At 66.8% G+C, this 56,248-nt stretch carries 52 protein-coding genes (2 of these 52 running past the window's edge); 26 read left to right on the top strand and 26 right to left on the bottom strand.

Annotated elements, in window-relative coordinates:
• The 4 genes from glpX to ACZLZQ_RS13875 all read right to left on the bottom strand — a co-directional run.
• Positions 1 to 844, bottom strand: the 5' portion of a protein-coding gene (gene glpX, locus ACZLZQ_RS13890; protein ID WP_472935068.1) for a class II fructose-bisphosphatase. The gene continues 146 nt to the left of window position 1, outside the view; only the first 844 of its 990 coding nucleotides appear in the window; the start codon lies at positions 842 to 844; its stop codon lies off the left edge, out of view.
• 139 nt (positions 845 to 983) lie between these two features.
• A complete protein-coding gene (locus ACZLZQ_RS13885; protein ID WP_472949846.1) occupies positions 984 to 2,288 on the bottom strand; it encodes a homoserine dehydrogenase in 1,305 nt (434 codons plus the stop codon).
• Between the two features lie 114 nt (positions 2,289 to 2,402).
• Positions 2,403 to 3,623, bottom strand: coding sequence for an LL-diaminopimelate aminotransferase (locus tag ACZLZQ_RS13880; protein ID WP_472949845.1), 1,221 nt, complete (start codon positions 3,621 to 3,623; stop codon positions 2,403 to 2,405).
• A 188-nt stretch (positions 3,624 to 3,811) separates the two neighbouring features.
• Positions 3,812 to 4,267: a hypothetical protein gene (locus ACZLZQ_RS13875; protein ID WP_472935065.1), complete on the bottom strand. Its 456-nt coding sequence runs from the start codon at positions 4,265 to 4,267 to the stop codon at positions 3,812 to 3,814.
• A 145-nt stretch (positions 4,268 to 4,412) separates the two neighbouring features.
• Here ACZLZQ_RS13875 and phaC point away from each other — a divergent pair, with 145 nt between their 5' ends.
• From phaC to radC, 3 genes are all read left to right on the top strand, one after another.
• Positions 4,413 to 6,245 (top strand): class I poly(R)-hydroxyalkanoic acid synthase, encoded by a 1,833-nt coding sequence (gene phaC / locus ACZLZQ_RS13870; RefSeq protein WP_472949844.1) that lies wholly within the window; start codon positions 4,413 to 4,415, stop codon positions 6,243 to 6,245.
• A 177-nt stretch (positions 6,246 to 6,422) separates the two neighbouring features.
• Complete coding sequence (gene map, locus ACZLZQ_RS13865) at positions 6,423 to 7,274, top strand: type I methionyl aminopeptidase (protein ID WP_472949843.1); 852 nt, start codon at positions 6,423 to 6,425, stop codon at positions 7,272 to 7,274.
• 4 nt (positions 7,275 to 7,278) lie between these two features.
• Positions 7,279 to 8,058 carry a RadC family protein gene (gene radC / locus ACZLZQ_RS13860; protein WP_472949842.1) on the top strand — a complete coding sequence of 260 codons (780 nt, stop codon included), beginning with the start codon at positions 7,279 to 7,281 and terminating at the stop codon, positions 8,056 to 8,058.
• 56 nt (positions 8,059 to 8,114) lie between these two features.
• Here radC and ACZLZQ_RS13855 read toward each other — a convergent pair whose 3' ends face one another.
• The 5 genes from ACZLZQ_RS13855 to ACZLZQ_RS13835 all read right to left on the bottom strand — a co-directional run bounded on the left by ACZLZQ_RS13855 (position 8,115) and on the right by ACZLZQ_RS13835 (position 12,127).
• On the bottom strand, positions 8,115 to 8,396 hold the full coding sequence (locus ACZLZQ_RS13855; protein WP_472935061.1) for an usg protein: 282 nt from the start codon (positions 8,394 to 8,396) through the stop codon (positions 8,115 to 8,117).
• A 137-nt stretch (positions 8,397 to 8,533) separates the two neighbouring features.
• A complete protein-coding gene (locus ACZLZQ_RS13850; RefSeq protein ID WP_472949841.1) occupies positions 8,534 to 9,331 on the bottom strand; it encodes an SDR family NAD(P)-dependent oxidoreductase in 798 nt (265 codons plus the stop codon).
• A 116-nt stretch (positions 9,332 to 9,447) separates the two neighbouring features.
• The gene (locus tag ACZLZQ_RS13845; RefSeq protein ID WP_472949840.1) at positions 9,448 to 11,100 is read right to left on the bottom strand and encodes an NTP transferase domain-containing protein; all 1,653 of its coding nucleotides are present in this window, start codon (positions 11,098 to 11,100) and stop codon (positions 9,448 to 9,450) included.
• Positions 11,097 to 11,792 (bottom strand): XdhC family protein, encoded by a 696-nt coding sequence (locus ACZLZQ_RS13840; RefSeq protein WP_472949839.1) that lies wholly within the window; start codon positions 11,790 to 11,792, stop codon positions 11,097 to 11,099. Before ACZLZQ_RS13840 ends, ACZLZQ_RS13845 begins: the two co-directional genes overlap by 4 nt.
• Positions 11,792 to 12,127, bottom strand: coding sequence for an XdhC family protein (locus ACZLZQ_RS13835; RefSeq protein WP_472949838.1), 336 nt, complete (start codon positions 12,125 to 12,127; stop codon positions 11,792 to 11,794). Before ACZLZQ_RS13835 ends, ACZLZQ_RS13840 begins: the two co-directional genes overlap by 1 nt.
• A gap of 380 nt (positions 12,128 to 12,507) precedes the next feature.
• Between ACZLZQ_RS13835 and ACZLZQ_RS13830 the strand changes: the two genes are divergently transcribed.
• The 3 genes from ACZLZQ_RS13830 to purB all read left to right on the top strand — a co-directional run bounded on the left by ACZLZQ_RS13830 (position 12,508) and on the right by purB (position 16,053).
• On the top strand, positions 12,508 to 13,569 hold the full coding sequence (locus ACZLZQ_RS13830; protein ID WP_472949837.1) for an ABC transporter substrate-binding protein: 1,062 nt from the start codon (positions 12,508 to 12,510) through the stop codon (positions 13,567 to 13,569).
• Positions 13,570 to 13,573: 4 nt separating this feature from the next.
• Positions 13,574 to 14,590, top strand: a complete 1,017-nt coding sequence (locus tag ACZLZQ_RS13825) for a P1 family peptidase (protein ID WP_472949836.1) — start codon at positions 13,574 to 13,576, stop codon at positions 14,588 to 14,590.
• 158 nt (positions 14,591 to 14,748) lie between these two features.
• Positions 14,749 to 16,053: an adenylosuccinate lyase gene (purB, locus tag ACZLZQ_RS13820; protein WP_472949835.1), complete on the top strand. Its 1,305-nt coding sequence runs from the start codon at positions 14,749 to 14,751 to the stop codon at positions 16,051 to 16,053.
• 170 nt (positions 16,054 to 16,223) lie between these two features.
• Here purB and ACZLZQ_RS13815 read toward each other — a convergent pair whose 3' ends face one another.
• Entirely contained in the window at positions 16,224 to 17,000 is a 777-nt protein-coding gene (locus tag ACZLZQ_RS13815) for an endonuclease/exonuclease/phosphatase family protein (protein ID WP_472949834.1), read from the bottom strand.
• Between the two features lie 319 nt (positions 17,001 to 17,319).
• Between ACZLZQ_RS13815 and cls the strand changes: the two genes are divergently transcribed.
• Both cls and ACZLZQ_RS13805 read left to right on the top strand, forming a co-directional pair.
• On the top strand, positions 17,320 to 18,762 hold the full coding sequence (gene cls, locus ACZLZQ_RS13810; protein WP_472935052.1) for a cardiolipin synthase: 1,443 nt from the start codon (positions 17,320 to 17,322) through the stop codon (positions 18,760 to 18,762).
• A 57-nt stretch (positions 18,763 to 18,819) separates the two neighbouring features.
• Positions 18,820 to 19,410: an RBBP9/YdeN family alpha/beta hydrolase gene (locus ACZLZQ_RS13805; protein ID WP_472949833.1), complete on the top strand. Its 591-nt coding sequence runs from the start codon at positions 18,820 to 18,822 to the stop codon at positions 19,408 to 19,410.
• A gap of 4 nt (positions 19,411 to 19,414) precedes the next feature.
• On the opposite strand, the gene ACZLZQ_RS13800 is transcribed toward ACZLZQ_RS13805, so the two are convergent.
• Together ACZLZQ_RS13800 and ACZLZQ_RS13795 are read right to left on the bottom strand one after the other, a co-directional pair.
• Entirely contained in the window at positions 19,415 to 20,203 is a 789-nt protein-coding gene (locus ACZLZQ_RS13800; RefSeq protein ID WP_472949832.1) for an HpcH/HpaI aldolase family protein, read from the bottom strand.
• 78 nt (positions 20,204 to 20,281) lie between these two features.
• Positions 20,282 to 20,599: a DUF1476 domain-containing protein gene (locus ACZLZQ_RS13795; protein WP_472949831.1), complete on the bottom strand. Its 318-nt coding sequence runs from the start codon at positions 20,597 to 20,599 to the stop codon at positions 20,282 to 20,284.
• 274 nt (positions 20,600 to 20,873) lie between these two features.
• On the opposite strand from ACZLZQ_RS13795, the gene purC reads away from it, so the two are divergent.
• The 11 genes from purC (at position 20,874) to ACZLZQ_RS13740 (ending at position 28,768) form a co-directional block, all read left to right on the top strand.
• Positions 20,874 to 21,638, top strand: coding sequence for a phosphoribosylaminoimidazolesuccinocarboxamide synthase (gene purC / locus ACZLZQ_RS13790; protein WP_472935048.1), 765 nt, complete (start codon positions 20,874 to 20,876; stop codon positions 21,636 to 21,638).
• A 140-nt stretch (positions 21,639 to 21,778) separates the two neighbouring features.
• Positions 21,779 to 22,021, top strand: a complete 243-nt coding sequence (purS, locus tag ACZLZQ_RS13785) for a phosphoribosylformylglycinamidine synthase subunit PurS (protein ID WP_472935047.1) — start codon at positions 21,779 to 21,781, stop codon at positions 22,019 to 22,021.
• 20 nt (positions 22,022 to 22,041) lie between these two features.
• A complete protein-coding gene (locus ACZLZQ_RS13780; protein WP_472949830.1) occupies positions 22,042 to 22,299 on the top strand; it encodes a hypothetical protein in 258 nt (85 codons plus the stop codon).
• A 145-nt stretch (positions 22,300 to 22,444) separates the two neighbouring features.
• Entirely contained in the window at positions 22,445 to 23,125 is a 681-nt protein-coding gene (gene purQ, locus ACZLZQ_RS13775; protein WP_472949829.1) for a phosphoribosylformylglycinamidine synthase subunit PurQ, read from the top strand.
• Positions 23,122 to 23,544 carry a hypothetical protein gene (locus ACZLZQ_RS13770; protein ID WP_472935044.1) on the top strand — a complete coding sequence of 141 codons (423 nt, stop codon included), beginning with the start codon at positions 23,122 to 23,124 and terminating at the stop codon, positions 23,542 to 23,544. Before purQ ends, ACZLZQ_RS13770 begins: the two co-directional genes overlap by 4 nt.
• Positions 23,537 to 23,956 carry a hypothetical protein gene (locus tag ACZLZQ_RS13765; protein ID WP_472949828.1) on the top strand — a complete coding sequence of 140 codons (420 nt, stop codon included), beginning with the start codon at positions 23,537 to 23,539 and terminating at the stop codon, positions 23,954 to 23,956. Before ACZLZQ_RS13770 ends, ACZLZQ_RS13765 begins: the two co-directional genes overlap by 8 nt.
• An 82-nt stretch (positions 23,957 to 24,038) precedes the next feature.
• Entirely contained in the window at positions 24,039 to 26,261 is a 2,223-nt protein-coding gene (purL, locus tag ACZLZQ_RS13760) for a phosphoribosylformylglycinamidine synthase subunit PurL (protein ID WP_472949827.1), read from the top strand.
• 101 nt (positions 26,262 to 26,362) lie between these two features.
• Positions 26,363 to 26,596 (top strand): BolA/IbaG family iron-sulfur metabolism protein, encoded by a 234-nt coding sequence (locus ACZLZQ_RS13755; RefSeq protein ID WP_056501737.1) that lies wholly within the window; start codon positions 26,363 to 26,365, stop codon positions 26,594 to 26,596.
• Between the two features lie 12 nt (positions 26,597 to 26,608).
• On the top strand, positions 26,609 to 26,923 hold the full coding sequence (locus ACZLZQ_RS13750) for a hypothetical protein (RefSeq protein WP_472949826.1): 315 nt from the start codon (positions 26,609 to 26,611) through the stop codon (positions 26,921 to 26,923).
• 12 nt (positions 26,924 to 26,935) lie between these two features.
• Positions 26,936 to 27,283, top strand: a complete 348-nt coding sequence (gene grxD, locus ACZLZQ_RS13745; RefSeq protein ID WP_472935040.1) for a Grx4 family monothiol glutaredoxin — start codon at positions 26,936 to 26,938, stop codon at positions 27,281 to 27,283.
• 204 nt (positions 27,284 to 27,487) lie between these two features.
• Positions 27,488 to 28,768 (top strand): multidrug effflux MFS transporter, encoded by a 1,281-nt coding sequence (locus ACZLZQ_RS13740; RefSeq protein ID WP_472949824.1) that lies wholly within the window; start codon positions 27,488 to 27,490, stop codon positions 28,766 to 28,768.
• Between the two features lies 1 nt (position 28,769).
• On the opposite strand, the gene ACZLZQ_RS13735 is transcribed toward ACZLZQ_RS13740, so the two are convergent.
• From ACZLZQ_RS13735 to ACZLZQ_RS13705, 7 genes are all read right to left on the bottom strand, one after another.
• Entirely contained in the window at positions 28,770 to 29,603 is an 834-nt protein-coding gene (locus ACZLZQ_RS13735) for an inositol monophosphatase family protein (protein ID WP_472949823.1), read from the bottom strand.
• A gap of 82 nt (positions 29,604 to 29,685) precedes the next feature.
• On the bottom strand, positions 29,686 to 30,573 hold the full coding sequence (ttcA, locus tag ACZLZQ_RS13730; RefSeq protein ID WP_472949822.1) for a tRNA 2-thiocytidine(32) synthetase TtcA: 888 nt from the start codon (positions 30,571 to 30,573) through the stop codon (positions 29,686 to 29,688).
• A 138-nt stretch (positions 30,574 to 30,711) separates the two neighbouring features.
• Positions 30,712 to 31,329: a 30S ribosomal protein S4 gene (gene rpsD, locus ACZLZQ_RS13725; protein ID WP_472935036.1), complete on the bottom strand. Its 618-nt coding sequence runs from the start codon at positions 31,327 to 31,329 to the stop codon at positions 30,712 to 30,714.
• A gap of 212 nt (positions 31,330 to 31,541) precedes the next feature.
• A complete protein-coding gene (locus tag ACZLZQ_RS13720; RefSeq protein ID WP_472935035.1) occupies positions 31,542 to 31,700 on the bottom strand; it encodes a YqaE/Pmp3 family membrane protein in 159 nt (52 codons plus the stop codon).
• 122 nt (positions 31,701 to 31,822) lie between these two features.
• The gene (gene murI / locus ACZLZQ_RS13715; RefSeq protein WP_472949821.1) at positions 31,823 to 32,644 is read right to left on the bottom strand and encodes a glutamate racemase; all 822 of its coding nucleotides are present in this window, start codon (positions 32,642 to 32,644) and stop codon (positions 31,823 to 31,825) included.
• Positions 32,641 to 33,447: an RNA methyltransferase gene (locus tag ACZLZQ_RS13710; RefSeq protein ID WP_472949819.1), complete on the bottom strand. Its 807-nt coding sequence runs from the start codon at positions 33,445 to 33,447 to the stop codon at positions 32,641 to 32,643. Before ACZLZQ_RS13710 ends, murI begins: the two co-directional genes overlap by 4 nt.
• A gap of 108 nt (positions 33,448 to 33,555) precedes the next feature.
• Positions 33,556 to 35,028, bottom strand: a complete 1,473-nt coding sequence (locus tag ACZLZQ_RS13705) for a carboxylesterase/lipase family protein (RefSeq protein ID WP_472949818.1) — start codon at positions 35,026 to 35,028, stop codon at positions 33,556 to 33,558.
• Between the two features lie 203 nt (positions 35,029 to 35,231).
• On the opposite strand from ACZLZQ_RS13705, the gene ACZLZQ_RS13700 reads away from it, so the two are divergent.
• Positions 35,232 to 36,443: an NADP-dependent isocitrate dehydrogenase gene (locus tag ACZLZQ_RS13700; RefSeq protein ID WP_472949817.1), complete on the top strand. Its 1,212-nt coding sequence runs from the start codon at positions 35,232 to 35,234 to the stop codon at positions 36,441 to 36,443.
• Between the two features lie 163 nt (positions 36,444 to 36,606).
• On the opposite strand, the gene ACZLZQ_RS13695 is transcribed toward ACZLZQ_RS13700, so the two are convergent.
• From ACZLZQ_RS13695 to cckA, 4 genes are all read right to left on the bottom strand, one after another.
• Complete coding sequence (locus ACZLZQ_RS13695; protein WP_472949815.1) at positions 36,607 to 39,468, bottom strand: hypothetical protein; 2,862 nt, start codon at positions 39,466 to 39,468, stop codon at positions 36,607 to 36,609.
• Between the two features lie 341 nt (positions 39,469 to 39,809).
• A complete protein-coding gene (gene alaS / locus ACZLZQ_RS13690; protein ID WP_472949814.1) occupies positions 39,810 to 42,476 on the bottom strand; it encodes an alanine--tRNA ligase in 2,667 nt (888 codons plus the stop codon).
• A 346-nt stretch (positions 42,477 to 42,822) separates the two neighbouring features.
• Complete coding sequence (recA, locus tag ACZLZQ_RS13685) at positions 42,823 to 43,890, bottom strand: recombinase RecA (RefSeq protein WP_472935028.1); 1,068 nt, start codon at positions 43,888 to 43,890, stop codon at positions 42,823 to 42,825.
• Positions 43,891 to 44,211: 321 nt separating this feature from the next.
• Positions 44,212 to 46,713: a cell cycle histidine kinase CckA gene (gene cckA, locus ACZLZQ_RS13680; RefSeq protein WP_472949813.1), complete on the bottom strand. Its 2,502-nt coding sequence runs from the start codon at positions 46,711 to 46,713 to the stop codon at positions 44,212 to 44,214.
• Positions 46,714 to 47,122: 409 nt separating this feature from the next.
• On the opposite strand from cckA, the gene ACZLZQ_RS13675 reads away from it, so the two are divergent.
• Positions 47,123 to 49,417: a hypothetical protein gene (locus ACZLZQ_RS13675; RefSeq protein ID WP_472949812.1), complete on the top strand. Its 2,295-nt coding sequence runs from the start codon at positions 47,123 to 47,125 to the stop codon at positions 49,415 to 49,417.
• A 134-nt stretch (positions 49,418 to 49,551) separates the two neighbouring features.
• Here the strand turns inward: ACZLZQ_RS13675 and dksA are convergent, their stop codons facing one another.
• Positions 49,552 to 49,968, bottom strand: a complete 417-nt coding sequence (dksA, locus tag ACZLZQ_RS13670) for an RNA polymerase-binding protein DksA (RefSeq protein ID WP_472935025.1) — start codon at positions 49,966 to 49,968, stop codon at positions 49,552 to 49,554.
• A 327-nt stretch (positions 49,969 to 50,295) separates the two neighbouring features.
• Here dksA and ACZLZQ_RS13665 point away from each other — a divergent pair, with 327 nt between their 5' ends.
• From ACZLZQ_RS13665 to ACZLZQ_RS13650, 4 genes are all read left to right on the top strand, one after another.
• Complete coding sequence (locus ACZLZQ_RS13665) at positions 50,296 to 50,823, top strand: SixA phosphatase family protein (RefSeq protein WP_472949811.1); 528 nt, start codon at positions 50,296 to 50,298, stop codon at positions 50,821 to 50,823.
• A 93-nt stretch (positions 50,824 to 50,916) separates the two neighbouring features.
• Positions 50,917 to 52,371, top strand: coding sequence for a YcjX family GTP-binding protein (locus ACZLZQ_RS13660; protein ID WP_472949810.1), 1,455 nt, complete (start codon positions 50,917 to 50,919; stop codon positions 52,369 to 52,371).
• Positions 52,368 to 53,453 carry a YcjF family protein gene (locus ACZLZQ_RS13655; protein WP_472949809.1) on the top strand — a complete coding sequence of 362 codons (1,086 nt, stop codon included), beginning with the start codon at positions 52,368 to 52,370 and terminating at the stop codon, positions 53,451 to 53,453. The genes ACZLZQ_RS13660 and ACZLZQ_RS13655 overlap by 4 nt, the downstream gene beginning before the upstream one ends.
• An 88-nt stretch (positions 53,454 to 53,541) precedes the next feature.
• On the top strand, positions 53,542 to 54,087 hold the full coding sequence (locus ACZLZQ_RS13650; protein ID WP_472949808.1) for a hypothetical protein: 546 nt from the start codon (positions 53,542 to 53,544) through the stop codon (positions 54,085 to 54,087).
• Positions 54,088 to 54,111: 24 nt separating this feature from the next.
• On the opposite strand, the gene folK is transcribed toward ACZLZQ_RS13650, so the two are convergent.
• Positions 54,112 to 54,663 (bottom strand): 2-amino-4-hydroxy-6-hydroxymethyldihydropteridine diphosphokinase, encoded by a 552-nt coding sequence (gene folK / locus ACZLZQ_RS13645; RefSeq protein ID WP_472949807.1) that lies wholly within the window; start codon positions 54,661 to 54,663, stop codon positions 54,112 to 54,114.
• 26 nt (positions 54,664 to 54,689) lie between these two features.
• A complete protein-coding gene (gene folP / locus ACZLZQ_RS13640) occupies positions 54,690 to 55,550 on the bottom strand; it encodes a dihydropteroate synthase (RefSeq protein WP_472949806.1) in 861 nt (286 codons plus the stop codon).
• 123 nt (positions 55,551 to 55,673) lie between these two features.
• Here folP and ACZLZQ_RS13635 point away from each other — a divergent pair, with 123 nt between their 5' ends.
• On the top strand, positions 55,674 to 56,248 hold the 5' portion of the coding sequence (locus ACZLZQ_RS13635) for a DUF922 domain-containing Zn-dependent protease (RefSeq protein WP_472935018.1). It continues 28 nt past the right edge of the window; only the first 575 of its 603 coding nucleotides appear in the window; the start codon lies at positions 55,674 to 55,676; its stop codon lies beyond the right edge, outside the window.

Here is a 56,248-nt window from a genome sequence, read left to right as displayed (position 1 = left end):
TCGCCGAGAAGATCACGTCGCCCGACGCCATGTCGCCGAGGGTGTAGATGCGATAGGGGTCGCTGATCCCCATCTGCTCGGCCCGCGCCCGCTTCTCGTTGGTGTTGAGGTGCAGCCGGCCCTGGATCTGACCGCCGATGCAGAGGAGCGCTGCGGCCGCCAGCACGCCTTCCGGCGCGCCGCCGACGCCCATGTAGATGTCGATGCCGGTCTCGTCGGGATCGGTCGTGTGGATGACGCCCGCGACATCGCCGTCGCCGATCAGCCGGATCGCCGCACCGGCCGCGCGGATCTCCTCGATCAGCTGGGCATGCCGGGGCCGGTCGAGGATGCAGGCGGTAATCTCGCCGACCGGCACGCCCTTGGCCTTCGCCAGAGCCGCCAGGTTCACCGCCGCCGGCAGGCCGAGTTGCACCGTGCCCTCGGGATAGCCGGGGCCGATGGCGATCTTTTCCATGTAAACGTCGGGGGCATTCAAGAGGCTGCCGCGCGCCGCCACCGCGATGACTGAGAGCGAGTTCGGCAGGTTCTTGGCGCAAACCGTGGTGCCCTCGAGCGGATCGAGGGCGATGTCGACCTTCGGCCCCCTCCGTGTGCCGACCTCCTCGCCGATGAACAGCATCGGCGCCTCGTCCCGCTCGCCCTCGCCGATGACGATGCGACCGTCGATGTCGAGGCAGTTCAGCTCCGAGCGCATGGCGTCGACGGCGGCTTGGTCGGCAGCCTTCTCGTCGCCGCGCCCCCGAAGAGTTGCCGCGGCGACGGCTGCCCGCTCGGTCACCCGAGCGATCTCGATCGACAGGACGCGGTCCAGCGGTTCCGCCACGGTGGTCGTCTCGTTCATCGCCCTGTCTCCGTCGTCCGGAAGGTCATATGCACTGCGACCGTGAAAGCGCAATGTCGCGTTCGACAGCTGTGCATTGGTCGATGCCGCCAGCGGTCTGGGCCGCCGGTGGCCTGGCGACCCGCGGCGGCCGTTAGGCTCAGTCCAGCGTCTCGATCCGGATCATCCTTGGCTCGCCCGCCAGATGTCCGTCGCGCGAGACCGCGTCGAGCGCCTTACGGACCGCCGCCTCCGTCGTCTCGTGGGTGATCAGCACCACCGGCGCGGTATCGCCCTCGTCCTCGCCGGCACGGCGGCGCTGGACGATGGAGTCCAGCGAGATCGCGTTCTCGGCCATGCGCCGGGCGATCGAGGCGAAGGCGCCGACGCGGTCGAGCACGGTGAGGCGGATGTAGTAGCCGCCCTCGTGCGCCCGCATCCGCGCGCGCTTATAGGGCTGCAGTTCGGAAGGCGCGAGCCCGAGCGTCGGGATCGAGACGCCGGTGGCGAGGTCCAGGATGTCGGAGAGCACGGCGGACGCCGTCGCCTTGCCGCCGGCGCCGGGCCCGGCGAGAAGGATCGAGCCGAGGAGGTCGGTATCGACCGCGACCGCATTGGTCACGCCGTCGACCTGCGCCAGCGCCGAATGCGCCGGGATCATCGTCGGGTGCACGCGCTGCTCGATGCCGCTCTCGGTGCGCTGGGCGACGGCCAGCAGCTTTATCCGGAAGCCGAGTTCGGCCGCAGCCTCGATATCGTCGTTGGTCACCGACGAAATGCCCTCGATGAACACCGATTCCAGATCGATCTCGCAGCCGAAGGCGAGCGAGGTAAGGATGGTCAGCTTGTGCGCGGCGTCGAAGCCGCCGATGTCGAAGGTCGGGTCGGCTTCCGCGTATCCCAGGCGCTGTGCGTCGGCGAGGCAGTCCTCGAAGGCGATGCCCTCCTTCTCCATGCGCGTCAGCATGTAGTTGCAGGTGCCGTTGAGGATGCCGTAGACGCGGCTCACCGTGTTGCCGCGCAGGGCCTCGCGCAGCGTCTTGATGATCGGGATGCCGCCGGCGACCGCCGCCTCGAACAGGATCGTGGTGTTCTTGCGCTGCGCGAGCTTGGCGAGCGACACGCCGTGATGGGCGAGCAGCGCCTTGTTGGCGGTAACCACCGGCAGGCCGCGGTTCAGCGCCGCCTTGACCGAGTCCAGCGCCGCGCCGTCCGAGCCGCCGACGAGCTCGACGAAGACGTCGATGTCCGCCTTGGCGGCAAGCTCGACCGGATCGTCGAACCAGGCAAAGCCCGACACGTCGATGCCGCGGTCCTTCTGCCGGTCCCGCGCCGAGACGGCCGCGACCTCGATTGTGCGGCCAGTGCGCTTGGTGAAGATGTCGCGCTTGTCGTCGATCAGCCGCGCCAGCGACGCGCCGACGGTGCCAAGACCGGCAAGGCCGAGTCTCATCGGGCGAGCCATACTACCTCTTGTCTCGATGTGTTCGGGCCGGCGCCCGTCAAGGGCACCGCCGGAAACGTTGGTGGGTGGCGCCGTCGACCCCGCGCGGTTGCGCGAAGACGGCGCGCCGGGATGCTAGGCTGTCTTGCTGAGCGAGACGACGTTCTGCCCCGCTTCCGCCGAGGGCGCAAGGAAGCGCTTGATGTTTCGCGCCGCCTGGCGGATCCGGTGCTCGTTCTCGACGAGGGCGATGCGGACGAAATCATCGCCATGCTCGCCGAAGCCGATGCCCGGCGCGACCGCGACGTCCGCCTTCTCGATCAGCAGCTTGGAGAACTCCAGCGAGCCGAGATGCTTGTAAGGGTCCGGGATCGGCGCCCAGGCGAACATCGTCGAGGACGGCGGCGGCACCTTGAAGCCGGACCGGCCGAAGGCATCCACCAGCACGTCGCGGCGGTGCTTGTAGATCGAGCGCACCTCGCGCACGGCGCTGTCGTCGGCGTTGAGCGCGGCCGTCGCCGCCACCTGGATCGGCGTGAAGGCGCCGTAGTCGAGATAGGACTTCACCCGGGCGAGTGCCGCGATCAGCCTGGAATTGCCGACGGCGAAGCCGACCCGCCAGCCCGGCATGGAAAAGGTCTTCGACATCGAGGTGAACTCGACCGCGACATCGATCGCGCCTGGCACCTGCAGGATCGACGGCGGCGGGGCGCCATCGAAGTAGATCTCGGCATAGGCGAGATCGGAAAGGACGATGATCTCGTGCTTGCGGGCGAAGGCGACCACCGCGGCGTAGAAGTCGAGATCGGCTTCATACGCGGTCGGATTGGACGGGTAGTTCAGGATGATCGCCAGCGGCTTCGGAATGGAATGGCGCACGGCGCGGTCGAACGCCGCGAGGAAATCGTCATCGGGCTTGGCGGGAATCGAGCGGATCGTGCCGCCGGCCATCAGGAAGCCGAAGGCGTGGATCGGATAGGTCGGGTTCGGGCAGAGCACCACGTCGCCCGGCGCGGTGATCGCCTGCGCCATGTTGGCGAACCCCTCCTTCGAGCCGAGCGTCGCGACAACCTCGGTGTCCGGGTTGAGCTTCACGCCGAAACGACGGAGATAATACGCCGCCTGGGCGCGGCGTAGGCCGGCAATGCCCTTGGAGGCGGAGTAGCGGTGGGTGCGCGGGTCGCGCACGGCCTCGCACAGCTTGTCGATGACGAAGGACGGCGTCGGCAAGTCGGGATTGCCCATGCCGAGGTCGACGATGTCGGCGCCGCGGGCGCGCGCGCCGGCCTTCAGCCGGTTGACCTCCTCGAACACGTAGGGTGGCAGTCTGCGAACCTTATGGAATTCCTCGGTCATCTCTCGTCCCCCGACCAGGATCCCGCCCGGCCTTCTCCCGCTGTCGCGTCTTGTCTCATATCCCGGCCTGAACGGTCCGCATGGGTGCCTCGAGCGCCTTGCGTCCGAAAGACTCGCAAGGGACGCTCCATCGTTTTGAAACTAGAGCATCTTTCCTCGATCGGGTCAGTCCGGCAATCGTCTATGCTTTAATTGCCTTCGATCTGCCGAAGCACGTCCGCGCCATCGGCATCCGCCTCGGCGGCCGAGCCACCGGCGCCCTTCGCCACGGCGGCATCGACCTGCCGGCGCGCCTGCGCCCGCACCGCCGCCGCCTCGGCCAGGCTGCGCCGGTAGTCGGAGGCCGCCGTGCCGACGCCGACGTTCTGCCGGGTGCCGGTTGCCTTCAGCGAACCGCGCTCGGCGATCACCTCCGGCTCCGTCAACTGCGCGGACGCCGATTTCGGAAAAGCCCCGAGCACCGGATAGCCGTCGGCATCCTGCCGCTGCGCCGAAGGCCCGCTGTCGATCCTCGGTCGCTGGGCGAGCTTCGACGGACCTTCCGCCGGCACCAGCGAGCCGCAGCCAGCCATCAGCGGAATCAGGGCGAGAACCGCCACGAGGCGCAGGTCGCGCGGGTGTGTCATCGTCCAGATACCCTTCATCGCTATGATCCCCCTCATAGCCCAAACGATCCGGCCCGGAAAGCCGGGCGGGATGCGAGAAAAACTCCATCGCGGCAGCGGCGCCAGCGCGCGACGACGGACAATCGCCATGCTTTGTGCTTTGATGTCCGTCGGAGGAGACGTCATGGCGCCAACCGAGCCGACCGGCGGACCGCAGCAGGATGCGGACGATGCCTATGTGGTCCGCGACCCCGAGGCCTTCGCGCGCAACATGGCCGAAGTGCTGGAGCAGCTCGGCAAGGCAGCCTCGGCCTGGATCGAACCGCGCGAGCGGGGCGAGGTGATCGATGATGGTCCGGTCGGCGTCGTCGACATGATGTCGACGCTGTCGCAGGTATCGCAGTTCTGGCTCGGCGCGCCTGTCCGTGCGGCCGAAGCGCAGTCAACGCTCTTTGCCAGCTATCTCGATATCTGGAACCAGTCGCTCCAGCGCCTGCAGGGTGGCACCGCCAACCCGGCCGGCCGGCCGGACGCTTCGGCCGACAAGCGCTTTGCCGATCCGGAATGGTCGAACAATCCGCTGTTCGACTTCATGAAGCAGATGTACCTCTCGACCTCGCGCTGGGCAGACGATCTCGTCGCGCATTCCGAGGGTCTCGACGCCCACACCCGCAGCAAGGCGGCCTTCTACGTCCGGCAGCTCACTGCGGCGTTGTCGCCCTCGAATTTTGTCCTGACCAATCCGGAACTGGCGCGCGAGACGGTCGCCACCAACGGCGCTAACCTCGTCCGCGGCATGCGGATGCTGGCCGAGGACATCGCCGCCGGGCACGGCACGCTGAAGCTGCGGCAGTCCGACGACGCAAGGTTCGAGGTTGGCCGCGACATGGCGGTGACGCCCGGCAAGGTGATCGCCGAAAACGCCCTCTGCCAGATCCTGCAATATGAAGCCGCCAGCGAGACCGTGCTGAAGCGCCCGCTGCTGATCGTGCCGCCCTGGATCAACAAGTTCTACATCCTCGATCTTAACCGCGAGAAATCCTTCATCCGCTGGGCCGTCGCCGCCGGCCATACGGTGTTCGTGGTGTCCTGGGTCAATCCGGACGAGCGGCATGCGGACAAGGATTGGGACGACTACATCGATGAGGGCATCGTCTTCGGCCTCGACACGGTAGCGAAGGCCACAGGCGAGACGTCGGTCAACGCCATCGGCTATTGCGTCGGCGGAACCCTCCTCGCCGCGGCCGTCGCCCATCTGAGGACGCGGGGCGATAGCCGGATCCAGTCGGCGACCTTCCTCACCACCCAGGTCGACTTCACCCATGCTGGCGATCTCAAAATCTTCGTCGACGAGGGCCAGCTGGGCTCGCTCGCCGAGAGCATGGCGACGAAGGGCTATCTTGACGGCGCTCGCATGGCCGCGGCCTTCAACATGCTGCGCGCCGGCGATCTGATCTGGCCCTATTTCGTCAACAACTACCTGAAGGGCAAACCGCCGCTGCCCTTCGACCTCCTCTACTGGAATGCCGATTCGACCCGCATGCCCCGCGCCAACCACCTGTTCTATCTGCGCAACTGCTACCTCGAGAACCGGCTGGCGAAGGGCGAGATGGAGATCGGGGGGATGCCGGTCGATCTCTCGCTGATCGACATTCCCGTCTACAGCCTCGCGACCAAGGAAGACCATATCGCCCCGGCGCTCAGCGTCTTCGTCGGCAGCCGCCTGCTGGGGCCGGACGTCACCTTCGTGCTCGCCGGCTCCGGCCACATCGCCGGCGTCGTCAACCCGCCGGAGAAGCGGAAATACCAGTACTGGACGGGCGCCATACCGACGGATGACATCAGCTTCGACGACTGGCTGGCGACGGCAGTGGAAACGCCGGGCTCCTGGTGGCCGCACTGGCAGGCCTGGATCGAACCGTTCAGCGGGCCTCGGGTGAAGCCACGGAGGCCCGGTGGGCGCAAGATGAAGCCGATCGAGGATGCCCCCGGCTCCTATGTCAGGGTCAAGGCGTGAGTCCCGTCTGGCCCCGCCGTGCCAGCCCCCCTTGCGCTGCGCCGCTGCTCAGCGGTCGTCGACGACTGCCCGCGCCCTGCCCGCCCCCGCTTTGGACTTGAAGACACGCCGCTTCGGTGCGACATCAACGGACAGCACGGACGCACAGTAAAACCTCCCGGGACCGCCGACGCCACCATGACCAGCTACCTGCAAGCCGAAATCCAGCCCGCCCGCAACACCGGCGCCATCCGGCTGTACGATGCCGAGGCTTTTGCGGGCATGCGGACGGCCTGCCAGCTGACGGCGCGCTGCCTCGACGACCTCGCCGGCCTCGTGAAGCCGGGCACGACGACGGAGGAGATCGACGCCTACGTCTTCAAGTTCGCGCTCGACAACGGCGCCTTGCCGGCGACGCTGAACTACCGCGGCTACATGAAAAGCGTCTGCACCTCGATCAACCACGTCGTCTGCCACGGCATTCCCGACGACAAGCCGCTGCGCGAGGGCGACATCGTCAACATCGACGTCACCTTGATCGTAGATGGCTATCACGGCGATGCCTCGCGCATGTACCCGGTCGGCAAGATCAAGCGTGCGGCCGAGCGGCTGTGCGAGATTACCTATCAGTCGCTGGTCCTCGGCATGGAGGCGGTGAAGCCCGGCGCGCACATGGGCGATATCGGCGCGGCCATCCAGACCTACGCGGAAGCCGAGCGCTGCTCGGTCGTGCGCGACTTCTGCGGCCATGGCGTCGGCCGGCTGTTCCACGATGCGCCAAACGTCCTGCACTACGGCCGCCGCGGCGATGGCGCGGAGATGCGGCCGGGCATGGTGTTCACCATCGAGCCGATGATCAATCTCGGACGTCAGCACGTGAAGGTGCTGAAGGATGGCTGGACCGCGGTGACGCGCGACCGTTCGCTCTCGGCGCAGTACGAGCACACCGTCGGCGTCACAGATACCGGCTTCGAGATCTTCACCAGTTCGCCCGGCGGCCTCGACACCCCGGGCATCGCGTTCTCCCGGCCTGCCCAGACGGTCGGCTGAGGCGATGGGTCACGACGAGGCGTCCCTTCCCGGCCTCGACGAGACCCAGCCTCCCCGCGCCGCTGGAGACCGCGCCGCGTCCGCCGCCGACACATCGGCCCCCCGCAAGGACGCCAAGCACCATGACGGCCACCGCGACCGCCTGCGCGAGCGCTTCGCCGAGGCCGGCGCGGTGGCGCTCGCCGATTACGAGCTCCTCGAACTGGTGCTCTTCCGCACCATCCCGCGGCGCGACGTGAAACCGCTGGCGAAGGCGCTGCTCGCCCACTTCGGCGGCCTGCCGGAGGTGTTGAACGCACCGACCCGCCGTATGGCGGAAGTGCCGGGCATTGGCCCCGCCACGGCGCTCGATCTCAAGCTGATCGCCGCCGTCAACGAGCGGGCGATGCTCTCCGCGCTGAAGAGCCGCGAGATCCTGTCGTCCTGGGCGCAGGTGCTGGCCTACTGCAAGGCCGCGATGGCCTACGAGACCCGCGAGCAGTTCCGGATCCTGTTTCTCGACAAGCGCAACACGCTGATCGCCGACGAAATCCAGCAGCAAGGAACGGTCGACCATACGCCGGTCTATCCCCGCGAAGTCGTGCGCCGGGCGCTAGAGCTTTCCGCCACCGCCGTGATCCTCGTGCACAACCATCCATCGGGCGATCCGACGCCGTCGCGCGCCGACATCGAGATGACGCGCACCGTCGTCGACACCGCCAAGCCGCTCGGCATTGCTGTCCACGACCACATCATCATCGGCCGCGCCGGCCATGCCAGCCTCAAGGGCCTGAAGCTGATGTAGGGCAGCTTAGCGGAAGACGCCTTGTATGCTCACCGCCTGACGCAGCCCGAGCAAACTCAGTGAAGATGGCCGAGATCGCGCACCAGCCGCACCTCTCGCGGCCCGATCAGGCCGGAATGCATCACCCGCACGGAATGGATGACCGCCTCGATCTCGCGCTCCCAGTGCGCCAGGAACGTCTTCAGCCGCGGGTAGTCGGGCGCGACGTCGGCGAACTGCCAGTGAAACGTCTGAAGAAAGCTCGGATGGTCTGGCATGCGGTACAGCACTTCGGCGGTGGTCAGGCCGTAGCCGCCGAGCATCTTCTGGAAATCCGGGTCTGCAACATGCCTGCGCATCGAGCCTCTCCAAATCGGGCCGGCGCCATAAGCCGGCTAGCAAATGCTGCGCCGGTCTGGTTAACGGGACGTTAACGCGGCCAATCCGTTGTAAAGACGCGCTGCCGCGAGCCACGAGGCGGACGAAGCACAGCACCTCAGCTGCGGATCCTCAGCGTCGACCGGCCGCCGTCGATCGCGATGACCTGACCGGTGATCCATCCAGCCTCGGCACCCAGCAACATCACCGCCATCGCCGCGATCTCGTCGGCATCGCCGAGCCGTGGCAGGGGGTGCATCTTCGCCACGGCTTCGGCCATCTTGTCGCTGCTTGCGACCTTCCGCCCGAGCGGCGTGTCGACCAGCGACGGGGCGATGGCATTCACCCGGATCTGCGGCGCGAACTCGGCGGCGAGCGAGCGCACCAGCGCCGCGACCGCTCCCTTGGCCATCGCGATGGAAGCATGCGCCGCAAAGCCCTGATCAACCGCGACGCTGGAGAAGAGCACAATGCCCGCCCCCGCCTCGGCCTTGCGCAGTGCCGGCAGGACAGCCTGAATCGCTTTCGCCGCTCCCAGCGCGTTCACGCTGAAATCGTTCAGGAAATCCTGATCGGTCAGTCGCTCGAAAGGTTTCAGGTTGATCGTCCCGGCGGCATAGATCAGCCCATCCAGACGATCGCCTGCGGCCTCTGCGAGCACAGCCTGTGCGCTGTCGTCGAGCACGTCGAGCACGACGCCCGTCGCTTGCAAACCGGCCGCCGTAGCCGCAATTCCTTCAACATCGCGGCCGGTAATGACCACCTCGTGCCCTGCCGCAGCAAGGCGCTTGGCCGCAGCTTCGCCGATGCCGCCCTGTCCACCGACGATCAAATATCTGCCCATGCTCAAACTCTCCTTTTCAGCGCAGATGCGCGGATGGACCGGGGGTTCAAGGGCAAGGTGGGTTTCCTGCACACACGGCTAGGAGAGCGCGGCTGGCCATTCCTTTCGGGCGGCTTGCGGACTGCTAAGTCCGCTGCCGGAAAATATGATGGATTCAGATGCTTAGACCGCAGCCTGGAATCATTGTCTTACCCCACCAGCACGCCACCTGCGGCTGCCATCGCCTCCGGCGTGTCGACATCGATCCCCGCGGCCTTGCCGATCTCGACGGTCTGCAGGGCGTCCGGATGATCCGCCAGAAGGCGCCGCGCGCCGACATCACCGGTCAAGGCGCCGATCTCGCCGCGGTAGATCACGGAGAGCACCACCGGGTTGGCCAGGCGGCCGCCATCGGTCGCGGCGACGAGCGAGCCGCGCCCCTCGCGCGCGAAAACGGCGATCAGGCGATCGAGATCGCCACTGCCGAGCCTTGGCTGGTCGGCCAGGATCACAAGCGCACCGTCCGCCCCTGCGTCAAAGGCGGAGCCGCAGCCGGCGATGACCGAGGTCGACAGGCCCTCGGCGAAGGCGGGATTCTCGGTGATGTCGACGTCGAGCCCGGCCAGTGCCCGCTTGATCTCGGCCGAGCGATGGCCGACCACCACGCGCACGCGGCGCGCCTGACTCGCCAGAGCCGTCAGCACCGAAAGCCGGATCAGCGGAACGCCGTCGAAGGTCGCAAGCAGCTTGTGCGGCCCGCCCATGCGGCTCGACCGTCCGGCGGCAAGGATCACGGCATCGACCAGCGACGCCGCGTTTCCGTCCCGCGTCGACCGGCTTTCGCCCGCCCGGACCGGTTTCTCCGGCCGACGCTCGCGGGGCTGCGGACGGCTCGTAATCTCCATCAGCAGGCCGCCGACGCCCATGCCGCGAATGTCCGACGGCGTGACCGGCACATCGGCCAGCAGCCGGCCGAGCACCCAATCGAACCCGTTCTCCTTCGGCGAGCGAGCGCAGCCAGGCGCGCCGATCAGCGGCCGGCCGGCGACCGTGCCGAGCAGCAGGAGATTGCCGGGATCGACGGGCATGCCGAGTTGCAGCACCGCGCCACCAGCAGCCGCTACCGCCGCGGGAATGACGTCGCCGGCATCGATCACCGCCGAGGCCCCGAAGACGATGACGATGTCGGCTGTCCCGGCGGCACGGATCGCATCGGCCAAGGCAAGAGTCTCATGCGGACAGCGGGTTTCCGAGGCGATCACCGCCCCGGCGACGGCGAGCCGGCGGCGCAGGACTTCCCGCGTCTTGTCGAGCACGCTTGGTTTCACCCCGCGCAGCGTCGTCTGGATCAGCGCCACCGTCAGGGCGCGGTAGGGCGACAGGCGGAACGCCGGCCGCTCGGCCAGCAAGGCGGACGCTTCCCGCACCGCATCGCGCGCGACGGCGAGCGGGATGATCTTGACGGTCGCCAGCATCTGCCCTGCCACGACCGGCTCGAATTCCTTCAGCGTCGCCAGCGTGATCGCGGGGTCGATGGCATTCAGCCGGTCGACGATGCCACGGTCCGGCAGGAACAAGCCGGCGGACGCCGCGAAGAAATTCACACGCCCGGTCGCTGCCGGTCCGACGGTCACGCCCGGCCCGCTGGCGACGGCCGCAATGCGCGCCGCCGCCATGTCCTCGGTGAGATCGGCGGGACCGAGGACGGCGGCAATCACCTCGGCAATGCCCGCCGCCCCAATCTCCGCAACGTCCGCGGCGCTCAACCGCGTGCCCTTGGCGATGCGTCGCCCGGCAAGCCGCAGCGCGTGCGCGAGGATAGCGCCCTCGGCAGACGCCACCGGAACCGGGCCGAACCTCACGTGGCCGTCCCGGTGCGTCGCTTGCGCAGCGCCTGGATCACCGAGGCGAGAACCGCAACGGCGATCTCGGCGGGGCTCGCCGCGCCGATGTCGAGCCCGATTGGCGCCTCGATCCGTGCGAGATCCTCCGCCCGCGCGCCCGCGGCCTCCAGCCGCGCCAGCCGGCCGGCATGCGTCTTCCGGCTGCCGAGCGCGCCGACGTAAAAACATCCGGCCTCGAGCGCCGCCAGCAGCGGCACGTCGTCGATCTTCGGGTCGTGCGTCAGCGCGACGAGGGCGGTATAGGCATCGAGCGGCTGCGCCTTCAGCGCATCTTCGGGCCACTCCGCCGTCAGCGGGGTGCCGGGAAAGCGCTCCGGCGTCGCGAAGGCGGTGCGGGGATCGACGACGGCGATGTCGTAGCCTGCGAGACGCGCCATCGGTGCCAGCGCCTGGCTGATGTGCACCGCCCCGATCACCAGAATCCGCGCGGGTGGCACGTAAAGGGTGAGGAAGCTCTGCCCCTCCGGCGCGTCGACCATGCCGGATTTGCCGGTTCGAAACGCCGTCGCCAGCGCCGACGCCAGCGGATCGCCGGGAGCCTCGCTCTCGCGCACCAGCCTCTGGCTGCCGCCCACGATGTCGGTGACAACGGCGACGGCCCGCCGGGCCGTTCTCTCCGCGTTCAGTTCGGTCAGCAGCGAAAGATCCATCAGGCGTCTGCCCGGATCGGCTCGACGAGGACCCGGATGCGCCCACCGCAGGAAAGGCCGACGCGCCATGCGGTCTCATCCGCGACCCCGAACTCCAGCATTCGGGACGTTCCCGCCTCGATCACCTCGATCGCCTCGCTGACCACCGCGCCCTCGACGCAGCCGCCGGATACCGAGCCCTCGAAATTGCCCTCGGCGTCGATCACGAGATGGCTGCCGGTCGGCCGTGGCGCCGAGCCCCAGGTCTCCACCACCGTGGCCAGCGCCAGGCGCCGGCCGTCCCTCGCCCAGGCTTCCGCCGTGGCCAGAACGTCGAGCTCGATCGTGCCGTCCATCCCACTCTCCTTCGTGTCGTACATTTATTGCCGAACCCGTCGCCGGATGAGCGCAACCAGTGGATATCAGCCCGATGGAATCACGGCGCAGACGACCCGAGAAACCACTGCACCGGCAAGTGACGATCGGCTCGGAGGTTCCGCGTCTCGCTCGCCGCCGTATCCGCTCAACTCATGACGATGCGATAATGTTGTCTTGAGATAGGCGCCGTCCCGCCCCTTTCGCAAGACTGCCCCGCCAGCGGCGCCGACGGGTCCGCCAGCCGGACGCAAGCTGAATGACTGTCGACGTGAAACCCAAGAAGATCTTCGCAGCGCGATGGCGCGCTCCCTTCGGCGACAAGGCTCGAATTCTCCCGCGAACGAGGCTAGGTTCCGGCATGCCCCATTTCCGGACGTCCCTCGCCCTCGCTATCGTCCTTGCCGCAACAGCTGCCGCCCCGGCGGCGGAGCGGGTGCGCATCGGGGTTGCCGGACCGTTTTCCGGAACGTCCGCCATCCTCGGCGAGCAGATCCTCGCCGGCATGCGGACCGCCGCCGACGACGCGACCGACGTCACCCGAGCGGACACCGACTGTTCCGGCGACGGCGGCACAAAGGCAGCCGAGCAGCTGATCGCCGATAAGGTGGAGATCGCCGTCGGCTTCCTCTGCACCGAGGCGCTGACCACCGCGCTCCCCAAACTCTCGGCCGCCGGCATTCCGGTGATCACCGTCGGCGTGCGCGCCAACCGCTTTACCGACACGCGGGCCCGGACCGGCGCGCTGGTCTGGCGCCTCGCGCCCCGCTCGGACGCAGAGGCCGACGCCACCGCGGCGGCCATCACCACCCGCTGGAAGGACACGCCCTTCGGCCTCGTCGACGACGGCACAATCTACGGCCGCGGCCTTGCCGACGCCGTGCGCACGCGTCTGGAAGCTGCCGGCATGCGGCCCGCGACGATCGACAACTACCGGCCGGCCGAGGAGAAGCAGTTTGGCCTCGCGCGCCGCATCCTCGGCACCGGCGTCACCCATCTCTTCATCGCCGGCGACCGGCCGGACGTGGCGATCATCGCCCGCGATGCCGGCTCGATCGGCCTGACGCTGGAGATCATCGGCGGCGAGGCGCTGCTGGACGAAGGCAATCCGGACGTGCCGCTGGCCTCCGGCGTCCTCGCCCTCGCCCCGCTCGACCGGTTCGAGGAGATCCCGACCTCCGAGATCGCGCCGGAAGCCAAGCAAGGCTATTTCGGGCCGACCGTCGCTGCGGGCGAGATCGCGCTCGCCGCGGTCCGCTTCGCCCGGCAGAAGGCCCGGCCCTTGCCGGCGGTGCTGGATGCCAACGTCTTCGCGACCTCGCTCGGCCCGATCCGCTTCGATGCCAAGGGCGATTCCGACCTTTCGCTTTTCCGCACCTTTCGCTTCGACGGCAGCGATTTCGTTGCGGACGCGGGCGGCTGAGCGGATGGCGTTCTGGCAGGCCGGGCCCCGCAATCTCCTCAGCGACGTCGCGGGCCTCAGCGTCGGAAATGCACGGGACGACCGCCTCGCCAGCGGCGTCACCGTCATCCTCTGCGATAACTCGACCGTCGCCGCTGTTCACGTTCAGGGCGGCGCCCCCGGTACCCGCGAGACCGACCTTCTGGCGCCGGAGAACACTGTGTCGACGGTCGATGCGCTCGTCCTCTCCGGTGGTTCGGCTTTCGGCCTCGATGCCGCCTCCGGGGTCCAGGCCTATCTTCGTGGTAAGGGCCGGGGTTTTGCCGTCGGTCCGCATCGCGTGCCGATCGTACCGGCGGCGATCCTGTTCGACCTCGGCGATGCCGGCTGGGACCGCTACCCGCCTTACCGCGAGCTCGGCTTTGCCGCCTGCGAGACGGCGGCCCGCGACTTTTCCATCGGCACCGAGGGAGCGGGCACCGGCGCCACCACCGCCCGCCTGAAAGGCGGCCTCGGCTCGGCCTCTGCGGTGCTGGCGAGCGGCATCACCGTCTCGGCGCTCGTCGCCGTCAATGCGTTGGGATCGCCGACGATCGGGGCCACCCCGCACTTCTGGGCTGCGCCCTTCGAGCTCGGCGCCGAGTTCGGCGGCCGCGGCTTGCCGTCCCCGTGGCCAGAAAACGCGACGGAGCCCTTCACCAAGTTCGGCGCCACGGCCGGCGGCAATACCACCATCGCGGTCATCGCCACCGATGCGGTGCTCGACAAGGCCGGCGCCAAGCGGCTGGCGATCTCCGCCCATGATGGCTTCGCCCGTGCCCTCTGGCCCGCGCATACGCCGTTCGACGGCGATCTCGTCTTCGCCCTCGCCACCGGCGGCACCGGGAAGAAGCCCGCCGGCGTCGACCTCGTGGATCTCGGTGCGACTGCCGCCGCCGTCATGGCCCGCGCCATCGCCCGCGGTGTACACGCCGCCAGCGCCGCACCCGGCGACCGGAAACCGGCCTGGCAGGCCGTTCACGCGACGCCGCCGTCCGCGTGATCACGCGCCGATCGACCAGCCGCTTCTGACCAACGCTACCGCGCACGCCAGACTGATTAACAGCAGGCCCGCCCCGGCCGCCGGGCGTCACACATTGAGACGCCCGGCGGCCTCTGTTATGTCGCACCTCTCGCCATCCCGCACCGCAAGGACGCTCCATGATTCCCCGTTACTCCCGCCCCGACATGGTCGCCATCTGGTCGCAGGAGACGAAGTACCGGATCTGGTTCGAGATCGAGGCGCATGCCTGCGACGCGCTGGCCGAACTTGGCGTCATCCCGAAGAGCGCCGCTGAGACGATCTGGGAGAAGGGCAATGCCGCCACCTTCGACGTCGACCGGATCGACGAGATCGAGCGCGAGACCAAGCACGACGTCATCGCCTTCCTGACGCATCTTTCCGAGATCGTCGGGCCGGATGCGCGCTTTGTCCACCAGGGCATGACCTCGTCCGACGTGCTCGACACATGCTTCAACGTCCAGCTCGTCCGCGCCTCCGACCTGATGCTCGCCGATCTCGACGGCCTCCTTGCCGCGCTGAAGCGCCGGGCGCTGGAACACAAGGACACGGTGACCATCGGCCGCTCGCACGGCATTCATGCCGAGCCCGTGACCTTCGGCATCAAGCTGGCGCTGGCCTATGCCGAGTTCGAGCGCTGCCGCGCCCGGCTCGTCGCTGCCCGTGCCGAGATCGCCACCTGTGCCATCTCCGGCGCCGTCGGCACCTTCGCCAACATCGACCCGGCCGTCGAGGAGCATGTCGCCAAGGCGCTTGGCCTGACGCCGGAGCCGGTCTCGACGCAGGTCATCCCGCGCGACCGCCATGCGATGTACTTCGCCACCCTCGGCGTCATCGCCTCGTCGATCGAGCGCCTGTCGATCGAGATCCGCCATCTGCAGCGCACCGAGGTGCTGGAGGCCGAGGAGTATTTCGCGCCGGGCCAGAAGGGCTCGTCGGCCATGCCGCACAAGCGCAACCCGGTGCTGACCGAGAACCTTACCGGTCTCGCCCGCATGGTGCGCTCCTTCGCCATGCCGGCGATGGAGAACGTCGCCCTCTGGCACGAGCGCGACATCTCGCACTCCTCGGTCGAGCGCTATATCGGCCCTGACGCGACCATCACCCTCGACTTCGCACTGGTGCGGCTGACCTCGGTGATCGACAAGCTCCTGGTCTATCCCGAGCGGATGCTGAAGAACCTCAACCAGTTCAAGGGTCTCGTTCACTCCCAGCGTGTGCTGCTCGCCCTCACCCAGGCCGGCGTCAGCCGTGAAGACTCCTACCGGCTGGTCCAGCGCAATGCGATGAAGGTCTGGGAGCAGAACAAGGACTTCCTCGAGGAGCTCTTGGCTGACCCGGAAGTGACGGCCGCCTTGCCGGAAGCCGAGCTGCGCGAAAAATTCGACCTCGGCTACCACACCAAGCATGTCGACACGATCTTCCGGCGCGTCTTCGGCGCCTGAACAGGCGCCCGCTGCCGGAGGCTTTCTATCGGCGGCACGATCCATCCTTCCCGACCAAAGGTCGGGGAGGCTTGGTGGGCTCAATCCCGGCCACGCGGCGCTTCACCACTTCCTGCTTTTTCGGCGAGTTGCAGCGATAGCGCCCGGATGCGGCCACGCCCGAGGTGCGTCTACCCCGCCGCCTTCAACGCCACGGACTCGTCTAGCGCGATGTCGATCTTGAACATCTGGTGGTCGGAGAAAGGCTGGTCGATGATCTCGATCGAGCAGCGGTCGGCAAGGCTGGTCGAGACAAGGCAAGTGTCGAGGCTCGCCTGATAAGGCCCGAAGCGGAAGGTCGGGCCGGACAGCTTGTTGGCGTGAACAAGATTCTCGGCCTTCATCAGTGGCGCCAGTTCTGCATCGCCCGAGAACATGTTGAAGTCGCCGATCAGCATGGTCGGCCCGTCACGTTCGGCGATCCACTCGGCGATCTGCTCAAACTGCATCGTTCGAACGCGCCTGATCAGCGAGCAGTGCACGACCAGCACCCGCAGTCCCGAGATGTCGATGTCGTAGACTAGGCGCTTCTTGCCGGCCGCGAGGTAGCGCTTGGCGAACGTCACTTCGCGGCTGGCGAGGAAAGCGTTCGACTTGCCGCGCGAAATCGGCGAGCGGATCTTCGGCGTATCGCTGTATTTGTTGTCGATCGTCGCGAAAGCGTGCCCGTCCTCGCAGAGCACCGGAAACTGGTCGAAATACCCGTTGGTGATCGAGCCTTGGTCGATCTCGACGAAGCAGCTGAGATCCGGCTGCAGCCGTCGCATCGTGTCGCGCACGAACTGAAGGCTCCGCATCTGGGCAGCGCGCGGTGTGTAGATGTGGTGGTGGAGGCGCGAGAGATGGTGGCCGAGCGAGCCATCGATTTCCCGGGAATAGCCGAGATTGGCATAGACAATCCGCAGCATCAGGTGGGTCGTCCGGCAGTCGGGCAGCGAGCGGCGCCGCAGGAACGGTGCCGTTTGGCTTCTGGCTTCAAGGCAATTCTCCTGCTGTCGCCACGCCGCGACGCGCCAGCATAACAGCCGGCGACGCTGTGGGCATGACCCGAATTTTCGGGATAAATGCGGCGGGCGGGCCGGAAGTTCAGCACCTTGGCGGCGTTGCCGCGCCAAAGCCGCAGATCTCACCATTCTCAGCGGACAAGACAGCCGGTTTCGTGCCATGCACGCCGGGGGATATCGAACCCGCGCCGGACCGCGGGGGATTGGAAGACGTGACGCTGCGATGAACTTCGATTTTTCCGCGTGGTCGATCTGGTCGATCGTCATCACCCTTCTGAATTGGTCAATCATCGTCGGCGCCTTGGTGGTGATCCCCTTCCGGCGATCGCCGGCGGCGGCCCAGGGATGGCTGCTGCTGTTCTTCTTCCAGCCTTTCGCCGCCCTCCTGGTCTATTTCTTCATCGGCAATGCCCGCCATCCGAAATGGCGGCGCGAGCGCATCAAGAGCGTTCCTTCCGTCGTGCTAAAGGCCGTGGGCGACATTCCCGGCAGCGCCAGCGACGCGGCAATGGCGCTGGAGCCGCGCAGCCGAACGGCCGCGAATCTGGTGCGCAACATTGGCCAGATGCCTTGCGTCTCCGGCAACAGCATCGATCTCGACCCCAACTACAACCGCGTCGTCGACCGCATCACCGGCGATATCGATGCGGCACAGAACCATGCGCATGCCATGTTCTACATCCTCCAGGATGACGAGGCCGGCAACAAGGTTCTGAGCGCGCTGGAGCGCGCGGCCAAGCGCGGCGTCAAATGCCGGCTGCTGATCGACGCCGTCGGCTCCTCCACCGATCGCAATGCCATTGCCCGCCGGCTCGAAGGGACGGGCGTCGAGATCCGGCTGATCCTGCCGCTGCGCTTCTGGAACCGCGCGACCCGTGCAGACCTTCGCAACCACCGCAAGATCGTCGTCGTCGACGGCAAGATCGGCTGGGTCGGCTCGCAGAACATGCACCAGATCGAATACGAACCGAACACCTTCTACCGCGAGGTGATGGCGCGGGTGAAAGGGCCGGTGGTTCTGGAACTGCAGGCGATCTTCATCGGCGACTGGTTCCTCGAGACCGACGAGGACATCTCGACGCCCGAGCTGATGCCGACACCGGAGCGCACCGAGGGCGGCGTGACCGCCCAGGTGATGCCGAGCGGCCCCGACCACCCGCTGAGCCGGGTCGATTCGCTGTTCACCGATCTCATCCACGGCGCCCGCGAGAAGGTGGTGCTGACGACGCCCTACTTCATCCCGAACGAGCCGCTGTCGCTTGCGCTGCGCACCGCGGTGGAGAAGGGCGTCGCCGTGACCCTGTTCGTAACCGCAACCACCAACAGCTTCCTCATCGATCACGCCCAGCGCTCCTACTATGACGAGCTGCTACAGTCGGGCGTCGAGGTCATGCTCTACCGGGAGCGCTTCCTGCACGCCAAGCACCTGTCGATCGACGACGACATCGCGATCATCGGCTCGGCCAACATGGACCGTCGCTCCTTCGAGCTGAATTCGGAGGTGACACTGATCGCCTATGATGCCGGGGTCGTGCGGCAGTTGCGCAAGATCGAGAACGACTATCGGGCCAAGAGTCGCCGGCTGATTGAGGCGGAATGGAACGAGCGCGGCTTCTTCACCCAGCTCTTCGAGAATGCGACACGGCTGATCAGCCCCCTGCTCTAGACCGCCGGCGGCGGGCCTCGGCTTGACTTCCGCCGCCGACGCTCGCATGTCCGGCCCATGCGTGTTTCAGAAGCTGAAATCCTCGTCATCCCCGGCTACCGCGGCTCGTCGGCGGAACATTGGCAGACCCGCTGGGAAGGCCGCCTGTCCACGGCGCGCCGCGTTCACCAGCGCGAATGGACGAAGCCGGTGCGCGAAGAATGGGTCGAGGCCGTCGCAGCGGCGGTCAACGAAAGCACCCGGCCGGTGGTGCTGGTCGCCCATTCGCTCGGCGTTGCGGCCGCAGTTCTGGCCATTCCGAAATTCCAGCACCGTGTCGCAGGCGCCTTCTTCGTGGCACCGCCGGAGGTTACCAATCCCGGTCTGCGCCCGAAGCATCTGATGACCTTCGGCCCCTACCCCCGCGATCCGTTGCCGTTCCCCTCGATCCTGGTGGCAAGCCGCAACGATCCCTTTTCGTCCGTCGCGGCGGCGGAGGATATTGCGGATGCCTGGGGTTCGATGTTCGTCGACGCCGGCGAGTCCGGCCACCTCAATCAGGACAGCGGACATGGGCCCTGGCCGGAGGGCTTGCTGACCTTCGGCAAGTTCATCTCGAAGCTGCCGCTCGAGCCCACACCCATGCCGGCGATCCCCGGCGAGGATTGAGGGCTCAGGCTCTGACCGCGGCGACCAGCGCCTCGGCCGCGGCCTTCAGCAGATTGATGTCGTTGGAAATCGTGGCGAGGCAGTAGCCATAGCCGCGGTAGCGGCGGGCGTCTTCGGCGCTGGCGCAATAAATGCCGGCAAACTTGCCGGCAGCTTTGGCGGCGACGGCGACCTTCTGGATCGCGGCCTCGGCGACCGGTCCGTTCGGATCCCAGGTGCCGGTTTCCGATAGGGCAATCGAAAGGTCGGACGGACCGACGAACACGCCGTCCAATCCTTGAAGCGCCAGGATGGCTTCGAGATTGTCCATCGCCGCCGCCGTTTCGATCATCGCAAAGGCCAGCGTCTCGCGATTGGCTTCGGACGTATAGGCCGTCCGGTCGCCGTAGCCCGCGGCCTTCGCGTAACCATGGAGTTCCACCGCCCGCGTCGGCCCGAAAGACCTGCTGCCGAGCGGCGCGTATTTCACGGCGTCGACAAAGCCTTGCGCGTCAGAAACGCTCTCGATCATCGGCATGATGACGGCGGAAGCGCCAAAATCGAGCGCCCGCGCCGCGTTGGCTCGGTCCTCGATCGGCAGGCGCACCAGCGATGGCTTGCCGATCATGCCCGCCCGCCCGATCGCCGCCGCCATGCTCGCCACGTCATGCAGCCCATGTTGCATGTCGAGGCAGATCGCATCGAAGGGCGCCCGCAGCAGAGCTTCATGCACCATGGGATCGGTTAGCGACGACCAGGAAGAGAGGACGAAGCTGTCTCCTTCCAAAGCCTTGCGAAGTGCGGGAAGAGCCATGCTATCGGATGCTTTCGCGGTGACGGAACGCGGGAAAGTGCCTACCGGCGGATACTGGCAGCTGGTCGGTGGAGCAGGTTACTCCGCGCGGACCTGCTTCTCCGCCTCGATCAGCAGTTCCGCCATGGTACGGCGAATGCGGTGTTCCGACTGGTCGATCCCGGCCGCATCGAAATCCCGGCGGATCTTCTCGTACACATCGTCGTCGCCCGGCTTCTCGAAGTCGGACTTTACGACTTCCTGCGCATACAGCTTGGCTTCGTCTTCCGATTTGCCGAGCTTCTCGGCCGCCCAGAGGCCCAACAGACGATTGCGCCGCGCTTCGATTCGAAACCGCAGCTCTTGATCATGGGCGTAGCGCCCCTCGAAGTCCGTTTCGCGGCCTGTCATCGACATCGACTTCTTCCTCCACAAGCAATTGCAACGCCCGCTTGGACGATGGCCATCTCTGACATAGGCGGTTGCCGAGGATATTTGAAGCCGGAACGGCCTTGAATCGGGCCGTGCCGCATCTTGTTTCGGACATCTGGTTCACCAATTGTCGAGGGGATAATCCCCTTGACACGGGCCGCCATTGTCTGGACCCCCACTTTGGTCTATTCACGCGCTCAAACGTCACGCTTCGCGTCGCTTCCCGAGGACGCACCCTCATGCACGATAGAGCACCCCTATGACACGTCGCCGCCGTATCTACGAAGGCAAGGGCAAGATCCTTTACGAAGGCCCGGAGCCAGGCACGCTCGTGCAGTTCTTTAAGGACGATGCGACCGCCTTCAATGCCAAGAAGCACGAGATTGTCGACGGCAAGGGTGTCCTCAACAACCGGATCTCGGAGTACATTTTCACCCATCTGAACAAGATGGGCATTCCGACGCACTTCATTAAGCGGCTCAACATGCGCGAGCAGCTGATCAAGGAAGTCGAGATCATTCCGCTCGAGGTCGTGGTGCGCAACATCGCGGCGGGCTCGCTCGCCAAGCGCCTCGGCATCGAGGAGGGCACCGTGCTGCCGCGCTCGATCATCGAGTTCTACTACAAGGCCGACGCGCTCGACGATCCGATGGTCTCGGAAGAGCACATCACCGCTTTCGGCTGGGCAAGCCCGCAGGAAATCGACGACATCATGGCGCTCGCCATCCGCGTCAACGACTTCCTCTCCGGCCTTTTCCTCGGCGTCGGCATCCAGCTCGTCGACTTCAAGATCGAGACCGGCCGCCTCTATGAGGGCGACATGATGCGCATCATCGTCGCCGACGAGATCTCGCCGGACAGCTGCCGCCTCTGGGACGTGCAGACCAACGAGAAGATGGACAAGGACCGGTTCCGCCGCGACATGGGCGGCCTGGTCGAGGCCTATCAGGAAGTCGCCCGTCGTCTCGGCATCATGAACGAGAACGAGCCGCCCCGCCCCTCCGGGCCGGTGCTGGTAAAGTAAGACGGCGGCGCGGCAAGGCCGCGCCGCAGCCGGCATCGGCACTCAAACTCGTCTATTCCCGCGACAGGCTGATCCAGTAGGCAAGTCCGTCGCGGACAGGCTGATACATTGATCGAATCCTCAACGAACAGGCAGGCACAGTGATCAAGGCGCGTATCGTCGTTACCCTCAAGAACGGCGTCCTCGACCCGCAAGGCAAGGCCATCGAGGGCGCTCTCGGCAGCCTCGGCTTCGGCGGCGTTGGTGCCGTCCGCCAGGGCAAAGTCTTCGACGTCGTGCTCGACGGCGACGACCGCGCCGCCGCGGAGGCTCAGCTAAAGGACATGTGCGCCAAGCTTCTGGCCAATACCGTTATCGAGAATTATACTGTGGAGATCGCGTAAAGGTTGTGCCGGAGGGTGCCATGGCCGATGTCACGAATGAACTGATGTTCGAGCTGATGAAGCGCATGCATGAGGACATTGGCGGGCTGAGGCTCGACGTCGTTGGCCTGAAACCTGAGATCAATTCGATCCGCGGCCATATCGCCTCCGTCAACAACGACGTTCATAACATTTACGGCGTTCTGGCACGCTACGAGACGCGGCTGGACCGGATCGATCGCCGTATCGACCTGCGCGAGTTGGCCGAGCCATCGAGGTCATACGACCCGCACCTGTGAGCACCGCGCTCGGCCTCCTGCCCAGCGGCACCGTCCTCGACGAGGGTGATGCCGCTGTTTCCATTTCCGGGCTCTTACGGCCCGTCCAAACTCTCCTTCCGGACCATGCCGGCCCGGCCATGCTCTCCAATGGTTGCCGTCGCCCATGAAAACTGCCGTCGTCCTTCTCCCCGGCCTAAACCGCGACCGCGACATGATCGCCGCGCTGACGACGATCACCGGCACGCCGCCGCTGACCGTCTGGCAGACCGACACCGAGGTTCCCGACGTAGACCTGATCGTCGTGCCCGGCGGCTTCTCCTTCGGCGACTATCTGCGCTGCGGCGCCATCGCCGCGCGATCGCCGGTGATGCGCGCCGTCGCCGACAAGGCGGCCCAGGGCGTCTCGGTGCTCGGCGTCTGCAACGGCTTCCAGATCCTCTGCGAGGCTGGCCTCCTCCCGGGCGCGCTGATGCGCAATACGACGCTGCGCTTCGTCTGCCGCGAGGTGAAGCTCGAGGTCGTCAACGCCGCGACCCGCTTCACCACCGCCTACACCCCCGGCCAGATCATCCGCTGCCCCGTCGCCCACCACGACGGCAACTATTTCGCCGATGACGAAACCCTCGACCGGCTGCATGGCGAGGACCGCGTCGTCTTCCGCTATGCCGAGGGCACGAACCCGAACGGCGCGACGCGCGACATCGCCGGTATCGTCAACGAAGCCGGCAACGTGCTCGGCCTGATGCCGCATCCCGAAAACCTGATCGAGCCCGAGCACGGCGGCACCGATGGCCGCGGCATCTTCGAGAGCGCCCTCGGCCTCGTGCGGGGCCTTGCCGCATGAGCGTGAAGCTGTTCCGAAATCTCCTCGTCATGGGCTTTGCCACCGGCATCGTCGCCCTGTCCGCCTGCAGCACCCCGGCCCCGCCGGTGAGAACCACTCAGCCGGCGGCGAAGGCCGAGTCGGGTCTCGACCGCATGGAGCGCGTGACGCTCGCGGCCAACCGCTGCTGGTTCAAGTCGAACGATCCGGCCTTCGCGCGCTACAGTCTCGCGCCCGAGCTCTCCTCCTTCTCCGGCAAGCCGCGCTTCCTCCTGGTGCCCAAGGGCCGCCCCGAAGCCAAGCCGCTGCTCGTCGTCGAGGCGCAACCCGGCTCGCGGGCGCTCTCGACCTATGGCCCGCTGATGGGCACCGGCATTGCTGGCCGTGTCGACGCTGACATTCGCCGCTGGAATGCGGGCGGGCGCGCCTGCGATGCGTAGTGGCGCCCTGCGCCGCCGTCCGGCGGTCGCCGCGGCGCTGGCCCTCTCCGCAGCGCTATCCGGCTGCGTATACGCCACCGCCGACGTCAGGACCTTCTCGATCGAGCCGCTCGAGGTCGCCGAAGCGTCGGAGGATCTGCGGCCGACGCCGACCGAGGCGGCCTATGCTAGGGATACCGCCCGGATCGTCTTCAAGCGCCGTGACGGCGAGCGCAGCACGCGCTTCGTCTCGGCTGATCCGCGCGAGGGTTACGCCCTCTGCCTTCGCGCCAACAGGCAGTACGCGCTGCTTGTCTTCCAGCGCCGTGTCTTTGCCGCCGCGATCTCGCAGGCCGAGGACGATGCTTCGATCCTGCGGTCGGCGGCTGATACCGCCGTCTGCCGCGGCGTTGCCGATTGGACGCGGGTCTGACGCGCCGGCTGGCGCCACCCGAGCTGAAACGGGCGGGTCATCCCGTCCAACACCCCTGACGCCCCGGCGCACGGAGACTGCCATGACCGAGATCACCATCACGCCCGAGATCGTCGCCGCGCACGGGCTGAAGCCGGACGAGTACCAGCGCATCCTCGATCTCATCGGCCGCGTGCCGCTGATCACTGAGCTCGGCATCTTCTCGGCGATGTGGAACGAGCACTGCTCCTACAAGTCCTCCAAGCGCTGGCTGAAAACCTTGCCGACCAAGGGCGTTCGGGTCATCCAGGGCCCCGGCGAGAACGCCGGCGTCGTCGATATCGGCGATGGCGACTGCGTCGTCTTCAAGATGGAGAGCCACAACCACCCGTCCTATATCGAGCCCTATCAGGGCGCGGCGACGGGTATCGGCGGCATCCTGCGCGACGTCTTCACCATGGGCGCCCGGCCGATCGCTGCGATGAACGCGCTGCGCTTCGGCGCGCCCGACCATCCGAAGACCCGCCATCTTGTCGCCGGCGTCGTCGCCGGCATCGGCGGCTACGGCAATGCCTTCGGCGTGCCGACCGTCGGCGGCGAGGTCAACTTCCACCCTCGCTACAACGGCAACTGCCTGGTCAACGCGTTCGCCGCGGGCCTAGCGAAGACCGACGCGATCTTCCTGTCGGAAGCCAAGGGCGTGGGCCTTCCCGTCGTCTACCTCGGCGCCAAGACCGGCCGCGACGGCGTCGGCGGCGCCACCATGGCCTCGGCCGAGTTCGACGCGGACATCGAGGAGAAGCGCCCGACCGTGCAGGTCGGCGACCCCTTCACCGAGAAGTGCCTGCTGGAGGCCTGCCTCGAGCTGATGAAGACCGGCGCGGTCATCGCCATCCAGGACATGGGCGCCGCCGGCCTCACCTGCTCGGCGGTCGAGATGGGCGCCAAGGGCGGCCTCGGCATCGAGCTCGACCTCAATAAAGTCCCGGTGCGCGAGACGCACATGACGCCGTACGAGATGATGCTGTCGGAGAGCCAGGAGCGCATGCTCATGGTGCTGGAGCCGTCCAAGCAAGCGGTCGCCGAGGCGATCTTCGTCAAATGGGGCCTCGACTTCGCCGTCGTCGGCATCACCACGGACGATTTGCGTTTCCGCGTCCTGTTCCAGGGGCAGGAGGTCGCGAACCTGCCGATCCGCGAGCTCGGCGACGAGGCGCCGGAATATGATCGCCCGTGGATCGAGCCGGTTCCGCCGAAGACGGTGCATGCGGCCGACCTCGCCGAGCACGAACGCTATGACGCGATCCTCCTGAAGCTGATGGGCTCGCCGGACATCGCTTCACGGCGCTGGGTGTTCGAGCAGTACGACACGCTGATCCAGGGCAACTCCCTGCAGCGCCCCGGCGGCGACGCTGGCGTCGTGCGCGTCGACGGCCACGCCACCAAGGCGCTCGCCTTCACCAGCGACGTGACGCCGCGCTATTGCGAGGCCGACCCCTTCCAGGGCGGCATGCAGGCGGTCGCCGAATGCTGGCGCAACCTCACCGCCGTCGGCGCCGAGCCGCTGGCTGCCACCGACAACCTCAACTTCGGCAATCCGGAGAAGCCCGAGATCATGGGCCAGCTGGTGCGCGCCATCCAGGGCATCGGCGCCGCCTGCGAGGCGCTGGGCTTCCCGATCGTCTCCGGCAACGTCTCGCTCTACAACGAGACGCAAGGCCAGGGCATCCTGCCGACCCCGACCATCGGCGGCGTCGGCCTGATCGACGACCGCTCGAAGACCGCCCGCGTCGGCGGCATGGTCGAGGGCGACACGCTGTTCCTCGTCGGCGTTCCCGGCGCGCATCTCGGCGCCTCGATCTACCTCCGCGAGATCGAGGGCCGCGAGGACGGCGCGCCGCCGCCGGTCGACCTTGCCGAGGAGAAGCGCAATGGCGACTTCGTTCGCGGCCTCATCCGCAACGGCCGCGTCGTCGCTTGCCACGACGTGTCGGATGGCGGTCTCGCGGTGACGCTGGCGGAAATGTGCATCGCGGCCAACCTCGGCGCGACCATCGACCTCGGTGCCGGTGCAGGACATGCGCTGCTGTTTGGTGAGGACCAGGCGCGCTACGTGGTCGCGCTCTCCGACGCTGCGGCGGTGACCCTGGCGGACGATGCGGCAACGGCAGGCGTCACCTTGCAGCGGCTCGGCATTGTCGGCGGCGACGCGCTGACGATCGAGGCCCGGCTTCAGGTTCCCGTCGCCGACCTGACCATCGCACACGAAACGTGGTTCCCCGACTACATGTCCGGCAGCCTGCCGCTGGCGGAAGCCGCCGAGTAGGGGCAAAGAGGCGCCGCTCGTTCGATTGAACACACCGGGGGAAGCGCCTATCCTCCCCCGACAAGGGCTGCCCGGCGGCCACAGCACAGGAGAAGCGCCTGATGGCGATGAACGCCCATGACATCGAAAAGATGATCAAGGACGGTATCCCCGATGCCGAGGTCACCATCCGCGACCTCGCGGGCGACGGCGATCACTACGCGGCGGAGGTCGTGGCCGAGAGCTTTCGCGGCAAGTCGCGCGTCCAGCAGCACCAGATGGTCTACCAGGCGCTGCAAGGCAACATGGGCGGAATCCTCCACGCTCTCGCCCTTCAAACCAGCGCGCCGAAGTAATATGTTGAGGGTATGAGCGGCCCCGACGAGTCCCGTCCCGACAATGTTGCAAGCCACACGCTGGAACTGCTTCGTCGCGTCGACAGGCGGCTCGTCGAATTGGACACACGTTTTGTCCAGATCGTTGATATCCTGTCGCGGCAGCAGACGCGGCTTGAACGGATCGAACGCGATGTCGGCGAGATCAAGTTCGACATGGCGATCATGGAAAACAATATTCTGAACCGAATGACCGACGGCTTGTTCGCATCGAGCAGGATCGGCGACATCGACGATCGTCTTACGGCGCTGGAACAGGCGTCGCGCAACGATCCGTCATCCCATTAAAAAGGACCTGACATGACCGGCATCAACGACTGGATCGACAACGAGGTGAAGACCAACGACATCGTCGTCTTCATGAAGGGCACGCCCGCCTTCCCGCAGTGCGGCTTCTCCGGACAGGTGGTCCAGATCCTCGACTACATGGGCGTCACCTATAAGGGCGTGAACGTTCTTGACTCGGCCGAATTGCGCCAGGGCATCAAGGATTACGGACAGTGGCCGACCATCCCGCAGGTCTACGTCAAAGGCGAGTTCGTCGGCGGCTCGGACATCCTGCGCGAGATGTTCCAGGCTGGCGAGCTGAAGGATTTCTTCGCCGAGAAGGGCGTCTCGACCACGGTGCCGTCCCCCGCCACGGCCTGATTTCAGACAGCTACCCCGTTCGACTGGAAAGCCCGCTCTCCGAGCGGGCTTTCGCCATTTTGGGCAGGTTTATCGAGGGGCATCGGCGCTCGTTGGGTCGACGCGTGTGACCCGCGGTCAGCCAGACACCCTCCGTTACTAAGATCAGCTTGCAAATATCCATAGCGGCGGTATCTAAATTGCATCCGCCGGAAAGGATCTGACATGCCGAACGCGCCGAGCCGCAGTGCTGCGCTGGGGCTTCCCTATTGGGAGCTCGTCACCATGGTCGCCGCGATGATGGCGCTGAATGCCGCCGCGATCGACATCTTCATCCCCGCGCTGCAGCAGATCGGCAGCGCGCTCGATGTCGCGACCGGCAACCAGCGCCAGTTCGTGATCACCGCCTACGTCATTGGCTTCGGCACCGCGCAGATCGTCTACGGCACCCTGTCCGATCGGTTCGGACGCCGCCCGGTGCTGTTCTTCGGCCTCGCCGTCTACATCCTCGCCTCGTTCACCGCGATCTTCTCGCCAAGCTTCGGCGCACTCCTCGCCTTGCGGGCGCTCCAGGGTGTCGGTGCAGCGGCGACGCGGGTCATCGCGGTCTCGATCGTCCGCGACTGTTTCGGCGGCGCGCGCATGGCGAGCGTGATGTCGATGGTGATGATGGTGTTCATGGCCGTGCCGGTCGTTGCGCCGAACATCGGCCAGCTCATCATGAACTTCGGCAGCTGGCAGGAGATCTTTCTCGTCACCGGTGTCTTCGGCACCATCGTGCTTGTCTGGACGGCCTTCCGGCTGCCCGAGACACTGCATCCAGAGGACCGCCTGCCGCTGACCCTTCAGCGCACCGCCGGGGCCTTCCGCATCGTCCTCACCAACCGCCGGTCCTTCGGCTACACGTTGGCGACGGCGCTGATCTTCGGCGTGCTCTTCGGCTTCATCAACCAGGCTGAGCAGGTCTATACCGGCATCTACCACCTCGGCCCATCGTTCACGCTCTACTTTTCAATGGTCGCCATCTTCATGGCCTTAGCGTCTTTCACCAATTCCCGGCTGGTCGAGCGTTTTGGCATGCGGCGCCTGTCGCACGGCGCCCTGGTGATCTTCACCGTCCTCAGCATCGGCCAGCTGGTTCTCTCCACCGCCCTCGGCGGCGCCATGCCTTTCGGGCTCTTCCTGCCGATGATGACGCTGACATTCTGCATGTTCGGCTTCATCGGCAGCAACTTCAACGCCCTCGCGCTTGACCCGCTGGGTCACGTCGCAGGTACCGCGTCATCGGTGCTCGGCTTCATGCAGACGCTGGGCGGCGGCTTGCTCGGGGCCTTGATCGGCTATTGCTACAACGGCACGCTGATGCCGCTCTACGCCGGTTTCACCATCCTGTCGCTCGGCTCGATCGCCTGCGTCCTCTACGCCGAGCGCGGGCGCCTGTTCGATCGCCCGCGCGAGGCGCACAGCCAGGTCGGCGAAGCCGCCGGACAGACGCCGGCGGAATAGCTCAGCGGTGCGCGAGCTCGGGATAGACCGTATCGCGCAACGCCAGCCAGCTGTCGGGATCGGTGGCGCAGAGCAGGCCGCCATCCACGTGCTGCGGCTGGTAAGGCGAGCCGTCGAGCCGACGGACATGGCCGCCGGCCTCCTCGGTGATCAGCGCTCCTGCGAGGTGATCCCACGGCATCAGCTTGTGGTAGAGCGCGAAGTGCAGGTGTCCCGTCCCGACCAGCCGGTACTCATGTCCGGCGCAGCGGAAGTTGCCGACGACCTTTACCTCGGCCAGCCGGGAGAGCAGCTCCCGGCGCTCCGCTAGCGGCAGCGACGAACCCGACGCCATCCCGACCATGTCCGCCACCGGAACCGCCGCCGCTATGGTCTGGCGGATCGCCTCGCCATCAGGGCGCTTGAGGAAGGTCCCAGCCCCCTTCTCCGCCATGACAAAATCGTCGCCGAGCGGATCGTAGATGATCCCCGCGACAGTCTCACCCTTCGAAACCACGGCCGCCATGACGGCGAACAGCGGGGCGCCCGAGGCGAAATTGGCAGTGCCGTCGATGGGATCGACGACGATCGAGAGGTCGGCTGTTCCGACGCTCGCCAGCTTACCCTCGTCCGCCGCGACACCTTCCTCGCCGACGAAGTTCGCCTGCGGCCAAAGCCGCTTGCATTCCGCCGCGATGAATCGCTCGGCGGCCTCGTCCGCCTCGGTGACGAGGTCGATGGCCGAGGTCTTCTGCCGGATGTCGCCGCTGCCGAGCCGGCGGAAGCGTGGCATGACCTCGGCACTCGCTGCGTTGCGGAGCACGGTGGCGAGCTGGTCGATGTCGATGGGGCTCAAGGCGTCAATCCTGCTGCTGGAGCGTGTTTCGGGCGGAAGCGAATCGCCTCCCGCGCTGGGAAGATCCTACCCGCTGCGGATGTCAGTCCGATGCGCCGGCCATCGGGCGGGTATCGCCGAGACCGGCGAAGTCGAAGAGCTTGGGGTCGAGCAGATGGCTCGGCGCGACATTCGACAGCGCCCGCAGGATCGTGTCCTTGCGGCCGGGGAAGCGCTGCTCCATTTCGGCCAGCATTGCCTTGGTGGCGTTGCGCTGCAGCCCGTCCTGGCTGCCGCAGAGGTCGCATGGGATGATCGGGAAGCCGAGCGCCGCGGTGAACTTGCCGATGTCGTCCTCGGCCGAACGGATCAGCGGGCGCAGCACGGTGATGTCGCCCTCGTCGTTCAGGAGTTTTGCCGGCATCGCCGACATCCGCCCGCCGTGAAAGAGGTTGAGGAAGAAGGTCTCGAGGCAGTCCTCGCGGTGATGTCCGAGCACCAGCGCTTCGCAGCCCTCCTCCCGCGCGATGCGGTAGAGATGGCCGCGCCGAAGACGCGAGCAGAGCGCGCAATAGGTCGCGCCCGCCGGCACCTTCTCCTTCACCACCGAATAGGTATCGCGGTACTCGATCCGGTGCGGAATGCCGTGCGCGGTGAGGAAGTCCGGCAGCACGTGCTTCGGGAAGTTCGGCTGGCCCTGGTCGAGGTTGCAGGCGAGCAGGTCGACCGGCAGCAGACCCCGCCATTTGAGGTCGGAGAGCAGCGCCAGCAACGCATAAGAATCCTTGCCGCCTGAGATGCCGACCAGCCAGCGGGCGCCCGGCCGCACCATGCCGGCGGTCTCGATCGTCTCCCTGACTTCGCGCAGCAGCCGCTTGCGCAGCTTCTTGAACCCGACCGAATCGGGCGCCGCGCGCAGCAGCGGATGCGCGCCGTCACCGGTCACCTCCTCCGGTGCTGCGATGGTCTCAGGCTGAAAGTCGTCGAGCATAGCGGGCTCCTCTGGTGGGCCGAGGCTTACAGGACGGCGGGGTGAAAGACAAAATCAGGGCGGTTCGACCGCCGTCCCGCCAACGAAAAAGGCCGCCCCGGGGGACGGCCTTTTCCAGAAATCGCCGAGGCGAAAATCTTAACGCGAGTAGAATTCGACGACGAGGTTCGGTTCCATCTGCACGGCGTAGGGAACGTCGGCGAGGCCCGGGACGCGCTGGTAGGTCGCGACCATCTTCTGGTGATCGGCCTCGATGTAGTCGGGAACGTCACGCTCGGCGAGCTGCGTCGCCTCGAGGACGATCGCCAGCTGCTTCGACTTCGGACGGATCTCGATCACGTCGCCGGCCTTGCAGAGGTACGAACCGATGTTGGTGCGCACGCCGTTGACGTTGATGTGGCCGTGGTTGACGAACTGACGGGCCGCGAACACGGTCGCCACGAACTTCGAACGGTAGACGACGGCGTCGAGACGGCTCTCGAGCAGGCCGATCAGGTTCTCCGAGGTATCACCCTTGCGGCGGGCGGCTTCCTCGTAGGTCTTGCGGAACTGCTTCTCGGAGACGTCGCCGTAATAGCCCTTGAGCTTCTGCTTGGCGCGCAGCTGCACGCCGAAGTCGGAGACCTTGCCCTTGCGGCGCTGGCCATGCTGGCCCGGGCCGTACTGGCGACGGTTGACCGGGGACTTCGGGCGTCCCCAGATGTTCTCGCCCATGCGGCGATCGATTTTGTACTTGGATTCGGCGCGCTTTGTCATCGCATTTCCTTCAAACGAAAAACCCGGGCGGACCATCCGACCGGGCGAGGAAACGCGCCCTCCTCTGCCCGCCGACGGCGGACTGACAGAACTGCCCTCGCAGCGAAGCGGGACGGTTCACGGGACACGTTAAAAACCGATCGCGCCAGAGGCGCGACCGGTTGGGCACTGGGTAGTCAGATGAAGGAAATAAGTCAAGCCGAGGCGGCGATTCAGTATTTGCCGATGACGTAGAGCGCGTGGATCACGCCCGGCAGCCAGCCGCACAGCGTCAGCAGACAGTTGATCCAGAAATGCTTGCCGAGACCGACCTGGGTGAACACCGCGACCGGCGGCAGGAAGATCGCGATGATGATGCGAATGATATCCATGGAGAGTGTGTCCCGGTTTCTCGATGCAGCCCGAACGTTTGCGCAGCGCACACGTTCCGGACCCTGCGCCGTCGCAAACGCCACCATCCCGGCGGCAAGACCGCCAAAAGCCGCCTGTTTCGCTAAAGCGCCAGTCCAAAACCGTGGATCAGCCGCGTGGTCAGGTAGTCCGGAGGGCCGGCGGTGAAGATCGCCCGGTCGAACCCGTCGGGCAGCGCCGACACCGACGCCGGCAGCAGCTTCAACGCCTGGCGGGCGATCGCCTCGGCGGGATCCAGCCAGTCCACCGGCCACGGCGCCAGCTTGCGAAAGACGTTGGCGAGAAACGGGTAGTGCGTGCAGGCGAGCACCACGATATCCGTCCGCTTTCCCTCGCTCTCGAAGAAGCAAGCCTCGATCTCGCCCCTTACCGCTTCGGCCGCCAGGCTGGCGCCCCGCAGATGCGCTTCCGCCATGGCGGCGAGGTTCTTCGAGCCGACCAGGCGGACATGGCACTGCTGGGCGAACTGCGAGATCAGCCCGCGGGTATAGTCGCGCTTCACGGTGCCGGGTGTCGCCAGCACGCTGACGAGCCCCGACCGTGTACGCTCGGCCGCCGGCTTGATCGCCGGCACCGTGCCGACGAACGGGATCTGGAAGCGCGCGCGAAGCGCCGGCAGGACCAGCGTCGAGGCCGTGTTGCAGGCGATCACCGCGAGCTCGGGATCGTGCGCCTCGATTAGCACGGCGAAGAGATCGGAGATCCGCTGGATCAGCGCCTCCTCTTCCCAGTCGCCATAGGGGAAGCCCGCATCGTCTGCGACGTAGACGAAGGAGCGATCGGGCATCACCGTGCGCAGTTCGCGCAGCACCGTCAGTCCGCCAATGCCGCTGTCGAACACCAGCACCGGCCGCTGCTTTAGCGCCTTCACCCGCTCCAGCACCTCGGCGAACTGGTCGCTCATCGCGCCCCCTTGGCCATGCGGCGCTCGATATGGCGCAGCATGCCCCGCAGCGTCCGCACTTCCTGCTCGCTGAAACTCGCGCGGGTGAGGATGGTGCGGACCTTCTGCGACATCGCCGCCCGCTTCTCCTCGGGATGGAAGTAGTTGGCCTGGTCGAGCGTCGCCTCGAGATGGCCGAGGAAACGGAAGAGATCCTCCTTCTCGGCCGGCGCGACCTCGGGGGCGGTGAAACGCGGCCCCTCGACCAGCGCCTGACCCGGCGCTGTCTGGCCCGAACGCATCCACTCATAACTCATCAGCAGAACCGCCTGGGCGATGTTCAGCGAGGCGAAGGCCGGGTCGACCGGGAAGGTGACGATCTCGTCGGCCATGCCGACTTCCTCATTGTTCAGCCCGAAACGCTCGCGACCGAACAGGATCCCTGCCCGCTGGCCGGAAGAGATGCGGGCGCGCAGTTCCTGTCCCGCCGAATCCGGACCGCGCACCGGCTTGAAGCTGTCGCGAGGCCGGGCCGTGGTGGCGAAGAGATAGGTGAGATCGGCCACGGCCGCTTCGACGGTCTCGTACACCCGCGCGGCCTCGATCACGTGCACCGCGCCGGAGGCCGCCGCGCTCGCGCGCTCGTTCGGCCAGCCGTCGCGCGGCGCGACGAGACGCAGGTCGCGCAGGCCGAAATTCGCCATCGCCCGCGCCACCATGCCGATGTTCTCGCCGAGCTGCGGCTCGACCAGCACGATCGCCGGCGATGCTGCCAGTTCCTCGCCGGCAGCCATCAGCCGTTCCCTGCGGTTTGTTCCTGCCACGTGTCTCTCCTGTGTCGCCCGCTGATACCCCGCCGTGCACCGCCGGCCAAGGGGAGCGCGAACAGATGCTTGGAGACATCGGCGGATTCGCCATGGCAGCGCGGTGATTCAGAGCGTGAAGCCGTCGACCGCCTCGAAGGCCTCCCGCCGAACGCCCTCGGGATCGGCTTCCACCCGGTCGGCCGTGTCGAAGATCTTCGTCTCCCGGCGCTCCACCGTATAGGCCGGCCATTCGGCGCCCGGCGCGCCATCCCGGACGAAAGCCAGCCAGCGGTCGCGCATCCGTTCCGCCAGCGCGTAGCGGCGGTGATCCGGGAGCATGCCGAGATAGATCCAGCGAAACGGCTTCAGGAAATCCTCGAACAGCAGCGGCAAGTCGACCGAATGGGTTGCGCCGAGCTTCGACAAAAGGCCCTTCGCCCGCCAGTCCAGCCGGTAGGCGAAGGTCGGCGCCCGAGCCGCCTGAGCCTCTGCAAGGTGCACCGAGGGAATGCGGAACATGATGTCGGTGCCGAAGGCGATGCGCCCGTCCCGCGTGTCGGGATAGAGCGCCTTGACGATATCGGCACGCTCCCGCCCGGCATCCACCGCCACTGCGGCGGCCAGCGCCGCATGGTCCGCCCGTACCGGAAAAATCGGCAGGTCGGTGAAGAAGGAGAACTCGTCGCGGTTGGTGCCGATCAGCAGCGGCACCGGTTGCATTGCCCCGTAGAGCTCGGACAGCGGCAGAGCCGGCACCAGCGTGCCGTCTACATAGGGCCGCGACAGGATGCCGGAATGGCGCCCGCGCAGCTTCGCCGCCACCGTGCCGAAGGCATCGGGCGGCAGCGACAACAGACGGCCCGGATCGCCTCGGACACCGAGCGCATCAAGAACGTCGTCTGCCACCCTCACCGCCGCCTCGCGGGGATAGAAGAGGTTGAGCCCGCCGGACTGCAGGATGGCGCGGTGGTAGAGCGGCCAGGACGGCCGGTGCACGAGATGGAAGGCCGCCGATACCGCGCCCGCCGATTCGCCGGCGATGGTCACCTGGCTGGGATCGCCGCCGAAAGCCGCGATGTTGTCGCGTACCCATTCCAGCGCCAGAACCTGGTCCTGCAGACCGGCATTGGCGGTGAACCGCTGATCGCCCGCAAACAGCTCGCCGAAAGCGTTGAAGCCGATGAGGCCGAGCCGGTAGTTCAGCGTGACCACCACCACGTCACCGCGCCGCGCCAGCTCGTCGCCCGGATACTGCGCTCCGGCCCCGATGACGAAGCCGCCGCCGTGCAGGAAGACCATCACCGGCCGCTGCCCGGAAGTGCCGGGCGTCCAGACGTTGAGGTTCAGGCAGTCCTCGTCGAACCGGCTGAGGGTCCCGGCGATCCTGGCCAGCGCCTCCGGTAGCATCCGCTTCTGCGGCGCCGCGGGTCCGTAGGCGAGCGCGTCGAGCCGGCCTTCAAAGCGCGCCTTCCGCCGCGGCGCGGCAAACCGTCCGTCCCCGGTCGGCGCCTCGGCATAGGGGACGCCAAGGCACGCAAGCACGCCGCCGGTGCGGCGGCCCCGGATGGCACCGCAAGGCGCCTGGACGGTTTCAAGCATGGCGCTGGCTTCCCCGGATAGGTTTCTCTCTGGCTGGAATGCGGCAGCGTCCCCGACGTTGCGCGATCGCCCCTTGCCAAGCAGCGGGCGCTTTGCCTCGGCGGGTGGCGATGGTATAGGCCGGCCACGCCCGCGAGGGGACTCCCACCCCTCGGACCCGAGACGGCCATGTGGCCCGATCCTGAAACCCAAGGAAATTTTCGATGGCGAAGATCAAGGTAGCCAACCCCGTCGTGGAACTCGACGGCGACGAGATGACCCGGATCATCTGGCAGTTCATCAAGGACAAGCTGATCCACCCCTATCTCGACATTGACCTCGAATATTACGATCTCGGCATCGAGAACCGCGACGCGACCTCCGACCAAGTGACCATCGACGCCGCCCACGCCATCCAGAAGCATGGCGTCGGCGTGAAGTGCGCCACCATCACCCCCGACGAGGAGCGGGTGAAGGAATTCTCGCTGAAGAAGATGTGGAAGTCGCCGAACGGCACCATCCGCAACATTCTCGGCGGCGTCATCTTCCGCGAGCCTATCATCGCCAAGAACGTGCCCCGCCTCGTGCCCGGCTGGACCAAGCCCGTCATCGTCGGCCGCCACGCCTTCGGCGACCAGTACAAGGCAACCGACTTCAAGTTCCCGGGCAAGGGCAAGCTGTCGATCAAGTTCGTCGGCGAGGACGGCCAGACGATCGAGCACGAGGTATTCGACGCGCCGAGCGCCGGCGTCGCGATGGCGATGTACAACCTCGACGATTCCATCCGCGACTTCGCGCGGGCGTCTCTGACCTATGGCCTGCAGCGCGGCTACCCGGTGTACCTGTCGACCAAGAACACCATCCTCAAGGTCTATGACGGCCGCTTCAAGGACATCTTCGAGGAGGTCTACAAGGCCGAGTTCGAGGCGAAGTTCAAGGAAGCCAAGATCACCTACGAGCACCGGCTGATCGACGACATGGTGGCGTCCAACCTCAAATGGTCGGGCGGCTACGTCTGGGCCTGCAAGAACTACGACGGCGACGTGCAATCCGACACCGTGGCCCAGGGCTTCGGCTCGCTCGGCCTGATGACCTCGGTGCTGCTCACCCCGGACGGCATGACCGTCGAGGCCGAGGCGGCGCACGGTACCGTGACCCGCCACTACCGCCAGCACCAGCGCGGCAAGGAAACCTCGACCAACCCGATCGCCTCGATCTTCGCTTGGACCCAAGGCTTGAAGCACCGCGCCAAGCTCGACGACAACGCCGAGCTGAAGCGCTTCTCCGAGACGCTGGAGAAGGTCTGCGTCGACACCGTCGAAAGCGGCTTCATGACCAAGGATCTCGCGCTCCTGATCGGCCCCGACCAGCCGTGGCTGTCGACCACCGGCTTCCTCGACAAGATCGACGCGAACCTCAAGACCGCCATGGCCTGAGGCTTCGTCTTGCCTCACCAGAATGAACAAAGCCCGGCAGCGATGCCGGGCCTTGTCTTTTTAGGCTTTGTGAAGATGGACACGCTGGGGAGGACTGGCCAATCGACCGAGGCAGCCGATCCAGCGAAGGTCCGGCCGCTTCTCTGGCCAGTCGGTCGCGCGTTCAACCGTAGTTGCTGGACTCCATCTGCGTATCCAGGTTGGCGCCGTCGCCCTTGTAGTCATCGTGCTTGACGTCGTCGAAGCCCTCTTCCGGAAGATGACCCTCCCGCAGCCAGAACTCGTATTCTTCCTTGCGGTAGGCGAGGATCCCCTCGCCCTCGGGCGCGTCGCGCTGGCCGTACTGCTCCATGTATTCGTTGAGGAACTCGTAGGCCTTCAGCCCGTCCCCTTTCAGCATGCCGTCCTTGTCGAGCTGGGTGAACAGGTCGAGCATGTCCTTCTGGTAGCCGGTGATCTTTTCGGTGTTCTTGATGTCGTTGATGATGTCCGGAATGAGGGTGGCGATGGTCAGGATCGCCGAAACCACGAAGGCTGGCCCGGCGACAGCCTTCAGGAAGCCGAGGCCCTTCGAAAGGCCGGCAAAGGAAGCCAGACCACCGACGGTGCCGGCGGTGCCCGAGGCCAGCTGCAGGGCGCCCTTGGCAATCGCGTTGTTGTCGTTGCTGTCGACGCCCTTTTTGATGGTCAGGCCACCGATGACCGCGTCGGCAACGCCGGTGAACGTGTCGGCGCCGGCACTGAGGATCAGCAGCGCGCCGGAAACGCCCTTCTGCCACGTTGGCGCATCGACGCCGGGCCGGGCGATGAAGCCCTTCTCCATGCCCTTCTTCACGGCATCGCTGTCGGCCTGATTAAGGCCGACTTCCTCGAAGCGCTTCTGGTAGAACTCCTCCTTCTTGGAACCGGAAATCACCTCTTCCAGATGCGCGTTGAACTCCCTGCCGATATCGTCGGTGAAGGTCATGCCTCCCCCCGTCGTGCCGGACGGCTTGCGCACGAGATCGTCGAGCGTGCTGCCGAGGCCGAGCAGCGGCTTCTTGGCATCCTTCTTCAGCTTGTTGCGATCCTCCTCCGACATGGTCGGGTTGTCGGCATCGATCTTCTTGTTGAACTCGATAATTGATTTGTTTTCTTTGCCGATGATGTCGTTCGCAAGATCGGCGAAGTGCTTGCCGGCACCGATGAAGCCGACGAAATCCTTGGCAACCGACAGCCGCTCCTCGGTGGTGTCGCCGATCTTCCCGCCCTTGCTGGCGACCTGGTAGATGCCGGAGACCAGCGAGATCGTGCCGCCCAGCGAGCCAATGATGCCTTCCTTGGTCAGCACCGAGAAGGTCTTTAGAGCGCTTCCGTCCGGCATCTCGGCCAGCGCCGTGTATTTGCCGCTGCCGAGAAGCTTGTCGAGATCCTTCTGCGTCACCTCTCCCTTGTCGGAATAGATAGCGCCGAGCTCCTGCATCGCCTTGCCAAATTCCTTGGCGGTCTTCTTGTCGCCGATCATCTCCTGGATGAACTTCTCGCACTCGGCGAGACGGCGGCCGATGTCGAGGCCGGCCTTCTTCATCAGCGTCAGGATCGTCTTGCCGATGTCCTGCGTCGCCAGCGTCAGGTTCTCGTCATTGATCTTGCTGGTGTCACCGACGAGATCGTTGAGCTCCATCGTCAGGGAGTCCATCTGGGCGTTCTGGGCGAACTGGTCGGCCTTGGCAGGGTCGATCGAGACGAGCGCCTCGTAGGTCGCGGCGATGTCATCCTCGGCCACCTGGTCCTTGCCGTCATCCTTCAACGCCTTCAAATAGGTCATGTATTCGGCGCTGAAGGCCATCTCCTCCAGCTTCTTGAAGGCCGCATCGCCGCCGTCGACCTTACCGAGCGCTTCTTTGCGCGCGGCGACGAGGTCTTCCGAGACCGCCTTCGAGGCCAGGAGGTCCGGCACGGCGGCCTCAAGCTTGTCCTTATCGAGGATGTTCTCGTAGTCCTTGCCGAGCGCCTGCTGGACGTTCCAGCCGCTGCTGATGTCCAGCACGGCCATGTTGGTGCCGTCCTCGGCGATCGCCTGTGCCTGCAAAGTGCGGTAGAGCTTGGCGCGATCGTCGTCGGGCTTGATGTCCCCCTTGTCGATTCCCTCCTTCCACTTGGCGATGGTGTTCTTCCAGGCGAGGTCGTTGACCGACAACGGGTTGCCCTTGTCGTCCTTCTCGCTGGTCTTCAAACCGCCGATGTTGAGCTCCGAGGCCGACGGCAACGCCCCTTCTTTGCGGGCATCGTCCACGGCGGTTGATCGGCTGCCCTCGGTGAACTCGTCGTATTTGGTGCTGGCGCTGGCAAACAGCTCCGGCGTGGTGTCGGCGGAAATCTGCCGCTTGTCGCCATTGGCGAGCTGGAGTTCGATCAACCCGGTGGTCTCGTCCGGAGGACCAATGACCGACTTGCCGAGATCCTCCTTCGAGATCGCCTTCTCGTCGGTCACGAGCTCATAGCCCTTCGCCTGCGAATCGTAGCGGGCTGCAGCTTTGTCGAACATGTCCGGGGTCAGTTCGCGGGTGATGTCGACCGTCGTGCCGTCCTTCATGAAGGCGGTGATGACCGTCGGCTGGCCATCGCTCTTCAACTCGGCAAGACTCTTGATGTCGCCCAGCTTGATCGTGTCGTCGCCGCTCAGGATCTTCACGGCCTCGTCCTCGACGCCGAGATAGGTCCGGGTGCCTTCCGGCATCTTGGAGACGCTTTCGATGTAGTCGAAGAGGCCAGGATTGTCCTCGCGCCGGACGACCGTGATCTCGCCGCCCTCGCTGGTCTTGAAGGCCAGCGACTCGCCTGTCGCCCCCTCCTTGTCCTTGGCATCCTGCGGCACGTCGACGATCCGGATGTCGCGCACCGGCGGCCAGACCTCGTTGTTGGTCGCCATGCGGTAGGCGGGCGGCGCCTCCGGCGCGTTGGACTTTGAGCTCAGAACGGACCGCTCAAAGAGGGCCTCTATGCCGCTGTCGGTCACTGGCAGGCGTGAACCTTCTACTCGCATGACGCTATCTTCCACTTGACCCGGGATCAGGACGGCGTAGCGCCCCGTGGCGAACAGCAACGAGCTTTCTCAACGCTTGATTGCGGCGAGGGAGCACCGAAGCCGACTGGGAGATTAGTTAGCGCGCATTACGATCGCATGACGTTTCCGTGATCGGTACGGTAGCGGCTGTCAGGAGACATCCGGCCAACCGCGGCGAACCGTGGTCCGGGGATGGTGTTCTCACATCCTCCTTGCAGACAGCCAAAAAATCCCGCGACGGGCGGATGTGCCCGTCGCGGGATGCTTCAACTCCGGGAAATTAGAGGGTCCAGCTTGCGTCCAGATGGGCCCTGAGCGCTTTAAGCGGCCAGTCCGGCCTCGACCGCGGCGACCGCCGCCTCAGCCTTGTCGCCGTCCGGGCCGCCCGCCTGGGCCATGTCGGGCCGTCCGCCGCCGCCCTTGCCGCCGATCGCCTCGGCGGCGAGGCGCACGAGGGCGACCGCGTCGATGCGTCCGGTAAGATCGGCGGTGACGCCCACGACGACACTGGCTTTGCCATCGGCGACCGCGACGAACACAACGACGCCGGAACCGAGCCCGGCCTTCGCCTCGTCGACGAGGCCCTTCAGGTCCTTGGCCGCGACCCCATCGAGCACCCGGCCGAGGAAGCTGACGCCGCCAACATCCTTTGCCGCCGACCCACCTGCGACGCCAGCGCTGCCGTCACCGGCCAGCGCCAGACGCTTCTTGGTCTCGGCGAGCTCACGCTCCAGCCGCTTGCGTTCGTCGACCAACGCATCCAGCCGGTCCGCGACGTCGGCAGGCGCCGCCCGCAGCGCCGCGGCCATGCGCTTCACCCGGGCATCCTGCTCCAGTAGATAAGAGCGCGCGGCAGCGCCGGTCAGCGCCTCGATGCGGCGAACGCCGGCGCCGACGGCAGTTTCCGCCACCACATGGACGAGCCCGATATCACCGGTCGCGGTGACATGGGTGCCGCCGCAGAGCTCCAGCGAGTAAGGCTTGCCGGCCTTCTCACCCTCCTCGGCGATGCCCATCGACACCACTCGGACCTCGTCGCCGTACTTCTCGCCGAACAGCGCCATGGCGCCCTCGGCGACGGCGTCGTCCACTGCCATCAGCCGGGTCGAGACCGCCGCGTTCTGCAGCACGATCTGGTTCGCCAGACGCTCGACCTCGGCGACTTCCGTCGGTGCCAGGGGCTTGGGATGCGAGAAGTCGAAGCGCAGGCGCTCGGCCGAAACCATCGAGCCCTTCTGCGCCACATGCGTGCCGAGGACCTCGCGCAGGCCTTCGTGCAGGAGATGCGTCGCCGAGTGGTTCGCGCGGATCTTGGTGCGGCGGGCATGGTCCACCACGAGCTCCAGCGCCGCCCCGGTCTTCAGCGTCCCCGTCGCGACGCGCCCGCGGTGCACGAAGAGGCCGCCCGCCAGCTTCTGCGTGTTGGTGATCTCGATGCTGACGCCCTCGCCGCGCATGACGCCGGTATCGCCGAGCTGGCCGCCGGACTCGGCGTAGAACGGCGTCTGGTTGACGACGATCGACACATCCGTGCCCGCCGCCGCCGAGACGACTTCCGCACCGTCGGCGACGATCGCCTGAGCGACACCTTCCGCCTGCTCGGTATCGTAGCCGAGAAACTCGGTCGGCCCAACGCGGTCGCGGACGCCGAACCAGACCGTCTCCGACGCGGTCTCGCCCGAACCGGCCCAGCTGGCGCGAGCCTCGGCCTTCTGCCGGTCCATCGCGGTCTTGAACGCGTCGACGTCGACGTCGATGCCACGCTGGCGCAGCGCGTCCTGCGTCAAATCAAGCGGGAAGCCGTAGGTGTCGTACAGCTTGAACGCGGTCTCGCCCGATAGCCGGCCACCACTTTCAAGGCCCTCGGTCGCCTCGGTCAGCAGCGACAGGCCGCGGTCGAGCGTCTGCAGGAAGCGCTTCTCTTCCAGCTGGAAGGTTTCGGCGGTCAGCGCCTCGGCACGGACGAGCTCGGGATAGGCGCGGCCCATCTCGGCGACGAGCACCGGCAGCAGCTTGTAAAGGATGGGATCGCGCGCACCGAGCATCTTCGCGTGGCGCATGGCGCGGCGCATGATCCGGCGCAGCACGTAGCCGCGGCCTTCGTTCGACGGCAGCACGCCGTCGGCGATGAGGAAGGCGGACGAGCGCAGGTGATCGGCGATCACCCGGTGGCTGGCGCGGTTGTCGCCCGTCGCCGGGACGCCCGTCAGCTCCTCGGACGCGCGGATCAGCGCCTTGAAGAGGTCGATGTCGTAATTGTCGTGGACGCCCTGCAGCACAGCGGCGACGCGCTCGAGCCCCATGCCGGTGTCGATCGACGGACGCGGCAGCGCCACCCGCTCGCTCGGCGAAATCTGCTCGAACTGCATGAAGACGAGGTTCCAGATCTCGATGAACCGGTCGCCGTCCTCGTCCGCGCTGCCGGGCGGGCCGCCCCAGATGTGGTCGCCATGGTCGTAGAAGATTTCCGAGCAGGGACCGCAAGGGCCGGTCTCGCCCATCGACCAGAAATTGTCGGAGGTCGCGATGCGGATGATGCGATCGTCGGACAGCCCGGCAATGCGCTTCCAAAGCGAGGCCGCCTCCTCGTCGTCGTGGTAGACGGTGACGAGCAGCTTGTCCTTGGCGAGCGCGAACTCCTTGGTCAGCAGCGTCCAGGCGAACTCGATCGCGTTCTCTTTGAAATAATCGCCGAAGGAGAAGTTGCCGAGCATCTCGAAGAAGGTGTGGTGGCGCGCGGTGTAGCCGACATTGTCGAGATCATTGTGCTTGCCGCCGGCGCGCACGCATTTCTGCGAGGTGGTCGCGCGGCTGTAGGGGCGCTGCTCGACACCGGTAAAGACGTTCTTGAACTGCACCATGCCGGCATTGGTGAACATCAAGGTCGGATCGTTGCGCGGCACCAGCGGCGATGACGCGACCTTCTCGTGGCCATTCCTTGCGAAATAGTCGAGGAACGCCGACCGGATTTCGTTCACGCCGCTCATGGAAACCTTCAATGCCTCAGCGCATCGGACCAGCCGGGTGCTGACCGGTCGGTCTTTCAGCGAGTTTCACGGTACCCGTGCCCCGCGCACCACGCCGGGACAGGCAGGCACGCGCGAGCGTCGGAAAGATGCCGGGCGGACGGCCGCCTCGAGCAGCGCTTTGTAGCGGCGCCTCCAATCCCTGTCCATCGGGCAGTTGGGCCGGAAAGACCGGCCCGTCCGGCGAGCGGCGAGACGGGTGGCCCAGCGGCCGGACCGCCGAACGGTACGACAGAGCCCGCCTGAAACGACGAAGGGCGCCCGATGCCATGCATGGGACGCCCTTCGAAATCAGAACCCGCCCGGATCAAGCGTCGGCGTCATCCTTGCCGTCGTCGAGCAGCTGCTCGGCGATGAGGCCGGCATTCTGGCGGATCGAGGTCTCGATTTCGTCGGCGACGTCCGGATTCTCGCGCAGGAAGGTCTTGGCGTTCTCGCGGCCCTGGCCGAGGCGCTGGCTGTTGTAGGAGAACCAAGCGCCCGACTTCTCGACGATGCCCGCCTTGACGCCGAGATCGACGAGCTCGCCGGTCTTGGAAATGCCTTCGCCGTACATGATGTCGAACTCGATCTGCTTGAAGGGCGGCGCCAGCTTGTTCTTGACCACCTTCACGCGGGTCTGGTTGCCGGTGACCTCCTCGCGGTCCTTGATCGCGCCAATGCGGCGGATGTCGAGACGCACGGAGGCGTAGAACTTCAGCGCGTTGCCGCCCGTGGTGGTCTCGGGCGAACCGTACATCACGCCGATCTTCATGCGGATCTGGTTGATGAAAATCACCATGCACTTCGACCGCGATATCGAGCCGGTGAGCTTGCGCAGCGCCTGGCTCATCAGGCGGGCCTGCATGCCCGGCAGCGAATCGCCCATCTCGCCCTCGATTTCGGCACGCGGCGTCAGCGCCGCCACCGAATCGACGACCAGGACGTCGATGGCGCCCGAGCGCACCAGCGTGTCCACGATCTCCAGCGCCTGCTCACCGGTATCCGGCTGCGAGATCAGGAGGTTTTCGAGATCAACGCCGAGCTTGCGGGCATAGACTGGGTCGAGCGCATGCTCGGCATCGACGAAGGCGCAGATGCCGCCCTTCTTTTGGGCCTCGGCGATGGTGTGGAGGGCGAGCGTGGTCTTTCCCGAGCTTTCCGGCCCGTAGACCTCGACGATGCGGCCCTTCGGCAGCCCGCCGACGCCGAGCGCCATGTCGAGGCCGAGCGAGCCGGTGGAGATCGTCTCGATCTCGACGAGCTTCTCATTGGCGCCGAGCCGCATGATCGAGCCCTTGCCGAAGGCGCGTTCAATCTGCGACAGCGCCGCGTCGAGTGCTTTGTTCTTGTCCAACGATGGGTCCTCGACGAGCCGTAGTGCTTTCTGTGCCATGGGAGCCACCTTATTCCATGCGTTGAACATGCGCGCAATCGCGCTTTGCTGGAGAGAGACGTACGCGTTTTGTTCTCATTTGTCCAGCAGAAATCTCGATTTGTTCTCGTGGCTGGCACATCAACCGGGACGGTCCCCGCGAAGGAGCGGACGGTCGGTTCCGCTTCGCATCTCGCCCCCCGCCATGCGCAAACATGACCCGGCGACGCCGAAAAGGCCGCAATGCCGAGACGCTGGATTTACAGCACTTTAGCTCATCCTGCGGACTCTATTCGTGAGCCGTGGGAACGCGGATGAAGGCAGCGGGGACTGCCCGCCGCTCTATTCGTCGAGCATTTCCTTCACCGCGATCGCGAGGTCGCGCAGCGAGAACGGCTTGGCGAGGAAGCCAAACTTCGAGCCTTCCGGCAGGTTCTTGGCAAAGGCGTCCTCGGCATAGCCGGACACGAAGATGAACTTCATCTCCGGCCGAGTCTTGCGCATCTCGCGCAAGAGCGTCGGCCCGTCCATCTCCGGCATCACCACGTCGGAGACGACGAGGTCGATCTTGCCGCCGAGTTCCTCCATCACCTCCAGCGCCTCGACGCCGGAGGAGGCCTCGTGCACCTCGTAGCCCCGCATCTTCAGCGCCCGCACATTGCCGGCGCGCACGTGGTCCTCGTCCTCGACGAGAAGGATGGACGCGGTACCGGAGAGGTCGGCCTTCGGCGAGACTACCGTCGGCCCGGCCTCGATCTTCGCCATCGCCGCCTCTGAAGGCGTGTGCCGCGGCAGGAAGATGCTGAACGTCGTCCCCTTGCCCAGCACCGAGTCGACGAAGATGAAGCCGCCGGACTGCTTGACGATGCCGTAGACCATGGACAGGCCGAGGCCAGTGCCCTTGCCGATCTCCTTGGTGGTGAAGAACGGCTCGAAGATCCGCTCGGCGACCTCGTCCGGCATGCCCGATCCGGTGTCCGACACCTCGACGAGGACGAAGTCCCCCTCGTTCATCTCGCCGTAGCCGAGGCCCTTGAGCTCGGCCTCCGGCACGTTGCGGGTGGCGATGGTGATGGTGCCGCCCTCGACCATGGCGTCGCGGGCGTTCTGCACGAGGTTGGTGATCACCTGCTCGAACTGGCCGATGTCGGCCATCACCGGCCACAGGTCCCGCGCATGATGGCGCTCGAGCTTCACGAGGTCGCCGGAAATGCGCTTCAGGAGAAGGTGCATGTCGGCGATGACGTCGGTAAGGCTCAGCATCTTCGGCCGCATGGTCTGCCGGCGCGAATAGGCGAGCAGCTGGCGCACCAGCGAGGCCGCGCGGTTGGCGCTCTGCTTGATGAGCAGGAGATCCTGGAAGGACGGATCGCCGGTCCGGTGGTTCAGGAGCAGGAAGTCGACCGAGGCGGTGATGATGGTCAGCACATTGTTGAAATCGTGCGCGATGCCGCCGGCGAGATTGCCGATCGCCTGCATCTTCTGGCTCTTGGCAAACTGGTCCTCGAGCGCGCGCTGGTCGGTGATGTCGACGCCGTAGAGGATGGCCGAATCGCCAGTACCGTCGCTGACGTCGGCACTGACATAGAGCCGCACCGAGCGCGGGTTCTCGCCGGTCAGCTCGGCATCGACCGAGGGAATGCCGGCCTGGTTGCGGCTGGCGGCGGCGAGCGCGTGGCGCAGCGCCTCGCGGCTCTCGTCGCGCAAGCCCTCGGCAATGGCGACCGAGCCGCTGGCGGCGGCCTGGCCGAACATTTTCGCAAAGGCCGGGTTGGCGCGCACGACGAGACCCGTGTCGTTCAGCGCGGCGATCGCCATCGGCGAGGAGTTGAAGAAGCGGGTGAAGCGCACCTCCGCCGCCTCCAGCGCGTCGACCCCCTCGCCCTCGAGGCTGCGGTTGAGGACGATGGTGCGCGTCAGGCCGAGCGTCCCGTCGGCGCCACGGCCGGTCTTGCGCATCAGCCGCACCGGCAGCCGCTTGCCGTCGGCGCCGATGAGGTCGAGGTCTACGACGCTCGTCGCGTCCGCTTCCGCCGGCTCCGAGCCCATCAGCGCCAAGCCCTCGGCGGCGACGAAATCCTCGATCGAGCGGTTATAGGGGCGGAAGGCGGCGAGCTCGATGCCGAGCCAGTCGGCGAGCGTCGCGTTGATATAGGAGATGCGGCCCTTGCGGTCTGAGGCGAAAAAGCCCGCCGGCGCATGGTCGAGATAGTCGATGGCGTGCTGCAGGTCCTGGAAGAAGGTCTCCTGCTCGTCTCTCTCGGCGGTGATGTCGGCGATCTGCCAGGCGTGGGCGGCGCCCGCCGGACCGGTCATCGGCCGCACCGAGGCGCGGTACCAGCGCGGGCCAGCCTCGCCGCTACCATCGAGACTGCGCGACAGCCGGAACTCTTCCTGGCCGCTCTTGTCTTCGCGTGCGAGATTGGCCAGCCGGTAGATCGCCTCGGAAGCGTCGCGTTCGCGGGAGAGAAGACGCTCCAAGGTCTTCAGCTCGTCCGGGCCGGCCGCCCCGGTCGCCGTTCCATAGGCGCGGTTGGCGTAGATGATGCCGCCCTTGCGGTCGACGACGAGCGTGCCGATGCCCAGCGTATCGAGAAAATCCTGCGCGATCGTGCCTTCGCTGCCGCGCGCCGTGATGCCGACGAGGCCGAGGGCCGCGGCGAAGATCGTCGCGATGCCGATCATCGCCAGCACAGCAAACAGTGCCAGCAGCGCGATGCCGCCATAGCTGTGGCCGAACAGAGCAAGGCCCGCCGCGGTGAACAGCATGGCGCCGCCGAGAAGAAGAATCCGCCGCACAGCCCCCGCGCTGGCGCTGCGATCGACCAGGGGCTTCTCGGTCATACCTGCCGCTGGTCCGTTCATCACTCTACCCGTTTCCTGCCGCTTCCGGCCATGACGCCCGGCCCTGCGGCACCAAGCTCGCCGCCGGCGTGCCGCCATCGCCTTACTGCATCCTCGCACCGTCGTCGCCAGCGTGCCGCAATCGGCCTTGCCTTCGCTGGCGAATCCCTTGCGAACACATGCTTCTATCTATCCGACGCGACCCTTTACCGGAAGCCGCCGGCACCACGCGCCGCACCGGCCGGCGATTCCAGCGCCTGCCCAGCGCCATCCTTGCCGGCCGAGACTGGCGCGGTGCTGGACGCCGGGGCCGGCCGGACCACCGCACTGCACCCTTGAAAGGCCGAAAACCCTTGTCCTTGCGCCGCAATTCCGGTCTACCATGCCGCAAATGTTCCAGGAGTTTGGTATGCGTGAATGGGTTGTCGGCCTCGTCGGCGAAGGCATGGCGCCGATTGTGACGACGATCGTCGCCGCGGCGATCGTTATCCTTCTTCTGCTGATCGTCATATGGGTGGCGCGCAAGGCGCTCGGCGGCACGCTCGGCCCGCGCTCCAAGGGCCGCGGCCCGCGGCTGGCGGTGATGGACGTCGCGGTGGTCGACCAGAAGCGCAAGCTCGTGCTGGTGCGCCGCGACGAGATCGAGCATCTCCTCCTCATCGGCGGGCAGAACGACGTCGTCGTCGAGTCCAGCATTACGCGCATCCCGGCTGCCACCCGGCCCCAGCGGATGGAGCCGTCACTGCGGCCCGAGCCGGAAGCCGTCGAGCGCGCCGCAGCGCCCGCGACCTTGCCCGCCCCGCGCCCACAGCCGGCTGCGCCCCGCATTGCCGAAACGCCTGTCGTGCCGGTGCTGGCGACGCGCGCCGCCGTGCCCGGCCGACCGCAGTCCGCACAGGACCCGCGGCAGGAAAGCCGCACCGCGAGTCCCTTAACGCGTGCGGTCCCGCGGCCCCCGGTCGTCGCACCGGAGCCACCGGTCGACGTCCGCAGCCCCGCGCCCGTCGCCGATGACGCCGTCGGACCGGCCGAGCCGCGCCTGCCGCCTGAGGCCGCGAACCCGCCGGCTCCGCCTGTCGTCCCGGTGCAGCAGGCGTCCTTCGTCCAGCCGCCGCAGGCGGGGCCTGCCGCGCCGATACCGGCCGTCGCCGCCGTCAGCGCAGCCCGGCAGGACCCGATCCTCGCCACCGAACCGCAAGACGCTGCCCTCGCTGTGACGCCGCAGGCCGTGCGCCCGTCCGCGCCCGCGCCGCGGTCGCAGGAGACCCGCGCCCAAGAGGTCAGGCCGCAAGAGTCCAGGCAGCAGGAGGCAAGGCAGCAGGACACCAAGCAGGAGACGATGGGCGGCGCGCCGAGAGACCGCGCGCCTGCCGTCACACCGCCGGTGTCGGCGCCTACCATTACGCCGCCAGTGTCGGCGCCCGTCGCGAGCCGCACACCGGATATCTTCGCCTCGCCGTCCGATGCCAACGTCGCGGATGACACGGCCACCGGCGCAGTCGCACCGGCCCCCGTTGTAGAGGCACGCGTCGCCGTTCCCGTCAGGACGCCGCGCATCGAGCCGGAGCAACGCCCTTCGCCGCGCCAGCCGGTCAGCCAGAACGTGCCGCCAGCACCGCGGACGTCGATTCCGTCGCAGCGCGTCGAGCCCACCCTTGGCCAGGACGAGACGCCGGTGCCGCGTGTGTCGGTGAACGAGGCACCATCCCGCCGACCGACCGCCGCCTACGTGCCGCCGACACCGATGCAGCGCTCGATGGCGACGCCGACCTATCCGCCGAAACCTGCCGTCAGCAGCGAGCCGGCGGACGAGCCGGAGCGCAGGCCGGAGGAGAGCCAGCAGCAAGACGCGCCGAAAGTCAGCGCTGAAACAACAGCGGCGGCTCCGCCTGCGCCCGCTGCGGCCCCCGAAATCTTGCCGCCACCTTCGTTCGCCAGCCGCGTCACAAGCTCGCCGCTGATCGCCGCGGCCGAACGGCAGAAGGAAGCCATTCTGGCACGCGTCGCGGCGGCGTCCGAGCGGCGCCCGCCGGCGCCTCCGGCCGAGCCAGCCGAAGCGGCAAAGCCGGTCGAGCCGGTTCTGCCGCCTGTCGACACCGCCCCCAAGGCAACGCTAAACGCGCCCGCCGGGCCGAAGACGCCGGTTTCGGCGCCGCGCAGCGACCCGGAGGCAACCGAGCCGACGGCTCCGGCCGCAGAGGACTCGGATAAGCCGGCGCTCGCACCGGAGGTGCCGCGACCATTGTCGGTCCGCAGTTTTGCCACCGCGATCCAGTCGATGAAACCAAGCTATGAGCCAGCCCCCGTTTCGGTGAAGCCGGCCGCAGCGCCAGTCGAGGCCCGCCCGCTGCCAAGCTTCGCGCCGCCTACGCCGGCGCCGGCCGCTGCAAAGCCGGCTGCACCGATGGTGCCGGCCCCGTCCCGTGGCTATGACACCGACGATTCGGCCAGCCTTGAGGATTTCCTGTCGGCTGAGCTCGACTCGGACTTTGATCAGGTCAGTTGGAACGACGTGCCGAGTGCCGCCTCCGCGCCGGCGCCGGACGTGCGGATCGACCCGCCGGCCGCGGCGGCCCGCACGCCGGACGTGCGTCCCACGGCCGAAAAGACCGCCGAGGCGCCGCGGGCCCTCACGCTCGAGGAAGAGATGGAGCGGCTTCTCGGCGATTTCGACTTCGAGATTTCCGACCGCAAGACACGCTGACATCCTGCCGCGCGGCGCCGAACCATCGGCATCGCGCGGCGGAACAGCCGATGCATCGAAGACATGTGCCAGAAAATGAAAAGGGCTCCGCACTGCGGAGCCCTTTTTTCATTCTGGGACCTGAAGGCAGGCCTTCACTCGTCGCGATAGACCTTCTCGCGCCGTTCGTGGCGTTCCTGCGCTTCGAGCGACATGGTGGCGATCGGCCGTGCATCGAGACGCTTCAGGCTGATCGGCTCACCGGTCTCCTCGCAATATCCGTAGGTCCCCTCCTCGATCCGCTCGAGCGCCGAGTCGATCTTCGAGATCAGCTTGCGCTGGCGGTCGCGGGCCCGCAACTCGATGGAGCGGTCGGTTTCGGACGAGGCACGGTCGGCGAGATCGGCAAGGTTCGAGTTCTCGGCGATCAGCATTTCCAGCGTCTCGCGGGACTCACGCAGGATCTCGGCCTTCCAAGCGAGCAGCTTCTTGCGGAAATAGTCCCGCTGCCGATCGTTCATGAACGGGCCGTCTTCCGACAGACTCGCCTCGATATGCAGAGTTTCACCCATACCGCGTCCTTCAAAGCCGTCACGGCGGTGCTTATAGCCATGCTTGGGGACATGAACAAGCGCGTTCTCGGACGCAACTGGTTTGTGGCTACATGTCCTAAGACAAGGTTTTTACTCGGCTTTCAAGATCGGCCTCCGCAAGGGCGCTGCGTGCGGCTTTGCTTGTTCCGGTTTCCGTACAAGCTGCGGTTCTTCGATCGGCCTTCGCGCCCTCCGCGCGCAGCGCACGCCATGCGTTTACCCCCACCATAGAAGGGCACCGGAACTCCCGTGGCCTCCGCATCACAAATCGGTTTCCGCTGATCGGGCGATGCGCTAGCAAATGCTATGACCGAGACAGTCCGCAGCACGCTCACTCTTCTGCGCCATGCCCATTCCTCCTGGGCCTTGCCGGGTCAGCGCGATCACCAGCGACCGCTCGACGTCCGCGGGCGGGAGGATGCGCTGGCGCTCGGACCGAGACTGCTGGCGGCAGGGTGCGCCATTGATGCCGTCGTCTGTTCCACCGCAGCGCGCGCAGCGGAGACCTTTGCAGCCCTCCGCCCGCATCTCCCGCCTGATCTCACGGTCACGACCTCCGACGACATCTACGCCCTCGGCGTCGAAGCCTATCTCGCGGCGGCCCACCGCCACGAGAGCGCGAAGGGGCTCCTGATCGTTGGCCACAACCCGATGATCGAGGAGTTCACGCTCTCGCTTGCCGGCAGCGGCGAGAGCGAGGCGCTTGCCGCGCTGGCCGAGGGTTTTCCGACCGCCGGCCTTGCCGTCATAGAATTCGCGACCGGGCTCGACGCCATCACGGCCGGCAGCGGTCACCTCCGTCGTCTCCTGCGGCCGCGCGACCACGGCGGCTGATCTCTGGCCGGTGCGGGTGCGCAACACCTGTCGCCGGGCGGGGGGCCATCCTATATCCGCCCGAGCCGCCAACGGACGGAGCCTGCCGCGTTCATGACCTCCCTGACTGACGAAGCGCGGATCGCGTTCGACACGCTGACCGAGCGCACCGGCACGCTGTTCCAGCCGACGGTACGGATCGGCGTCGCCGGGCTGTCGCGTGCCGGCAAGACGGTGTTCATCACCGCGCTGGTCCATAACCTCCTGCATGCCGGCCGCTTGCCGATGTTCGAGGCGCAGGCTTCCGGGCGCATCGCGCGCAGCTTCCTCGAGGAGCAGCCGGACGACGCCGTGCCCCGCTTCCAGTACGAGGAGCATATCCGGACCATTCTCGAGGAGCGCCTCTGGCCGCAATCGACCCGGGCGATTTCCGAACTGCGGTTGACCATCGAGTTCGAATCGGCATCCGGCTGGTCGCGCCTGTTCAAGGCCGGCAAGCTGTCGATCGACATCGTCGACTACCCCGGCGAATGGCTGCTCGACCTGCCGCTGCTCGACAAGGACTACGCCACCTTCTCGCGCGAGGCGATCGAGCGAGCGCGGCTGCCGTCCCGGGCGGAGATGGCGGGCGAGTTCCTGGCGCTGCTCGATTCGACCGACATCGCCGCCCCGGCGGACGAGCTGACCGCGGTGCGGTTGGCGACGGCGTTCGCGACCTATCTCAGGGCCTGCCGCGCCGACAGGACGGCACTCTCCACGCTGCCGCCGGGGCGCTTCCTGATGCCGGGCGACCTCGAGGGCTCGCCCGCGCTGACCTTCGCGCCGCTCCCGGTCGAGCCAGGCACCATCTACCCGAAAGGCTCGCTCGCCGCCCTCCTGGCGCGGCGCTACGAGGCCTACAAAACCGTCGTGGTCAAACCCTTCTTCCGCGACCACTTCGCCCGCCTCGACCGGCAGATTCTGCTCGTCGACGTGATGCAGGCGATCAATGCCGGCCCCGAGGCGGTGCAGGACCTCGAAGCCGCGCTTGCCGACATCCTCGTCTGCTTCCGGCCGGGCAAGGCGAGCTGGCTCGGCTCGTTTCTCACCCGGCGCATCGACCGCATTCTCGTCGCCGCCACGAAGGCCGACCATCTCCACCGCACCAGCCACCAGCGGCTTGAGCGGATCGTCCGCCGGCTGGTCGACGGTGCCATCACCCGTGCCGACTTCTCCGGCGCCAGCACCGACGTGCTGGCGATGGCGGCGGTGCGGGCAACACACGAGGCCTATGCCGACGACCGCGGCCAGCGCCTGCCGGTGATCGTCGGGACGCCGATGGCAGGCGAAACGATCGCCGGCGAGCGCTTCGATGGCCATACGGAGACCGCGGTGTTTCCCGGCGACCTCCCCGCCGACCCCGCCCGCCTCTTTACCGGTGGACAAAACGGGGCGGCGCGCCATCCGCTGACCTTCGTGCGCTTCAAGCCGCCGCGGTTAGAGCGGAGCGACGAAGGCCTGACGCTGTCGCTGCCGCACATCCGGCTCGACCGCGCCCTGCAGTTTTTGATCGGAGACAAGCTGGCATGAGCGATTCCGAGCTGCCCCGCCGCCCCGCGGCCTTTCGCGTCGATAGCCTCGACCGGCGGGCGCCCTTCGCGGAACCTTCGAGCGAGCCGGAAACCGGCCGCGCCCCGCGCGCCCTCCCCGACATCGCCAGCCTGTCGATCGAGCCGGACGAGGCGATCGAGGCGCTGGATGCCGGCCTCGTGCCGCTGCCGGCACCGCGCCGGCGCTTTCCCTTCGCCAAGCTCTTCCTCGGCGCTCTCGGCGCGCTGGTCTCGATCGCCATCGGTTTTGCCGTCGATGGCCTGGTGCGCGACCTCTTCACCCGCGCCGACTGGCTGGGCTGGACGGCGCTGGGCTTCGCTGCTCTCCTCGCCATCGCCGCGCTCGGCATCGTGCTGCGCGAGGCGCTCGGCCTGATGCGGCTGTCGGCCGTCGACCGCGAGCGCAAGGCGGCGCTGAAGGCCTATGAGAGCGACTCGGAAGACGAAGCGAAGCGGGTCGTCGCCGGCCTCGTCGCCCTTCTCGCGGGCAAGCCGGGCACCGCTGAGGGCCGCGCGCGGCTAGCCGCGGCGAAGGACGACGTGATCGACGGCCGCGACCAGATCATCCTCGCCGAACGCGAGCTGCTGATGCCGCTCGATCTGCTGGCGCGTGCGCTGGTGCTGAACTCGGCAAAGCGCGTCTCGGTCGTCACCGCCGTCAGCCCCAAGGCGCTCGTCGATGTCGGCTTCGTTTTGTTCGAGAGCGTCCGGCTGATCCGCCTGATGGCCGAGCTCTACGGAGCGCGGCCCGGCACGCTCGGCCTCATCAAGCTGACGCGCAACGTCCTTGGCCATCTCGCGGTCACCGGCACCATCGCGATCGGCGACGACGTGATCGGGCAGGTGGTCGGCCATGGGCTGGCCGCGAAGCTCTCGACCCGGCTCGGCGAGGGCGTCGTCAACGGCCTCCTCACCGCCCGCATTGGCCTTGCCGCCATGGACCTCTGCCGGCCCATGCCCTTCCTCCAGGCCAAGCGTCCGAAGATCAGCGATTTCATGAGCGATCTCGGCAGCTTGCGCGGTGATGCAAAGAAGCCGCAGGCGCCGGTCAACAGAGTGTGAGCCCGGCTCGGTAGCCAGCTGAAAGGAAGCGTTAACCGTTCCGGGCGATAAAGGACCGGTCGGGGTTCAGTCCCCTCGCCGGTTCGGAGTGCCTGAAATGCCCGTCAAAATGCTCGCCGGCCTCGCGCTTGCCGCCTCGACCCTCTTCGCCGTCACCGCCCCCGTCGCCGCCGGCGGCGACGAGGTCTTCTTCGACAAGGTCGTGGGCCAGTGGGGCGGGCCAGGCGAGATCGTCGCCGGCAAGTACAAGGGCACCAAGTTCGTCTGCAGCCTCAGCGGCGAGTCACTTGCGAAGAACCCCGGAATGGCGCTCGACGGCACCTGCCGCGTTGGCATCTTCTCGCAGAAAATGCGCGCCGAGGTCAGCAAGAACGGCGCGACCTACAAGGGCGCCTTCCTCGACGGCGCGCTCGGCAAGGGCCTCGACATCGTCTCCGGCAATGTCGCCGGCGACCAGATCGTCGTCGGCCTCGACCGCAAGCAGCTGAAGGGCGCGATGATCGCCAAGCTCGACGGCCGCGACAAGCTGAACATCTCGATCTCGGTGCGTGTCGCCGAGGACCTCGTTCCGGTCATCGGCATGAGCCTCACCCGCGGCGAAGCCCCGATCAAGCAGACCGCGCTGGAGGAGTAAGGCCCCGGCCTTCCCCCGGTCGCCCTACTTGACGTTCTCGCGCCACCACTCCCCGTCGGCGCTCGCGACCTCGATCCCCTCGCCCGCCACCGCCGCGATCGCCTCGGCGATCGGCCGGCCGTCGACGGTGAAACCCGGCGCGATCTCGGCCAGCGGCACCAGTACGAAGGCGCGCAGACCCATCCGTGGATGCGGCAAAGTCAGCTCGGCATCCGCATAGGCCTTGCCGTTATAATCGAGCACGTCGAGATCGATCGTGCGCGGTCCCCAGCGCTCCCGCCGCTCGCGTTTCAGCGAGCGCTCGGTGGCAAGGCAGAGTTCCAGCAGCGCCCGCGGCGACAGCACCGTATCGACCGCCGCGCAGGCATTGACGAACCAGGGCTGGTCGAGGACGCCCCAGGGCGGCGTCCGGTAGATCCGCGACACCGCCGCGACCTTGACGTCGTCGCGCGCATCCAGGGCTTGCAGCGCCCGGCGCATGTTGACGACGGGGTCGCCGATGTTGCCGCCGAGGCCAAGCAGCGCCCGCACCCCGGCCCCCGGCGCCCCCACGGCCTTCGTCTCGATCTCGCCCATCCTTGCCCCCTCTGGCCGCGTCTCCTCTACCACTGACGCCCCTCCACCCCGGCCCGCAACGCATCGGCGATCGCCAGCGCATCACGGCTCGCCGGCACGTTATGAACGCGGAAGATGTCGGCGCCGCGCTCGCGCAGCAGAACACTCGTCGCCGCGGTGGCAAAGTCCGGCTCCGGATCCTCGCGCCCGATCGCGCCGCGCACGAAGCGCTTGCGCGATGTGCCGACGAGCAGCGGATAGCCGAGCGCCAGGAGTTCCCCCATCCGGGCGATCAGCACCATGTTCTCCGGCCCATCCTTGGCGAAGCCAAAGCCCGGATCGAGCACGATCTTCTCGCGCGCGACGCCCGCCGCCTCGGCGATCCGCAGTGAAGCCTCCAAGAAGTGGAACTGGTCTTCGATGACGTCGGGCAGCTTGTCGCGCTCGCGCCCGGTGTGCATCAGGCAGAGGCCGGCGCCGGTCTCCGCCGCGACCGCCGCGATGGCCTGGTCCTTCTGCGCCCCGAACACGTCGTTGACGATGTGCGCGCCCGCCGCCACCGCCAGCCGCGCCGTCTCGGCGCGGTATGTGTCGACCGAGATCAGGCAGTCGGTCCGGCCTGCGAGCGCGGAGATCACCGGGAGGATGCGCCGCTGCTCCTCCTCCGGCGACACGGGCGTCGCGCCCGGCCGGGTGGACTCGCCGCCGATGTCGATGATCTCAGCACCGTCGGCGGCCATCTGCAGCGCCGCCGACACCGCCGCCTCGACACCGGCGTAGCGGCCGCCGTCCGAGAAGCTGTCCGGCGTCACATTGAGGATACCCATGATGCAGGCGCGATCGCCTAGCACCAGTTGGCGGCCGTGTCCGACCTGCCATGTCCCGCCACGTGGCTTCAAAGGCAGCATGCCATTCCCTTCAGATACCCGTTGGCAACCTATCGGTCGCACAATGGTGTTAGGCCAGGTCCTTGTATCAACGCCCGCTTGCGGTAGCGTGGCCAGCTATCCACGACCGCGTCGGAGACGATGATGCTGCGCACTCTCTCGCTTGTCGCGATCCTTTTCGGCACGTCAATGACCGTTCGGGCTGCCGACATCCGCGAACAGACGAAATATTTCTCGGTCACCGGCACCACGCTCGAGGAACTCGACCGCGATCTTGGCCGCAAGGGCCCGTTGATGGCGGGCACGAACATGCGCCATCCCGGCGCCACCGAGGTGAAGTTCGACGGCAAGGTCACCTATCTCCCGGTTGGCGCGCGGTGCAAGGTCGCCCGCACCCAGCTGACGCTGCGGCTGGTCAAGACGCTGCCGAAGTGGACGTCGCCGAAGAGCGCCTCGCCGAGCGTCGCGGTGATCTGGAACACGCTCTCGGACGATATCGCCCGGCACGAGAACGACCACGCGAAGATCGCCCGCAGCTACGTCCGCCGGATGGAAAGCGCCTTGCGCAACCTCGCGCCGGAGAAAACCTGCGAGGCGATGGAAGCCCGCGTCAACGCCGTCAGCGCGCGCTATCTCGCGGCCCATCAGGCCGAGCAGGTTCAGTTCGACGTGGTCGAGGGCCGCGAGATGAACATGCGGCTTCGGCGTCTTTTGAAGCG

This window comes from Mesocryomonas lacus, assembly GCF_055730105.2.
The sequence above is the reverse complement of the archived record's forward strand: the minus strand, read 5'-3'. Positions and strand labels throughout refer to the sequence as shown.

Excerpts from the sequence above, each read along its gene's own strand:
- ACZLZQ_RS13885 (WP_472949846.1), bottom strand. The coding sequence starts at position 2,288 with ATGGCTCGCCCGATGAGACTCGGCCTTGCCGGTCTTGGCACCGTCGGC.
- ACZLZQ_RS13880 (WP_472949845.1), bottom strand. The coding sequence starts at position 3,623 with ATGACCGAGGAATTCCATAAGGTTCGCAGACTGCCACCCTACGTGTTC.
- ACZLZQ_RS13875 (WP_472935065.1), bottom strand. The coding sequence starts at position 4,267 with ATGAAGGGTATCTGGACGATGACACACCCGCGCGACCTGCGCCTCGTG.
- phaC (WP_472949844.1), top strand. The coding sequence starts at position 4,413 with ATGGCGCCAACCGAGCCGACCGGCGGACCGCAGCAGGATGCGGACGAT.
- map (WP_472949843.1), top strand. The coding sequence starts at position 6,423 with ATGACCAGCTACCTGCAAGCCGAAATCCAGCCCGCCCGCAACACCGGC.
- radC (WP_472949842.1), top strand. The coding sequence starts at position 7,279 with ATGGGTCACGACGAGGCGTCCCTTCCCGGCCTCGACGAGACCCAGCCT.
- ACZLZQ_RS13855 (WP_472935061.1), bottom strand. The coding sequence starts at position 8,396 with ATGCGCAGGCATGTTGCAGACCCGGATTTCCAGAAGATGCTCGGCGGC.
- ACZLZQ_RS13840 (WP_472949839.1), bottom strand. The coding sequence starts at position 11,792 with ATGGATCTTTCGCTGCTGACCGAACTGAACGCGGAGAGAACGGCCCGG.
- ACZLZQ_RS13835 (WP_472949838.1), bottom strand. The coding sequence starts at position 12,127 with ATGGACGGCACGATCGAGCTCGACGTTCTGGCCACGGCGGAAGCCTGG.
- ACZLZQ_RS13830 (WP_472949837.1), top strand. The coding sequence starts at position 12,508 with ATGCCCCATTTCCGGACGTCCCTCGCCCTCGCTATCGTCCTTGCCGCA.
- ACZLZQ_RS13825 (WP_472949836.1), top strand. The coding sequence starts at position 13,574 with ATGGCGTTCTGGCAGGCCGGGCCCCGCAATCTCCTCAGCGACGTCGCG.
- purB (WP_472949835.1), top strand. The coding sequence starts at position 14,749 with ATGATTCCCCGTTACTCCCGCCCCGACATGGTCGCCATCTGGTCGCAG.
- ACZLZQ_RS13815 (WP_472949834.1), bottom strand. The coding sequence starts at position 17,000 with ATGCTGCGGATTGTCTATGCCAATCTCGGCTATTCCCGGGAAATCGAT.
- cls (WP_472935052.1), top strand. The coding sequence starts at position 17,320 with ATGAACTTCGATTTTTCCGCGTGGTCGATCTGGTCGATCGTCATCACC.
- ACZLZQ_RS13805 (WP_472949833.1), top strand. The coding sequence starts at position 18,820 with ATGCGTGTTTCAGAAGCTGAAATCCTCGTCATCCCCGGCTACCGCGGC.
- ACZLZQ_RS13800 (WP_472949832.1), bottom strand. The coding sequence starts at position 20,203 with ATGGCTCTTCCCGCACTTCGCAAGGCTTTGGAAGGAGACAGCTTCGTC.
- ACZLZQ_RS13795 (WP_472949831.1), bottom strand. The coding sequence starts at position 20,599 with ATGTCGATGACAGGCCGCGAAACGGACTTCGAGGGGCGCTACGCCCAT.
- purC (WP_472935048.1), top strand. The coding sequence starts at position 20,874 with ATGACACGTCGCCGCCGTATCTACGAAGGCAAGGGCAAGATCCTTTAC.
- ACZLZQ_RS13780 (WP_472949830.1), top strand. The coding sequence starts at position 22,042 with ATGGCCGATGTCACGAATGAACTGATGTTCGAGCTGATGAAGCGCATG.
- purQ (WP_472949829.1), top strand. The coding sequence starts at position 22,445 with ATGAAAACTGCCGTCGTCCTTCTCCCCGGCCTAAACCGCGACCGCGAC.
- ACZLZQ_RS13770 (WP_472935044.1), top strand. The coding sequence starts at position 23,122 with ATGAGCGTGAAGCTGTTCCGAAATCTCCTCGTCATGGGCTTTGCCACC.
- ACZLZQ_RS13765 (WP_472949828.1), top strand. The coding sequence starts at position 23,537 with ATGCGTAGTGGCGCCCTGCGCCGCCGTCCGGCGGTCGCCGCGGCGCTG.
- purL (WP_472949827.1), top strand. The coding sequence starts at position 24,039 with ATGACCGAGATCACCATCACGCCCGAGATCGTCGCCGCGCACGGGCTG.
- ACZLZQ_RS13755 (WP_056501737.1), top strand. The coding sequence starts at position 26,363 with ATGGCGATGAACGCCCATGACATCGAAAAGATGATCAAGGACGGTATC.
- ACZLZQ_RS13750 (WP_472949826.1), top strand. The coding sequence starts at position 26,609 with ATGAGCGGCCCCGACGAGTCCCGTCCCGACAATGTTGCAAGCCACACG.
- grxD (WP_472935040.1), top strand. The coding sequence starts at position 26,936 with ATGACCGGCATCAACGACTGGATCGACAACGAGGTGAAGACCAACGAC.
- ACZLZQ_RS13740 (WP_472949824.1), top strand. The coding sequence starts at position 27,488 with ATGCCGAACGCGCCGAGCCGCAGTGCTGCGCTGGGGCTTCCCTATTGG.
- ttcA (WP_472949822.1), bottom strand. The coding sequence starts at position 30,573 with ATGCTCGACGACTTTCAGCCTGAGACCATCGCAGCACCGGAGGAGGTG.
- rpsD (WP_472935036.1), bottom strand. The coding sequence starts at position 31,329 with ATGACAAAGCGCGCCGAATCCAAGTACAAAATCGATCGCCGCATGGGC.
- ACZLZQ_RS13720 (WP_472935035.1), bottom strand. The coding sequence starts at position 31,700 with ATGGATATCATTCGCATCATCATCGCGATCTTCCTGCCGCCGGTCGCG.
- murI (WP_472949821.1), bottom strand. The coding sequence starts at position 32,644 with ATGAGCGACCAGTTCGCCGAGGTGCTGGAGCGGGTGAAGGCGCTAAAG.
- ACZLZQ_RS13705 (WP_472949818.1), bottom strand. The coding sequence starts at position 35,028 with ATGCTTGAAACCGTCCAGGCGCCTTGCGGTGCCATCCGGGGCCGCCGC.
- ACZLZQ_RS13700 (WP_472949817.1), top strand. The coding sequence starts at position 35,232 with ATGGCGAAGATCAAGGTAGCCAACCCCGTCGTGGAACTCGACGGCGAC.
- ACZLZQ_RS13695 (WP_472949815.1), bottom strand. The coding sequence starts at position 39,468 with ATGCGAGTAGAAGGTTCACGCCTGCCAGTGACCGACAGCGGCATAGAG.
- alaS (WP_472949814.1), bottom strand. The coding sequence starts at position 42,476 with ATGAGCGGCGTGAACGAAATCCGGTCGGCGTTCCTCGACTATTTCGCA.
- recA (WP_472935028.1), bottom strand. The coding sequence starts at position 43,890 with ATGGCACAGAAAGCACTACGGCTCGTCGAGGACCCATCGTTGGACAAG.
- cckA (WP_472949813.1), bottom strand. The coding sequence starts at position 46,713 with ATGACCGAGAAGCCCCTGGTCGATCGCAGCGCCAGCGCGGGGGCTGTG.
- ACZLZQ_RS13675 (WP_472949812.1), top strand. The coding sequence starts at position 47,123 with ATGCGTGAATGGGTTGTCGGCCTCGTCGGCGAAGGCATGGCGCCGATT.
- dksA (WP_472935025.1), bottom strand. The coding sequence starts at position 49,968 with ATGGGTGAAACTCTGCATATCGAGGCGAGTCTGTCGGAAGACGGCCCG.
- ACZLZQ_RS13665 (WP_472949811.1), top strand. The coding sequence starts at position 50,296 with ATGACCGAGACAGTCCGCAGCACGCTCACTCTTCTGCGCCATGCCCAT.
- ACZLZQ_RS13660 (WP_472949810.1), top strand. The coding sequence starts at position 50,917 with ATGACCTCCCTGACTGACGAAGCGCGGATCGCGTTCGACACGCTGACC.
- ACZLZQ_RS13655 (WP_472949809.1), top strand. The coding sequence starts at position 52,368 with ATGAGCGATTCCGAGCTGCCCCGCCGCCCCGCGGCCTTTCGCGTCGAT.
- folK (WP_472949807.1), bottom strand. The coding sequence starts at position 54,663 with ATGGGCGAGATCGAGACGAAGGCCGTGGGGGCGCCGGGGGCCGGGGTG.
- folP (WP_472949806.1), bottom strand. The coding sequence starts at position 55,550 with ATGCTGCCTTTGAAGCCACGTGGCGGGACATGGCAGGTCGGACACGGC.